The organism is Stygiolobus sp. CP859M (genome assembly GCF_037389975.1).
GTDB lineage: Archaea > Thermoproteota > Thermoprotei_A > Sulfolobales > Sulfolobaceae > Stygiolobus.
The window spans coordinates 1-57,671 of sequence record NZ_JBBHKS010000020.1 but is presented as its reverse complement, the minus strand read 5'-3'; the positions used below and the strand labels follow the sequence as shown (position 1 = coordinate 57,671).

Genomic DNA, 57,671 nt, shown 5'->3' with positions numbered 1-57,671 from the left:
CGATAACTGGTATTTAGGTGGTTTTGTAATTTTGCTTATATTGTTTGTACTAATGGATATAGCATTATTCACGCCGCATTCTTAATAAAATTATATAAAGATAAGCTATTTAACACACTTTTTAAAATTAAATTATTGTGATAATTAGTTGCCAAGGGCGAACCTAGCTGCAGATGCTGAGTTAATAGAGGAGTTAGAACAAGAGGTTAAAAAGAAAGGCTATACAATGTATGCTATCACTAACTTGGCTCTGAGAGCGATCCTAGAGATCTTAAAAGAGGGAGGAGATTCTGAGACTTTAAACTCTTTAGTCGAGTACTACAAGACCGTAAAAGACTTAGAAATAGTCCCAGTTACGGTATGGTACTTGGAAAATATAGTTAAGCTAGCCTACGAATATGATAAAAATAAGGCATCAGAGGTATGTGAGATAACTGGAATCCAGTTAGCATCCTACCTAAAGACTAAAGCTAGCAACCTATCCGATCTAGTTGAGCTTTATGAAAAAATTAAAGAACTTATTCCCGTAAAGGACATTGCAATAAAACAAAATGGTGAAACAATTGATATTAGAATAACGGGCACAGGTTTCGGGCTGGAATCTACTACTTGTGCCTCAATAATCCTTAAGAAGATTCTTGAAGAGTATGGATTTGAGGTAATATCCTTGAACCCTACACCAGGCGGAATAATCTTAGTTAAAGCTAAAATACTCGATGCTTCAAATTCTAAGGAATCCAAGAAATAAGAGACAAGCAGATGATAGTCTACATATTACCTGATGCGCTTCTAAAACTCTATCACTAATTGAGTAAAAAACATCTGCATTTACCTTTACTTCTTCGGAGAAGTCTCCATGAGGAAACGCTCCAACACCTATCAACCAATTTTCACCTAGCTCGCAAATCTTCTTTAAAGATACTTTTTCTCCGTTTTCAGAGAGGACTGCTAGCTTATACTTCTTTTTTAGAGAACCTAAACTCTCACTTGTAATCTCCATAAAAGGCTTATCCGAATCTACCGGAACTTTACCATATCTTAGCAACTGTTCCACTAAGCTCACGAACCTTTCGTAGTTCTTAGGTATTCTAGTATCATTTCTCACACTGATTATTTTCCCGTCTATTGTGTGTACGAAGACTTCACCTTTTATCTCGTCCTCTAAATACAAGAAATTCAGCAGCGATAAGTGAACAATGTCCGGTCTACCCCTTTTCTCTTTGTCCTTAAGCTTAGCCATTGCACTGTAATGAAGTGATTTGTCTAAGATCATGTAACGCGGATCCTTTCCTCTTTTCTTAGCGTTTACTATGACTGCTGGATGAGATAAGATGTCTCTTGGTATCAGTTCAAGGGAAGAGTCCAATAAGATGAGATTAATTTTACTCACAAATGAAGATCAATGTTGATGAAAATAAAAGTAGTAAAAGAACATAGGAAGAGAGCTTTAGAACTTATTGACATGGCTGAGCAAATTGTAAAAGAAGGAGATATAGAACTAGCGAGAAGATATGTACGATTGGCATTAACATATTCAAGTAAATTCAGATTTAAGCTTCCATTAATCTACAAGAGAAAAATTTGTAGAAAGTGTTTCGTGCCTTTAATTCCGGGACTAACAGAGCGTAGGAGGATAAAAAATAAAGTTATAGTTAGAACATGTATATACTGTGGTTGGGTCAGAAGATACCCCATTAAAAAGACTGATAAAGGAAGCTAAAGCTAGCCACGCCGATGTTAGAATAGGAAAGAAAGGAGTTACTGAAGAAGTGGTTAAAGAAATAAAACGAAGGCTAGATGAACACAAAGTAGTAAAAGTGAAAATAGGAATAGAAGTAGAAGACAGAAGAGAATTTGCTAGATTAATAGCTGAGAAGGCTAACGCAAAGCTGATAGAAATAAGAGGTTATACATTTATACTAGCTAAGAAAAATGATTGACGCAATTAAGGCTAAAGGACATTATAACGTTAAAGCTACCCACAAAACTACTTTAGAAGTTACTAAAGATAGCTTTCTAACCCCTAGGGGAGATTGCATAATAGGAATAAACGCAGACAAGGGAGCTTCTCAACTCGACGAAAGGGTCAAGGACGAGATTAGGAGGGATACTAGTTATATATATGCCGTTATTGTCGTAAATGGAATATACGACATTGTTTCGGGTAGAGGGTCAAGTCAGTTGCAACTAACCAATCCTAATAAAATAATAATCAGGAAATCTACCTTCATCTCAGACAGTACAATTATGTTAAACGCTGACAAATCTGCGAAAGACATAGACAGAAGAATAATTAAGAAATTACAACAGGGTTCAGACCTAACTCTTTTCATTATCACATCTAACTCTCCCCTTAAAAATGAAGAGATCCTTAGAATAATCGTTAACTCTTACCCAATCAGCTTCACCTAGTTTTTGAGTAGCTTCGTCCTTAGACTTACATAAAATGTAAAAAATTGCCTCCTTACATACTCTACACACTTCGCTCTTAAAGGATTCAATCATAGTAGGATTATCAGCAACTCCTATATCTACGCTCTTATCCCTAAAGGGTAAGTAATGAGCGTCGTATTGCACTATATCTATGTTCCCCTTTAATTTGTTGAGGTTTAAAGACTCCTTCAAAAGATACAGACCATCGATATTTAAGTCTCCAGCAATTACGTAGTTGCATTTCCTAGCTAAATGTATAGCTATTGCACCATAACTTGTAAACAGATCCGCTAATACCTTTTTACACTCTACTTCTTTTTCGAGTTTGTCTCTTTCGGAAGATAAAGACACGTTAACATAAACTTTTGAAATATCAACTATGAATCTAAGACCACTCTCCTTGTAAACAGTAGTAGTCTTGTACTCACCACCAGCGAATACTAGTTCATTAACTCTCAATTCTCCCGTGACTTTCTTACGAATAAAAACTGATTTTATACGAGGGTTTATCTTCATCAACGCTTTGGCTAATTCCTCTTTGTTAACTTCTTCTTTTGGAGAGACTAGTGCGATGTCTCCGATTATGTAGTAACTTCTGACTCCTTTTATAATCTCGTTCAGTTTAGGGGTAGTCCTTTTGCTTGTCAAGACTAAAATTGATTAAAGAAGAAGAAAGCTAAAAAAGTAGAGTTACAAACAAAGGGAGAAATAGGAAATTACTTCTTAAACTTATCCATCTCAGAGCTATGTCCCGCAAATAATGACGCATTTGGATCCACGTACTTTTTAGCTACGCTTACAGCTATAGCAGCTTGTCCGAAACCAACTGCAATTAGAGCCAGCTTTGGTGCACCTTCTTGGCTCGCGATATCACCCGCAGCATATACTCCAGGCAAATTGGTTTCCATCTTTGCGTTAGTTATTATATCCCTTCCTTTCATATTAAGTCCCCACTTTAGCATGTTACCTAAGTCTCCTTTGTGTCCTATGCTAATAATGACAGCGTCTACATCTAACACTTTCTCCTCCTTTGTTCTGTTGTCAAAAATTACAGCGTGAGTAACCTTATTACCGTCGCCTTGAACTTCCTTTAACTCGTGCCAAGTATAGACTGTGGCGACTTGATATAGCTGCTTTACGCTCCTTTCGTGAGCCCTAAACTGATCTCTCCTGTGAATTAACGTCACGGACTTAGCCATAGGTGCTAGGGTTAAGGCCCAATCAACCGCCGAGTCTCCACCTCCTACAATCAGTACTCTCTTACCCTCAAAGTCCTTCTTCCTCCTAACAGTGTAATAAACTCCTTTATTCTCGTATTCTACCTCACCCTTAGCACCTAGCCTAGTGGGGGTTATTTTTCCAATTCCAGCTGCAATTAACACTGTTTTTGTCTTAAATTCCGTCCCTTTGTCAGTCTTTACTATCCACATATTATCGTTAGCCCTCTGAAGAGTGTCAGCCCACTCTTTTACTCTTACTTCTGGAGAGAACATCTTAGCTTGTTCGATTAGATTTTGAGCTAAATCGTATGCTAATATACCAGGAAAACCTCCAACATCATAAACCATCTTTTCAGGATATAGAGTGACAAGCTGTCCCCCTAACTCATCTTGTGCATCTATAAGAGCAACCTTCATATCCCTTAATCCTGCATAAAAAGTAGCATATAGACCTACTGGGCCTCCGCCAATAACTACCATGTCAAATTCTGCCAAAATTAAATCCCCGTTTTTTCATTTTGTTTATACTATTTAAACCTTTACACAGATTTATAATGAGAGATTAATATGTATCTGTTACTGGGACTTCTCTTATTAGCTTTATCTTTAGGATTTATCCTATTAATGCGCGGATGGTTCTACTATTATAGAAAAATTATGATAGCGGCAATTGAATATGTAGGCGAGAATCATGAGAAGACAACCATCACACTCAAGCCTGGAGAACGTGTAACAATAAGACTTCATGGTAAGACCACAATAATGACGACCGGAGTAAACAGCTGGATAAGTGTAAAATATAAGGGAATAAAACAAAAGATTTACAAGGTTAGGTTAATAAATTACGATGGTGAAGTCGAGCTAATTAACGAAAGTAAAGTCTTCACGGTAAATGTTATTATCTTAAAGGAGTATCATAACTAACGTTGATGTTACTCAAAATACTTACAAAAAACTCGCCAGATGCTATTGAATTTAGTGAAAAAGTTAAGAAATTAGCAGAAGAAATGGGATTTAAAATAACCGAAGGTAATAACCACGATCTTGTGGTTGTAATAGGCGGTGATGGTACACTACTTAAAGCTGTCAAATTAAACTCCCCAGTTATAGGAATCAAGTTCGGTAGAAGATCAGCCTTATTAGATATAAATCCAGAAAACGTAAAAGATGTTTTGACTAGGCTAAAAAACGGTGATTATATAGTAGATGAGTATGAGATGTTAAACTTGAGGACCAAACAGACTAGAGCCGTGGCATTCAACGAAGTAGCTATATTATTTGATAACCCTGAGACTATTCTAGGCAGTGTCAGTGTGGGAGAAAAGAAAATCATATTTGAAGGAGACGGTGTATTGGTTTCTACTCCTCAAGGAAGCTGGGCTTGGAGTTATTCAGCTACAAGAACTCTACTTCATAAAGGTGTGAACGGTATTGAAATTACTTTTATGAACTGTATAGTTCCAGATATGCATAATATCATTATCCCTATGAAGGAGAAAGTCACTATTAAGTTAGAAGATAAAGGACGCCCTCAAATAGCTAAAATAATAGTAGATGGTGAAGTAGTAGGGTATTTAAGGAGTGGGGAAGATGAGGAGGCTATAATTACCGAACATGAAAGAAAAGCTAAAATTCTACGTTTCTATAAAAGAATTGACTTAGGTTACTTGTAATGAAAAGGATAATATTCGATACAGCGGGTTTTCTGGCTGGACTTGAGAACTTATTTCCCTTAGTTTATACAACACCTGACGTAATAGAAGAAGTAAGAGATTCAAATTCAGTAAATTTATTGAATTTATCTATTAATTCAGGAAAAATAATTATACAATCTCCTTCTAAAGAATCAGTGGATTACGTCATCAAGACTTTACATCAAATAAAGGAAAGTGAATTATCACAAACGGATATCAGCGTGATTGCGCTAGCACACGAATTAAGACCCTCAGTAGTATTTACCGACGATCTAAGCGTACAAAACGTACTATTGTATCTCAATATAGAATTTAACTCCGTAAAGTTAGGATTTAAGATGAAGAACAAGAAAAAAGTAGTATATAAGTGTGAGGCTTGTGGCAGAATTTTTAAGAAAAAATATACAGAATGTCCCTATTGCGGGTATAAAATAGTTAAGATTAGAGAAAAATAAAACAAACAAATTTCTTCTAATCTTTTAATACATTTTGAAGAAAATTTTATATATTTATCAAACAAACAATACTAAGAGTTGAAGCTAAGTGACCTTATAAAATACATAAGACTCGTGGGATTAAATCCCCATATAATTTCATCTCTTTCCAGGATACCTGTAAATGATGTTTACTATTCGATTCTTAGCTTATTTTACGAACATCAGATGACTGTATTTCCCATTATAAACTCTGAAAAGTTGGGCTTATGGAAAGCTGTCATATGGTGTGAGAAATCGACTATACCTTACGAAAAGGCAAAACAGATAACTGGACCTTTAGCAAACCTTTTCAGAGGAGATATTGAAGATGATTCATTTATGCTTGTTTTTTATACAAGTTATGAAGTATTTGACGAAATGAAACAAACCTATGAAAAAGTTTTTGATAAACTTAACATGAAATGTTCTATAAGTCTTTCTGTTCAAAGCTTTAGATTTATCAATGATGAAAACTGTTACGATTTTGAAAATAAGGAATGGGTATGTAATAGAAAACAAGTATATATATCAATCCCGTCAAAAGAACTTCTAAAATTAGATAAATATGACGTAAACTTATTGACAGATATCCAAGTGAATCCCGCAATACCTTACTGGAGAAATTACCACTACAAACACATAAAAGAAGTTTTACACGGCTTCATGTATACTTTAGGCAATACAAATTATATACTCGACGTAAAGTCTAAAAGAATTGTAAACGATCCTAGCTTACTGACAATTGCGCAGCTCGATAACGGTTATTATATAGCAGAATACCATGCAGATAAGAAAAGTCTAGAAAGAGTAATCTCTAGCGTGAACAAAATTAAAGACGTGGAAGTAATCATTTCAATAAAAGATCTAGCATTTGCTCATGGTTTCAGTATACCTTATGAAGTGTTCAAAGATAATAAATGGAAAATACCTAAAATTAAGATCGAGTAAAAGTTGGACTACTTTACCCTTTATCAAAAATCTCTCGAAAAGCCAGATTGGTATTGGCAAGAATACGCTGAAAAGTTAAAATGGTTTGACAAGTGGAGTACAGTAGTATCTAAGGAGAAATACGTAGCTAGGTGGTTTGTGGGAGGTAAAACCAATATCGCGTTAAATGCGATTTCACATGCTGGGACTGCGTTAGTTTGGTACGGCGAAAACGGAGAAAAAATAGAGCTTACATATAACGAACTGGAAAGAGCTGTTAAGGGGCTCTCCAGTGAATTTAGAGCTAAAGGAATTAAAAAAGGCTCTAGGATAGCTATATATACACCTAACACTCCTCAAGGAATAATATCCGTTTTATCTTCGGCGTGGGTAGGAGGAATTTACACGATAATTTTCGCGGGATTAGGAGAAGAGGCTATTAAGAAAAGATTTGATGATTTTCAGCCTGATTATATAATAACAGCGAACTACACAGTCCGCAGAGGAAACAAAATCCCCTTATTTATTAAGGGAGATTTGATCTTCAGAGAGAAGAATGAAGTTCAAGAGATAAAAGAACTTGTTGAAAAAGGCGATAAAGACAACGAAGCTGAGAAAATCGAAAGTAATGAACCGTTAAAAGTAATGTATACTTCAGGGACTACTGGTAGGCCCAAAGGCATTATATTACCCCATGGAGCCTGGATGGTAGGCGATTATACTGTATTTAACCTAATGTTCGACCTAAAGCAGGGCGATATAGTATTAACTACTTCCGATATGGGGTGGATCACTTTTTCAAGAATTATGTACGGAACTCTGCTCCACGGTTCTACATTCGTGTTTATGGAGGGAGCCCCAGATTATCCGAAAAATAGGCTAGTAAAAATCATCGATGAATTGAGACCTAAAGTCCTATTTACATCACCTACACTTCTAAGAACGTTGAGAAAATACGACTTAAAATTGCCAAGAGTTGAATTCTTAGCTACTGCAGGGGAAATCTTTGACGATCAAACATGGGAGTATGCTAAAACTTTTGCTGAGAGGATCACTGATGTTTATGGACAGACCGAACTTGGTTATGTAGTAGGAATTCCGTACTCCCTAGAAAATGTAGAACCTAAACCCGGTTATGCAGGAGTACCATTCCCTGGGGCACTGCTAGAGACTGTTGATGACGAAGGAAAACCGGTTTATGATAAACCTGGTTACTTAATCTGTAAAACACCTTTCCCCACTCAGTTCATAGGTGTACTAAACAACTCCGAGAAATTTGCTTCTTATTTCTCGAGATTCGGGTACCATGATACTGGAGATATTGCAATAATCAATAATCCGTACGTGAAGATCGTCGGTAGAAGCGATGATATGATAAAAATTGCTGGGCATAGAATCACAACTGGAGAAGTAGAAAATGTTCTAATGGAGGTAAACGGGGTTAAAGAGGTTGCTGTCGTCGGGGTACCCGATGAAGTGAAAGGAGAGAAAATGATCGTATTTGTGGTGGGAAATAATATAGACCCAGAAAAAATAAGGGAGAAAACAAGAAAGTCTCTAGGTCCTATTTACGTAATAGATAAGGTTATAGAGGTAAACAGGCTACCTAAATCTAAAAGCGGTAAAGTAGTAAGAAGAATATTGAGAGATCTCGTACTCGGAAAGGAGGTAGATCCTACCATACTCGAAGATCCTGACGTAGTGAACGAGATCAAGGAGGTAGTGAAGAGTGGGCTTTATTGAAGACTTTAGAAATGAAGTTCCTTTAACTCAACATTACATATATCTTAATCACGCTGCCATATCTCCTACCCCTCTTTCTGTCTACCTCGAAGTTAACAAATATCTGATAAGTGTTATGACTAAGGGGACGATAGCAGTTAACGAACAGGAAGCCGACGACTTTTATCACATAAGAGAGAAAATAGGTAAACTAGTAAATGCAAAAAGTGAGGAAATCTCTTTAATACCTAACACTTCCTATGGGATTAATGTAATAGCTCACGGTTTAGCCTTTAAGCAAGGTGAAAACGTAGTTACAGATAATGTTGAATTTCCAGCAACAGTTTATCCTTTTCTTAAGTTAGTTAAGAATAAGAAAATCGAGCTAAGAATAGCTAAAGTATCCCTGGAAAAAATAGAGGATGATATACTCTCAAGAGTAGATAAAAATACCAAACTAATTAGCTTAAGTCACGTTAGTTTTAGCACGGGTGTAAAAGTCGATGTAAGTAGAATAGTTAAAGAGGCTAAACAAGTAGGAGCATATGTATTATTGGATATAATTCAAAGTGCTGGAGCTACTGAAGTAGATTTAAAAAAGTTCGATGTAGACTTCGCCGTTGCTGGTGGGTATAAATGGCTAATGAGTCCCCAAGGTTCAGGCTTCATGTATGTTAAAGAAGGACTATTAGAAGATCCACCGTTTTATGGCTGGAAAAGTGCATCTAATTTCTTAGAGTTTAACCCAGAAAAGTTTGAGCTAGAAAAAGGTCCTAGACGATTCGAGATAGGAACTATAGATGTTGCGTCAAATTTAGGTCTTGCCAAATCATGTGAGATTATTTACCAACACAGAGATGAAATATTTGGAAGAATACAGTACCTATCTAGCTACGTAATAAAGATAGCTAATGAAAGAGGTCTGGAGGTTATAACTCCAGAAAATAAAAAAGCAGGAATAGTAGTAATCAAGATAAAGAATCCTAGGAAAGCTTCAGAATATTTACTCAGAAAAAAAATTATCGTGTCACCTAGAGGGGAAGGGATAAGAATATCTTCTCATTTCTACAATACATTAGAAGAGATAGAATCTGCGATAGAGTATATTATTTATTATCTCCGAGAATCTTAATGGTTCTTTCGAAAGCCTCTTTAGCTTTCTCAGCAACATCCTTAGGTACCTTTACCTCATAAACTTCTTCTTCTAGGGATCTCTTAATCTTTTCCAAAGTTATCATTGCCATGTAAGGGCATCTTGCGCATCCGCAAGCTTCAGTGGTTACTAAAGGATAAAATACCTTATCTGGAACTTGAATTTTTAATGCATTTATCATTCCCAGTTCCGTAGCTACAATGAATTCTTTGTTAGGGCTTTCCTTAGCGAATTTTACCATTTGATTAGTAGATCCAACAAAGTCAGCTGCTTCAAGAATCTCTAACGGGCTTTCTGGGTGAGCCATAAGAAGTGCATTAGGATATTTCTTCCTTGCTATCGATACTAACTGCTTGGTATAATTTGCATGAACTATACATCTTCCGTTAGGAGGGACTTTAATTAATTTCTTACCGGTTTTGTGCTCTACATAGTTAGCTAGATTTGCATCTGGACCGAAAATTATGTTCTTAGCGTCGAGTTTACTTACGACTTTAACTGCGGTAGAGGAAGTTACTATATAGTCAGCGAATGCTTTAGTGTATATACTCGTGTTTATATACAACACTACCGGAGCGTCTGGATATATTTCTTTATATTTCTTTAATGTATCTACATCTAGAGAATCTGACAACGAACAACCAGCATTCGGATCGGGCGATAGTACTTTTTTATCCGGATTCAATGCAGCAGCTTGTTCAGCCATAAAATAAACTCCAGCAAATACTATCATTCTTGCATTAGCTTTCATAGCCTTCACTGCTAAGTCGTAAGAGTCACCCGTAAAATCCGAGACTAACTGAACACCATAATCCATGTAATTATGTCCGAGTATGATAGCGTTCTTTTCCCTTTTTAGTTTCTTTATTTCGATCATGATGTTGGACTGAGCAGACATTCTCCCTCGAACATGTGTTCTGTGAATTAGTCAGTTTTAAACTTTATTACTGAAAAATATAATTCTTCTAAATCTTCCAAAATTCTAACAAGCATAGTGTATATAGTAAAATCATCTATCATGTCTATTTTTTCAATAGCTTCTAAGACATCCGAATATTCTTGAATTAATTCAGATTTTATAATCTTCCTCTTTGCCAATTCCCAGATAACCTCACTTAATCTGTTTTCCCCTATTCCAAACCTTTTATTAACTTCTTGTCTAATTAGGTTATACATATTCTTTATAGAATTTAGTACCTCCGATTTTAGTGAGTGATCTAAAATAAACTCATCGTAAGTAACTTTAGTGCCCTTCTCAATACCTCTGTAGTACATCCAAAAATTCTCCATCAAATTAAAATTCGGAAAAGTCACCAAAAAATCAATTATGCAATACATAAAGGAAATAGTGGGAAAGTTAAAAGACATTAAGAAGAAAAAAACGCTATTTGTCCTAGTAATTGCCACAACAGACATGAGCTTAATACCGGGGATAACAGTAGCTGGGGCGACACCCGAACTCACCCACTTTACTCCAGCAGCTGATGCAGAGTTTTTAATTTTGGGTAAGTGTAAATCCATAAATACTATACCAGTCACTCCAGACGGTATTCCAACACCAGCAATTATAACGAGAGCAGCACTTGAATTATTGAAAATACCTAAATTAGTTGTGAATGCTGGAAGTAGAGTGATACCAAAACTCCCAGTGATTGATTTAGGGGGAGAGCCAGGCGGGGACATAAGAAAAGGATCTTTAAGGACAGAGGTTGCTCAGAGAATACTTGAAAACAGTATGATCATAAGTGAAGAGTTATCAAAGTCTTATGACCTTCTTGTTATCGGGGAGTCAATCCCTGCAGGAACAACCACGGCTATGGCAGTGTTAGCGGGACTAGGATACGACGCATTAGATAAGGTAAGTTCCGCATCTCCCCAAAATCCTAAAGAATTAAAAAGGAAAATAGTTATGGAGGCACTAAGAGACTTGCCTACGGATACTCTAGGAAAGATTAGTAAATTGTCTGACCCTATGTTGATAGCTGTAGCCGGTTTGAGTATAGGATTTAAGAAGGAAGTTATACTCGCTGGTGGTACGCAAATGACTGCAGCCTCAGCAATAATCAAAGAATTAAGTAAAGAGACGTTAAGTAATGTAACAATTGCCACAACAAGATGGATCGTAGAGGATCCTTCTTCAGACATTAAATACCTGGCTGAACAAGTGGGAGTATCGGTTGTAGCGTCTATGCTGGACTTTTCCTCCTCAAAGTATGAAGGACTAAAGGTCTACGAACGCGGTTACGTTAAAGAAGGGGTGGGAGCTGGAGGTGCGTCAACCTTAGCACTTGCAAACGATTATACACCTAATGACATATTAAAGAAAGTAGAAGAAATATATTCACAGTTAGTCAATATTAGTTAAGTAATGTTTACCGATTTCGACTTTTTAACAACAAGGGAGAAGATAGTAATACTTCTTAAATACACAGATTCACCGTTAACGGCAAAAGAGATTAAAGAGAGATTAGGAATAGAAAGCGAAAAGTTAGTATACGAACACTTATTACATATAGCTAAATCCCTTAAGAGAAAGGATATGAAGTTAATAGTGTACTTACCAAAGTGTAGGAGGTGCGGGTATACGTTCAACTTGGAAAAGCCAAAGAAACCAAGTAAATGCCCGAGATGTAAAAGTGAAGACATTGAACCTCCCAAATTCCTAGTTAGAGGACGGGATAGAAAATGAGCAAGGTCGTTTTCGTAGACATGGGAGAAACGTTAGTAAGTTTTATTCCAAAATTTCATCAACCGCTCTATGAATTTCTAGTTAAGAAAGGATATAAAGTGACGGAGAAACAAGTTTTTCGTGCAGTATCTAAGCAATTAGGCAGAGAACATTTTCCAGATCCAGTACTTGGCGGTTTAAGTGAACTTAATTTTAGAGAAGTATTATACGAGCTGAAAATCTCACCTAAAAAATGCTTGTTGGAGCAACTAAAAAACCTCACCTTGCTCTCGGGACACTGGGAACTATTTGATGACGTGAAACCGTTTCTTAATGAGCTAAAAAAGGACGGATATAAAATAATAATGATTACAAATGCTACTCGTAGCGTATATAGGATAGTGGATGATTTAGGACTAATAAATTATCTTGACGACATAATCGCATCATGTGATCTAGGAATTATGAAGCCCCACCCGAGAATTTTCAGAATAGCTAAAGAGAAATACGGAACCCCCATCTTCCATATAGGAGACATATACGAAATAGACTACGTAGGAGCTTTGAGGGCTGGAATTAACCCATTACTCTTAGATAGATACAACTTTTATGATGATATAAAGGCTAACAAGGTGAAAAACCTATTACAAGCACTAAAATTAATAAAAAACAACTAGAAATTTTTCTAGAACGAGTTCCTCCACATCCTAATCCTAATTATGAGTTAGAACAATATCTTACACCATCTAACCTCGCATCTACATTACTCTGGACTGCATATTTAAGGGGTGATATAAAAAAGAACAAGCTCGTAGCCGATTTAGGTTGTGGTACCGGTAGACTTTGTGCTGGAGCATCTATCCTTGGTGCCTACTGCTTGTGCATCGAAATTGACGACAACTCAATTTACGTAGCGAAAGAATTTTTCCGAGAAAACATGTTGGACTTTGAACCGATAATAGCTGATGTGGCGCATCTAAAATTGTCTCGCAAGATAGATACCGTAATTCAGAACCCGCCATTCGGAGTAGTTAACAAAGGTGCAGATATCTTATTCTTGAAAAAAGCACTAGAAATAGGTAAAGTAGTATACACCATTCATAAGTCTAACCCTAAAAGTAGTCAGATAATTAGAAAAATAGCTGAGACTGAGAACTATACTGTAGAAGTTATCACCTCAAGATATGATCTAAAGCCTTATTATCCGTGGCACAAAGAAAGATCTCACAAATTTTCTGTCGATCTCTATCTTTTAAAGGAAAATCTCACCGGATAAAATTTTGCTCAGAAAATCAATTATCCCCTGCCCGTTTGGTTTATCAAGAACTACATCCGCTATCTCCTTAATTTCTGGTAACGCATTACTTACGGCGACTTTTACATCGGCAACTCTAAACAACGGGATATCATTTTGACTATCTCCTAAAGCTATGACCTTGCCTTTAAAGTTGAGGAGGTTTTTAATAAATAAAACTCCTCTACCCTTGTCGACATCCTTAGGTAGTATCATTGCATCGTTTCTATTCCATTCTACTTTTACGCCCTCCAGATGTAAGTCAAGAGAGGAACTATCAATATTATTAACATATACAATTACCTCTCCTACACTATACTTAATCTCCTTCTCTTCTAATCTTTTAATTATTTCTTTTCTGATTTCAGCCCAATTTTTTGGTGCATTAATATAAGTTTTTCCACCATAAAGTATTATTGCACCGTTCTCCAGAACCCAACCCGTGGGCTTTAGAGTAGGAGCGAGCTTGCTTATGAACCTTCTTTCTCTTCCGGTAACTACAAAAAAGGGATACTTAGATGAGAAATGGTTTATGAACTCCGCTAGATTCTCCCTTATCACAAAACCGTCTTTTTCATCTGCTAACGTCCTATCGTAATCCGATACGAAAAGATATGCCATCACGAAAATTTGTAACCTAACTCTTCTAATACTTTTTTCATTTTCAAGGCATCTCTCTCTAGTTCTGGGCTTTCACAAATTAACGTAATGGATAAATTCTCCCTCTTAAGAAGTTCCTCAGCTAAGGGCCTGAATGGCGGAGCTTCAGTATCAATAGGTAAATGCTCATCTACGTACTTACCGTTCCTAAATACGAGAGACTCAAAATGCGAATTTATATGAGTTAGATTAAGTTCTTTTTGAAGTCTGTCTATAATTTCACTATAATCTATCTTCCCACCTTGTCTGGCAAAAGTGTGAGCCCAATCTATATAAGGTATAACTCCCTTAACTTCCTTGGATATAGATATTACCTCGTCGATTGTTCCGAAGGCGGACTCTTTTGCCATAGTTTCTACCCCGAACTTTACGTTCTTGATGCCTTGAGACCTTGCTGTATCTACTACTTCTCCCAATTCGGATTTGACTTGCTGATAGCATTCTTCTGGACTCATCTTACCGTAGAACGCTATATGAATAGCAATTGCATCCGCTTTCATCCTCTCAGCTCTATCAGCGGTATCTAGTATTCTTGCCTTAGAAGCTTTCACTTTCTCCTTATCATCAGAACACAAATTTATAAAGTAAGGTGCATGAACTGACAGCCTCACTCCTAACTCCTCCGCTACTTTTCCTGCTTCCTCCGCTGCCTCTGGTTTCATTTTAACTCCTTGGACGAACTCCACTTCCATAGCATTAAGTCCTAACTCCTTTACGGTTCTTATTCCATCTATGGTACTCCTCTTCTTAGAAGATAATGGAACTCCAGCCGGTCCTAAATAAATTTTGACCATAATTTGCTATTTGTTCGAAATAACTTAAAAGAATGAGAATACCTTAACTGGCCGCATCTGCAGTAAGTGCTGTTGCCCTTTCTTTGATAACTTTTTCGTTCTCTCTCACTAATAATATCAGAGTTTGCCTCAATACTCCTTCGTCGAACTGCTCTGATGTAAGTCCCTTGACCTGATTTATTACTACGCCTATGATTGGATCTAATTGCATTGTGGAAATTATATTACTAAGCTCTCTAATAAGTGCTGATAAATAGTTCACTATATCATCATATGTAGCACCTTGAGCTCTTTTATTTTCTAATAACTTCTTAATATGAACTTTTATTCCGTCTCCAGCATCACTTAATGCTTCAACTATCACATTCTCTATAATCTTCTTATATTCGTCTATGCCACTACTGGTAAAAGTGACTGTGTCTGCAATAATACTAGATTTACTGGAGAGACTCTTTAATAACGATGTAATGATAGCGTTTCTTAATTCCTGTTTTTCTGAGTAGGATAATTCTAACTTAGCTTTTGTACCTGATGTTACTACTGTAGTTAGCCCTACTTTTTCGGCTATAAATTCAACTAAAGTTTTTGCTGGTATTCCGTTTTCTTTGAATTTAAGTGAAGCTAGCGGACATAACGTTACTAACATAGGATACTTTGCACCTAAAGCCCTAGCCATTTTGTCAGCTCTTTTACCTAAGTTTTTCTCCAGTATTGCACCTGAGCACCCTTCTACTTTCCTAACTCTAAACCCTAGATCTGTCAATCTCTTAATTACTTCTCCCACATACGGGGTCGCGAAACAAGCAGCGTGAAGATAAATTTCTTTTCCGTTCCCATCTATCTGAAGAGACTTTAGTAGCCTTAACTCAATGGGAGATACCTCAAATCCCATTCTCATATTGTTCATGTTAGAATAATCCTTGTAAGCTTCAGAGAATACTCTATAATCCTCTGGTGCTATAGTTATAACCTCTAAAGCAGATGCTAACACTGACTTGTTCTTTTCCATTTTCTCGTTTAGCTTTTCACCACCGCTTATGTAATCCATAAATCCGCTGTCGTAAGTAGTCCCTATTACCTTAGCTTTAGCTCCTACTAACTTTAGAAGCCTCAACACAGTTATTGCAACGTTTGGATTATCCACTAAATTCTTTCCAACCCAAAGTATTATATCACTTGAGTTATCGTTTACGGATCTTAATTCGGGGTCTTGAAGTAACGGAACGTCTACTGGTGGCTCTTCTGGCATCTTCTTAGCAACTATACCGTTAAGCCTCACCAAGAGCGAAGATATGGGTATTTTAGCAGGACAAACACCATCACATAAACCACATTTATGGCATCCTGAAAGCTCGATTATAGCATCATCTGGTATGTCAACTCCTCCTTTAAGGTAATAGTACGTTACTGCGCCTTTTACGAAGTCAAACATACCCTTGGGTGCATAAGGCGTTTGTGGAATAAGTTTGAACTGCGGGCATACTGTTACACACATTGCACAGTCTATACATTGCATAGCATAATCAGCAAATATGTCCAAATACCTCTTGACAACTTTAAATCCTTGTACCTCTCCTCCAGGTACTATTGCTTTGGCTAATCCTATTCCAAACCTGAACCTCAACGCTTCTTGTTGTTTTCCTACAATTTCAAGAACTACTTTACCTCTCTTTTTAGGATCTAATACTTTGCCTGGATTAAACAGTTCTTCAGGATCCATTTCCTCCTTATACTTCTTTATAACTTCGTATCTATCAACACCGAGTTGCTGGAAAGTCTTGCCCATAGCACTTAGCCTATTCTTAGCATACTTATGAGCGAAAATTCCTATAGATAGCAATGAACCGCCAACCTTTATGATTGAATCCATCATTAGAGTGTTCTTAGCTAAATCGTAAATGATCTTTTTGTCCTCGTTCTTCAAGGATACTTCAGTGAAAGCATTTACTAACAAAACTTCTCTTTTTTCTAAGTCTATATCTAAATCAAACCCAGAATTTGGTTCTAACTTTCCTAACTCCCCCAAAAATCCTTTTAATTCATTAACTAATTCCACTAACTTAGTGTAATGTATAAGACCATGTTGGTGAATTAGTAGACCTTTTGACCTTAAAGCGGCAACAACACCGTGATTAAATGACCACCAACCAGTCCACTCACCTTCATAAATTTCAGCGTTAAATGTCTGCGCTATTCTGTAAATTTTTGGCTCAACTAGAGTAGATCTTGTAGACGGGTACATTATGATCATATTCCATTTTCCTCTACTGAGCTTAGCGTTAAACCTGTCAGCCATATTGGTAGATATAGAGGGACCTCTAACTTGAACGTGCCATGCCGGTATTACCTCTCTGTAGAATTCTCCTATCGCTTTTACAGTGTCGTCAAAGGAATTAAAGGCTAATACTATAGCTTCAGTAGGTGCATACTTCCTAAGCTTGACACCTGCTCTTACTATGATACCAGTAATGCCTTCAGCACCGGACGCTAAGGCTAAATTTGGGCCTTCAAGCCTGACTACTTCTCCTCTAGGGTTTACCATATCAACAAAGGAGACGTTATCTGAAATGAATCCGTATTCATAAGATCCTATTCCTAAGGCATCTCCAGCTATTCCTCCTCCAACAGTGGAATCATAAGATGAAGGGAAAGTCCTTAACTGCAAACCCTTAGATTGGGCTGCTAAATCGATTAACTTCCAAGTAGCACCAGGTTCGCTTATTGCCTGCGAATTAACTTCATCTACATCTACTTTATCCATTTTAGCAAAGTCTACTACAATACCTCCATCTACAGGTAAAGCATTACCGTATCTATTTGTAGCCCTACCGTAAGGAATGATGGGGACTTTATACTTTAATGCAATTTTCACTAGGTCTACAACGTCCTCTACTGAAGTTGGGTATATAACGTAATCTGGAATTAAGTTAAGTTTTATATTCCCTGACCACACTAGCTGAGGAACAAAACCCATATCAGCCGAGTGTGAGAATCTCTCTGTAATGCTATCAGAAAAGTTGCTTCCAAACCGGGACTCTAATTCCTCTCTTAATCCCACTACTGCCACCTCGATTATTATAAATAACCTTTATTTATACCTATTTATAATCTTTTGTAACAATAAATAATATTTTTTATCATTGCAAAACTCTTGTTCATAATAAATTCTATTAAATTCAATGAATAGTAGCGTAAAAAATTTTGGGAAAAATTAAAAACTAAATGTTCATTATTTGTGCTTAATGAATGACATTGTAGTGAGTTTAGTTATAGTTTTTGGAATAAGTTTTGTGTCAAATATCTTGCCCTTTGCTGGTGCACCTTATACAGTTATAACTTCATATTTCATAATACATTATCACACCTCACTTTTAATAATAATACTGTATATTATTGTGTCGGGATTGGGAGCGGGTTTAGCCAAAGTATTAACCTACATACTAGGAATAGGTCTAGAAAAACCTTTAAATAAAAATAAGAACTTACCTCTGCTTAAGCGATTTATAAGTTCTAAATACTTTATCCTTTCCCTTTTTATCATGGCCATGCTACCAGGGCTTCCTCTAGACGATTATCTATATATCGGCGGAGGAGTAGTGAGAACTTCATTAGTTAGAATGTTAAAAGTAACAATACCAGCTAAAATCCTGAAAAGTGGGGTAGAAATACCTCTTGAAATACTAGGGATAATCCAAGTAAGTGCAATAAGTGGACTGAGCCCATTAGAGCTTACTGTAATTTCATCCATAACTTTTATCGTACTAGGAGTAATCTTAGCTAAAATAGATTGGGAAAAAATGTACTCGACGATTAAACAAAAATACCCTAAATTCAGCTTATAAACTCAAAATGAGAATTTACTCTTCAAAAAAATTTGATGTAGAGATAGATAATTTTAATTTACCAAACGGTAAGTCAGTTGAGAAGGCTTACGTTAAGCATAGAGGTTCAGTAGTTATAGCCCCATTTCTGGACAGTGAGACGATAATACTTATCAAGCAATTCAGACCTATTATTGGAAAGTGGCTAATCGAACTCCCAGCAGGAACGATTGAAAGGGGGGAAGACATTGAAACGACAGCTAAAAGAGAAATAGAGGAAGAGATAGGTTACAAAGCTGGGAAACTCCATAAGTTGATCTCGTTTTACGTATCACCCGGAGTTATGACAGAAATAATGCATCTTTTCATTGCTACAAAATTAGAAAAAACCCAACAAAAACTTGAGGATTATGAAGTGATCGTACCCTTCGAAGTTAAACTGTCCGAAGCCGTAAAAATGGTTGAAGAAGGAAAAATTGAAGACGGTAAAACTATGTTATCTCTCCTCTTCATTTCGAGAAAATATCAGGAGATCCTAACTCTCCTACAATAATGGGCTCCTCAAAAGCAACCCACTTCCTAGCTTTGACTTCTCTCAGCTTTTCAACTATGTTAATCCATTTATCTAACTCAGGGATCTCATATATTACTACGAATTCATAATCGCCTATGCCGAAAGAATACGTAGTATATGACCTTATCCCTTTATTATCAGGATGAGTTCTTGCAACCCTTATATGTTCATCCATGACCTCCTTCCTTTCCTCGAAAGGAAGCAGGTACCAGTCTACCGTCTTCTTCATAGGATAGGCTACGAAATACCTTAAAGGTTCCTGCCTCAAATACTTTAAGATTTCGACTGATGTATTACCCGTATACGGAGAAGGCTTGAAATACGAAAAGAAAGTTAACGTGGGGATTAAAAGACCTGAGGAGGAAGAAGCAAGAGAATACCTGAACTCGTTTAGGAGAGAAGTTTCGACATCAGCAACCCAGTATATCAAGTCTCCATTATCTCTCAGAGAGTTATACCTCTTTAAGGAGCCCAACTTATCGCGGTAAGATTTCTCTGTTTCTTCTATTGTCGAAAGTATCTGCAACTTCTGAGATTTACTTAACTCCCACCATTTGCTAGAAAACTTAAGTGAAATAACATACATATATACTCCTTGCTGACTATTTGGTGACATAATACTACGTTCACTTCCTCATATTAACACTTTTCGTCTTTTTAGTAAATCTCATACTCTATTCATCTTTAACCAATACACTTTTCAATCCTTTTTTAACCTCGAATAAAACGATAATTAGCATGAAAAACAAGATATTCATTACTGGAAGACCTGGAGTAGGTAAAACTACTATTTTAATGAAAATCGTGAAAGAACTCCGCTCTAAAAACATTAACGTTACCGGTTTCTATTGTCCTGAAATTAGGAAAGGGACTAATAGAGTAGGGTTTAAAATAGTAAGCGTATCTTCAGGAAAAGAAGCTATGCTTGCATCTACAGAACAGAACGGAAGTGTGAAAATAGGTAAATACAGCGTTGTTCTAAATGAAGAATTCGTAAAATCACTAGAGCTAGAGATATTTAATAACCCGCAATTAATAGCGATTGATGAAATAGGACCTATGGAGCTCTCTGTGCCTAGCTTAAAGGCTCTTATAACGAGAATACTCGACTCTGAAATCCCTCTCTTTGCTGTGGTTCACAGATCGATAAGGCTAGGAGAGGAAATATATGAGATAACGGAGAAAAACAGAGAAAATCTTTTCCACTATTTAAGTAAGAAAGTATTAGAACTGATAAATCATTGATTAATTGAACATAATGAAAAACGATTAAAGCCTTAAGGTTATTGAATTGATGTGGATAATACTCTCCGTCATAGAATAACATACTTAATACTGACCTCCGTGGTCTTATACGTACTCATAGTGATAAATTTCAGAGCTAGCGTACTCTCTGACCCTATTTCAGCCTCAATAATTTCTCTCTCCTTCTTCTTCTTAATAGCTATACTAATTCTAGTAATGAATCCACAACTACTTAATCCTAACAGAAAGATAACGAGTGTAGACGATTACGTAGCATTTATATCTAGTATTACCTTTCTACTGATAAGTATAACCTTAGTTAACTCGTTTGGAACAGACGATATGGAGTATATATATGAAGCATTAAACTCACTATTTCAAGGTAAAGATCCTTACGCAGTAACTTACTACCCTCAAGGGGTGTGTCCTACTTATACCTTAGCGGGGGGTATAGCTAACACTTACATTTATCCGCCTCTCTCTTTTATAATCTACATACCCCTTTATGTATTCCTAAAAGTCTTTGATCTGCCTCCATACTTCCTTAACCTAGAAAACATAGTTTTTGATGTAATATTGGCAATCTTAATTTATATTGAAGGAAGAAAAAAAGAGGATCCTTTCGCTCTATTACCTATAATATTCATCTATATTATGACGGCAGTATCCATACCTCCATTTTACGGTGTTTTTGTCGTAATTCCAACTACCTTTCTAGCCATAGCCTACGTAAGAAAAGATAAACTAGGAGGTACGTCTTTAGGTCTCGCAACTATGCTCACGCAACTTTCATGGCTTGCTCTACCTTTTCTCCTAATATATAAGCTGAAGACTTATGAGAGTAAAAAGAGATTCTTAAGGGAATATCTGTTACCTTTCTCTCTCTCGGTCTCCATACTAACTATACCATTCCTCATTTGGAATTCCACATCATTTATTACGAACGTTATTACCACAGATTCTGCTACAATTCCGGTGGGGCAAATAGGCCTTAGCGTAATATCTTATTCAGGATTCTATCCCTTAGAACCTTGGTTCTTCACCATAAGCCTCGGGACTGTAAGCCTATTTCTCATTTACCTTTACAGCAGGTACTTTGAAGTAATAAGAGAAAGCATATGGGTCTTTCCGATAATAATAAGCTGGTTCTTATGGAGAACATTAACAGAATACTTCATTATGTGGATCCCCTTACTTTTTCTATCCTTGTACAATATCGACTATAATAAGATTCCCACAGTAAAAGTCAATTTCAAGAGACAAATCCTAGTTCCTTTATTCTTACTCGTAACCTTACTAAGTTCTCTAGCTGTTTATGCTCACATAAATTACGTACAATCAAACCCATTAACAATAGAAAGCGTTTATCCTTTAGGAAAACTTCCTTATGACGCATTACTAATTAAAGTATACAATGATAAACCTTATCCCGTGAATATAACTTTAGTTAGAGTCTCAATACCTAATAACTTAAATATGGTCTGGGATTTCTCATCGGGAATAATACCACCCAACTCGACGGGTTTAGTTTTCGCATACGCACCGCAATTTAACGAGAGTATAAACAGTACTGTTTTTACGGTTCAAGTTTACTACAATTATTATTTTGCAACGTATACTCTAAATACTTCAGCTTCTAATATATTTTAAATGATGCCAGATTACGTAAGGAAAAAGTTACTTTTAATTGATTTTGACAAGATAACCGAGTACCTAGTTGAACGAATGAGAGAATATATTAAGGAAAGCGGAAAAGAAGGAGGAATAGTAGGATTAAGCGGAGGGATAGACTCTTCAGTAACGGCTGTACTTCTTTCTAAAGCTACTAAAAACGCTTACTTCTTACTTATGCCTTCTAGCTCTACCCCACATCAAGACTTACAACACGCTTACTCTATCTTAAAACTTGTAAACGCTACTGAGAAAAACTATTCTGTAATTAATATTGACGAAATAACTTCATTATTCAGTAAAGCTGTTGGGACTGATGATAAGCTAGTAGTGGGAAATATAAAGGCTAGAGTTAGAATGATTCTTCTATACGCTTTTGCTCAAAAACACAATTACCTAGTCGTTGGCACCGGAGATAAAAGTGAACTTATGTTAGGATACTTTACTAAATACGGTGACGGAGGAGTTGATATATTGCCAATAGGTGATTTGTATAAAACCCAAGTAAGGGCTCTAGGACTACACTTAGGAATTCCTGAAGAAATAGTAAAGAAACCTCCGTCTCCTGCTCTCTGGGAAGGACAAACTGCAGAAGGAGAAATAGGATTAGATTACGAAACGATAGACTCGATCCTATATCTTAAATTTGAGGAAATGCTTGATGAAGAAACTATAAGTAAGATTACTAATACCAACATCTCAGCGATTAATAAAATAATCAAAATGGTTAAGATTTCTCAACACAAAAGACTTCCTCCTGAGATATTCAGATTGAGCGGAAGGGCTATAAATTCAGATTGGAGATATCCTAGACAATGGGGTTAAGAGTAGAGTTAGCACAAATCAGACCTAAATTGGGCGACGTTACACATAACTTTCAAAAACACATAGAAATAATTAAAACCTCGTCAGCAGACTGTGTAGTATTTCCAGAACTATCGCTTACGGGTTACGTGCTTAGAGACCTTGTATTTGAGGTATATAAGGAAAGCGAAAAAGCAGTAAATAAGCTCTCAGAACATTCTAAATGTGTAATCGCAGGGTTGGTTAAAGAGGTAAGACCTGGTATTTTGAGAAATAGTGCTGCCGTAATAATCGAGGGAAAAATAGATTATATTTACAAGTTCTATTTACCCACCTACGGGCTTTTTGAAGAAAGAAGGTATTTTCAACCAGGCGATCCTAGGACTGATTTAAGGATATATGAATACAAAGGATATAAGTTCGGTGTCACAATATGTGAAGATGCGTGGCACTACGAACCAATAGAGGCACTAGCGCTAATGGGAGCAGACGTAATTATGATTCCAGCTGCCTCACCTATGAGAAGGCTTTCTTCTGCCATAGCAATCAGGGAGCAATGGGAGGCCTTGCTTAAAGCCCATTCTATCATAAATGGTGTATGGAGCGTCTTTGTAAATACTGTCGGTAGCCAAGAAGAAGAGTTCTTCTGGGGAGGTTCAATGGTAGTATCGCCTTTAGGAGAAATTATTAGTACAGCAAAATTATTTGAAGAGGATAGAATAATCACAGAGATTAATTTAAATGAAGTTAGGAAAAATAGATTTTTCAGCAGTTTCAGAGATCATTTACAAGGTTTCCACGAAATTTTACATAAGCTATAAATTTATACTCAACCGATAATTATCAAATAATTATGTTGACACAGAGAATTAACATATTGAGAATCCTGCTTTTAATGATATTACTCATCCTACTTGTACTATCGATCTACAATCCTCTATTCTTAGTACCTGCTATTGGTTTTTCGCTGTTCCACGGTCTAAATAATAAGACTTTTCTTCCTATACCTTTTTCAATATTTCTTCTACTCTTATTAGGACTTAGAGAACCGTACTACTCATTTGCTGTCTTTGCACTCGTATTGTTTCTTCTAGTTGTAATGTTCATGAGTAGAGACAGGTATTTTCCCATTAGATAATGAATTTATTCACTGAAAATGAAATTATTCCTATAAAAAACTGCTTAGATTTAAGCATAATGGAAAGCTAGAATAGTCCTATGAGCATAACAAAAGTAGATGAGCTATTAGCCCTACCAGGTTGGGAGACTAGAAAGAGGATCATAGAAGCATTGAGAGATGGGCCTAAAACCGCGTACGAAATATCTAAAGAGCTTAAAATAAATTATTCAACTGCTAGATATCATTTAGAATTATTGCAGAAATTCGGACTTGTAAATATCAGAAAAGGAAGAAAATACTACTATGAATTAACTAAAAACGCTAATCTACTCTTAGCAGGCGTATGAACTAAAAGTGTTTTAGTCTAAAGCCTCAAATATTTTTATATTCTACAAATCGAGATTTAGTATATATGTTGTGTTCAACGGAGTGTGTGAAAGATATCAGAGGTTTTAATTTTCTCGTTTCTACTTGTGATAAAACATTTTTGACTTCAAAATTAGAAGAATTTAGAAAACTATCAAATGAAGGGAATAAGACCTACATTATCAGACTAGCTGAAAGTAACTACTTCCGATTTGAAGTACTTATGATACCAAATGGCCCTACTCTTTTGTCTATCTCAACTAGTCGGGGAACAAATAACATTACCTTGAGAGATTTTTCTATGCTAGAAGAACTAGGAAAATTAAGCTGTTGTGCTTACAATAATCAAGAACTTAAAAGGCTTTTTGAAAAATTTTTAGGAACTCAAACTACTAACGAATCAGAAGTTGTAGACCTTATGGACAAAAAAGAAGAAGTAGAATTTAATGAAGATTGTCAAGGTATTCAGCAAAACGAACTTAAATTGCCAGAACCAAGTGAGGGGAGATGGACATCAACCGAGCTACTGACCAGTGAAAGGTTAGTACTTAAGGCATTAGCTGGTCAAGCTAAGTTCTTGGCAATCTCTACAGAGAGACCACAGAACTCAATAAAGTTTACCTCATTTGAGAGACTGAGAAGCTTGTGTTGTTTCATAAACTTAGTTTTTGCTAAAGTTAATAACTGTCAAGAATTGAAAGAAGCTATAGAGTCATTATTACAGCATGAAAGTGGCAGAAAAAGAAGATCGGCTAAAAAGTAAAATATGAGCTCCGATAATGTAATTCCTATATATGCATCAGGTTTTTTCAACTTTAGCAGAGACGGTAAAGTAACTCAGTTTACGACTTTTTATTATATAGATAAGTTTGGTTATTACGTCTCCCTAAACAAAAATGAGGTTAAGAGAGAAATTATCACCATAAAGAGAAATCTACAACAACTAATTGATGAAGAGAAAATAATAATAAATGGGGAAAGAGTTAAAGCTTACGTGAAATGGGTGAAAATTAAGTTATTAGATAAACACCACCCTATCATTGAGTTCCTACTATATTTCTCGGGCACGTTAAGAAAAGGTTTAAATGAGTATTATAACATTTATAGTGAAGAAATAGCTGAATACCCTTACGAAGCTGTCTGGCACCTACCTGGCAAAATAATAAAGATTTATATGGCTGGGGATATACGAATTGAAGAAAATATCTTAAGGGTAAGGGTAAAAAAAGGTACTAGAGTTGGTGGAAAAGAAGGAATAATCTTCAAACTTATTTGATTTCATCTATCTTTTTCGCTAACTCCACATCAAGATCCGTTATACCATCTACGTCATGGGTAGTAAGTTGGATAATAACTTTGTTATAGTATATGCATATATCTGGATGATGATTCATAGCATCAGCTACGAGTTGGATCTTATTTACAAATTGGACTGATTCTCTAAAATCCTTAAACAAGAAGACTTTTTCTAGCTTATTATCCTTTAATTTCCAACCTTTAGAATTATCTAAAAAAATCCTTATTTCATCTTGAGTAAGTTTTTTCATGAGATATATTGTTCCAAGGAAGTATAAAAATCAGCACTTAAAGGAGTCTTCACTTATCCGTCTGGGGAGTTCTCATCATTTTATCTCTGCTACCATCTTTTTGACGAACATGTATATTAACGGCACTAATAATATTCCAAACGCTATTGCTAATCCCCAAGATAAAGTCTGTAAAATCGACGTTACATTACCGAATGGCTGAACAATTATTGCTACTGCTATCAATATGAAAATTGTGTAAAGTAGGAATCTTCCGTAAGTAGCTATATAATTTGCATTAGGATCAGTCTTAACAATAGTATCTAAGGCCTTGTCGGTAATGGCAAAGCTAAAGAGTAATACGATAGAACCGATCAAGATGTCATAGAACAGGTATGAACTCACTAACGGTACCCATTCAAAAATTGCTAACTCAGCAGCTATAGTAATTATTACTGCGTACAGACCGAATCTTAACACACTTAAAATAACGGCTATAAACTGGTCTTGTACGGGCATTTGTCTCGCCATGTAATCTAATAGTACATTTACTAAACTCATTCCAAGTGTTAGTAATAGTATTGCTCCAGCCAAGTAAGGTAAGTATCTAGCTATTAGTGCAATATAGACCGTAGCTGCTCCGAGATTAAGTATAGATAAGGCAATAGCCAAGCTAAGTAATATAATTAATGCCTTTACTGTTCCTGCAACTAATGAAGCACTTAAGTTCACGGAAGAGTGAGCGAATACAGCCCTTAGCACCCTACCTACTATGTCGCTGACTATCACAGCAACCATATACCCAATTAAAACTATGATTACGAAGAGTATTATTGATGGTATTGCATCTATTATTTCTGTTGCTAAATTAGTTAATGCTTGAGATATACTACTTACTTGATATAGGAATAACATCAGGTAAACTATAACTTTATATTTAGTATAAAAGACTTGCTGATATAACCATATTTAATTCATCTTTTCTTCTTCAATTATCTTCACTATTTTTTCAAGGACTCTTCCTAACTTTTCATTTTCTCTTTTCAATTTATCTAGCTTTATTTTAATTTCACTAGCTATCTTAAATTTCTCTAGTAAGTCATCTACCTCTTTTCCCACATACTTACTTTTCAGCTTACCGTCTTCCCAATACCGTAAATAATAATACTTCTTGCCTTTAATCACCTTTCCCTCAAGATGTCCAGTAGGCAAGGACTTGAGTTGCTCGGTAAGTGCCATTATCTCGTTTTCTAGTTCGTTCTTTCTCTCTTCAATTCGTTTTACTTTCTCCCAGATCATCTTTTTCTCCCTCAAGCTAAGAAATTTTACAAACCGTCATCTAATTCCATTTGCATAGTCTCTTCAAGTGCTTTCATAATCTTCTCTTTATCTGCCACCTCTATAATCTTCCTAATTCCACCGGCTCTTCCTCTATTAACTATCTTAACTTTTATAATACCAAACATATCCAGCTCGGAGATTATATCTGAAAATCTCCTATACGAAAGAGGTTTCTGCTTGTATTCTAAAGCTAGGTCGGAATACACTTTGTGGGCAGTAACCACATCTTCAGCCCTTATTGAAGCCATCAATGCCAACTTGTAGTGAAAAGGAAGAGCCTTAATAGCTTCGATGAGTCTCTCCTGCTCGTACTCGGTTATCGCTCTATCTACGTGGTCTTTCCTAATAATTCCCTCGCCAGAGGCTAATTGAGCAGCTCTAAATAACAAGTTAACAGCTTTTCTCGCATCACCGTGTTCCCTTGCTGATATTGCTGCTATATATGACAATATTTCGTCGTTATAAGAACCTTTGAATAGGCCGTATTCAGCATATATTGAAAGTATGTGTTTTAACTGCTCGGCGTCGTAAGGCTTAAAGAAAACAGTCGGTCCCAGGGAAGATAAAACTCTGGGTTCCATGTAATCTCTGATGTTAATGTCGTTACTGATCATTATAACGGAAATATTACTTTCAACGCGTAATAATTGATAGAGGACTATGTCACCTCCTCTTCTTTTCACCAAAGTATCGACCTCGTCTAAATAGACTAACGCCTTACGGTTCAGCAGTTCTTCTTTAATCCTCTCAATATATTCGCCCAGATTAATCCCGTGCTTAGGAACATCTATACCAGTTAGTTTTTCAGTAAGCGCTGAGAGAACGGCTTGAGGAGTACCACCTACTTCTCTGCAGTTAACATAAGCCTGAATTACTCCCTCATAATCACTATCTTCCTTTTTAACCTCTTCAATTTCGTTGAACATATACATTGCGACAAATGTTTTACCTGTACCAGTGAGACCTAGAAATAATGTTGAAAATTTCACCGAATTCTTTACAAAATATCGTACCGCGATCGCCAATTCTTTCAGTATGTCCTCCCTAAAGGGGATGTCCTTAAATACTGACAGTGGGTCAATAAAGACTTTAGGGTTCTTTATCACCTCGCCTTTACCGCCTTTTAATGTCTCTCTAATCGCCACGTATTATTTCAAATGTTTCATTTGTTATTTTGGTTATCAGATATTTCAATTGGTGTTACCTAATCATAATGAATGGGAAAAATACCATCTGTTTTACCCCCCAGTTTTACAGTAAATTTCAGTCGTTTCCAGGTATTACGCTTTCCCTAATTATCAAATTTCATAATTTTTTACAATTCAAAAAAGATCTTTTTTAACCGTAATACAAGTAAGTACGGTATTTCAAAACCGAAAAAGAGAGAGAGCGAATTTCCTACGTTTCATGCTAAGATTAGTTTAAGTTATGAATAAACTTGTTTGTATAATAAAGGTGACGAGTAAATTATCCTAATGTGTAACTAAAAGAGGTGTTACAATTTTTTACAAAAGAAAACCTGGCAGTGTCTCTTTAGGTTAGGGTATACAAGGAGAAGAAACAAAGGAAAAATACTGTAACTTATTACAATTGATTTATAATCTCGGTTAGAGCATTTGCAAATTCTTTAGTACCTAGCGGTTTTACATCCATAAACCTTGCTAAATCTTGAGTCACTTGTTTCCTCTTTATTGCCTCATTTATGCTTATCTCGATCAAATCAGCAGCTTTATCCCAACCCATAAACCTCAACATTAGCTCTCCTCCCTTAATTATTCCGGTAGGGTTAGCTACGTTTTTACCTGCATATTTCGGTGCGGTGCCATGTATTGCCTCGAACATTCCTCCGTCATCGCCGATATTAGCTCCTCCCAACATTCCAATGTTACCTATCAAAGCTCCAGCAGCGTCTGAAATATAATCTCCATTCACGTTAGGAGCTAGGATTATGTCGTATTCATCTGGCCTTGTTATAATCTGTTGGAACATGTTGTCTGCAATTCTATCATTTATCACAACTTTTCCATCGGATTTTACTCCCCGGTTAATTTCCTCTTCAGTGACAATATAGTCTCTGTACTCCTTTAGTGCAACTTCATATGCCCATTCTCTAAAGGCTCCTTCTGTATATTTCATTACATTCCCCTTATGCATTATCGTGATCTTTTTCCTCCCGTTGGTTATTGCATAGTTAATGGCAAGCCTGGTTATCCTCTGTGTCTTGAACTTACTTATTACCTTAACACCGATACCTGTGTCATCTTCAATCTCGACCTTAAACTGCTCTTTCAGGAAGTTTCTTATTTTCTTTGCCTCCTCACTGTTGTATGGGTATTCGATACCTCTGTATAAGTCGTCGGTATTTTCTCTGAATATTATCATATCTACTTTCTCAGGGTTTTTCAAAGGGCTTTCTAACCCCGGTATGTACTTAACTGGGCGTATATTTGCATACAGATCTAGCATTAAACGAATTGCAACGTTTACAGATTTCCAACCTTTACCTATTGGAGTCTCCAAGGGTCCTTTTAACACTACTCTATATTTTAGTAACATATCTTGGGTTTCTTGAGGAAATCTATTACCAGTTAATTTCTCTGCTTTTTCACCAGCGTACACTTCCATCCATTTTATCTCCTTTTTGCTTCCGTAGGCTTTTTCAACAGCAGCGTTAATTACCTTAATAGCGGCTTGCGTTATTTCTGGTCCTATTCCATCTCCTTCTATGTATAGTATAATAGGTTTATCAGGCACTATCCATTTACCTTTATTAAATGTGATCTTTTCTCCGTCTTCAGGCTCTTTATACAACATTTCATTCAGTAGATTTACAGCGAAGTTATTAGGCTTTACGAAAAAAGTTTTAAGGATTTAGTAAAATTGCATAATACCATGTGGTCGTCATTAGCAATCCTCTTACTTGTATTAAGTGGTATTAGTATCATTACCCTTCCTTTCTTTACCCCCTCCGTTAACTCTACATTACCTCAAGGAAATGTTTACGTCAGTATAGTTATTCCGCCTAAAAACCTTGAGATGTTACAACTCTATATTCAACAGCATATGATTTTAAACAAGAGCCAAGTAAAGAAATTGTTTATCCCTTCTCAGCAGATCAATCAACTAGTCCAAGAACTTGAATCTAAGGGCATTAAACCTACTGTGAATTGGAACGTTATCTCTTTCTCAGCTCCTGCTAAAGAGGTTGAAGAGATGTTTAAAGGTCAATTCATTACCTACACTTTCGAAGGTAAGAAAGTGTATACTTTTATCTCCGCGGATAAGTCGATACCAGGTATCATTATTGCTACTAACTTAACTGAGGCTCTTTTCAGTAAGCCTAATACCTTGTATAATATAACTCAAGCTGTAGCATATTCTACGGTAACTCCTCAGCAGATACAGCAAGCTTACAATATTACTTATTTGTTAAAACATGGTATCAACGGTAGTGGGACTAATATTGGTATCTTAGACTTTGAAGGGGATCCTTATATTTATCAACAATTAACAGCGTTTGATCAAGAGTATAATATATCACCTCCTCCCTTATTCAAAGTAGTTCCCATAGGTCCTTACAATCCAAATGATGGTATACAAAGCGGTTGGGCGCTAGAGATCTCTCTAGACGTAGAGTATGCACATGTGGCGGCACCGGGTGCAGGTATAATCCTTTATGTAGCAAACCCGTCTATATCCTTACCTCAGGCAATAGCTTTTATAGACCAACAAGACGAAGTAAATGTAGTCTCACAGAGCTTCGGTATTCCAGAAATTTACTTCCTATTGGGTCTTCTTCCTTTATCGTATTTGCAATCGATGGTATATGAATATTGGCTGGGAGAAGTCGAAGGTATAACTTTTCTAGGCGCTAGTGGTGATGCAGGTGGAAACGGTTACAATTTTTACTTAAGTCCATTAGGATCCCAAATAGTTCCGGCTGCAATTCCTTACGTTTTAGCTGTAGGAGGTAGTAGTCTTTATGTATCTGGTAACGAAAGTATGCAAACTGCGTGGAGCGGAGAAAGTGTTCTCGGAAGTACAACTGGAGGATTTAGCAATATATTCCCTGCTCCTCCCTACCAAATGTTAAAGGGTTTCAGAGAGGTACCAGATGTAGTGGCTCTAGCTAATCCTTATACTGGAGTAAACGTGACTTATTATCACGGAGAAAGTATATTAGTAGGAGGTACTTCATTAGCTACACCTACAGTTGCAGGAATAATAGCTCTTGCTTCAGAAGTTCACGGTAAACTCGGTTTTATAAATCCATTGATATATGCACTAAACGAAACCCCGGCTCTTCATCATGTGACTTTTGGGTATAACTCTCCTTACGTGGCAAATTCATCTTATAACCCGGTCACTGGGTTAGGATATATTAACGCGGGATATTTTGTAAAGCTATTAAAAGTACCAAACTCATCACTTTCTCTGGCAGTTCAGAACACCACATATTTACCTGGACAAACAGTGAAAGTGATAGGAAAATTAAGCGGAGTTTCTCCACTACCTTCTACTCTTACGGCTGAGATTTTTAACGGAACTACTGTAATAGATACTGTTCATTTAGTATATAATGGAACTTATTACGTAGGTTCGTTCTCAGCTCCTCAGTCTGGAGTTTACGAAGTAATAGCGAGTTATAAGGATTTAACCGGATTTACATACTTCATTGACGGATATCAAGCAGTTTTCATATTCCCACCGTTGGCAGTGTATCCTATACCTATGGCAATACCCGTGTTGGTCATGATCGATTATCCTAACGGTACGTTAGTTTCTGGTTTTAATAATACCCAATTGAATGTATATTCTGAGAATCAGATTAACGGTAAGTTAACGATGATAGGTTCAACGTCTCTGACAAATGTTCCTATTATAAACATCTCAGCTCTTGGTATAACTATCAAATACAAAACTGGAATACTAGAGGGTTATATAAATTATACTAACGTCAGTAAGTTGGGAGGAGTTCTCGTATTAAAGGTTGTAAACACTATTGGATTGGATGAAATAGTCCTAGGCTCTTATGTAGTCCCTATCATAATACCCAATTCCTTCGAAGAACCGACAGCGATTTACCCTGGGGAGAATATAACTGTAGAAGTTGCAGTGGAGAGCTTAGGAATGCCAAACGTTACTGTATCTTTCATCAAGGACGGAAAAGTGTATTGGAATTTCACCGTGAACTCAATAACCTTCGGAAATAACGCATTTTATATAAATCAAGTTACAGTACCTATGAACCTTTCCCCAGGTTATTATGAAGTTAAGGCATATGCTGTTTATAGTAACGATACTTACACTACTTTCGGTGAAGGATATACACAAGTTTACGTGTCTCCAAGTTACTTAGAGTACAAAGCATCAGTTAATTCAGTAGCCTTCGAAAACCAAACAGTTACAATTAAAGCTACTATCTTATATCCCAACGGGACACCGGTGAAGTTCGGAACGTTTACTGCAATCTTTATTCCTAGATATTTAGTCTCCCAATTCAACAATTTGGAGATATCCAATGCTGTCCAGTTAACTTATACCGACGGAAAATGGATAGGTAATTTCACAATTCCATCTGGAAATAATCCTAATAGTGGAATGTCTACAGATAGTGTCGCAGGTGAGTGGGATGTATATGTTGTTGGCTCTTCTTTTAACGGGTATTCTATACCTTTCAACTCAACGTTAAGCTATCAGAGTCTTACTATAAGTCCCCTTTATGAAGGACTAACGTTTGTAGTTTTCCCTTATACTTTTGTAAAGAACTTTAGTGGAAATATAGGCTACGGTCTGTATATACAAAATGCAGTATTTAAGGACGAAAATGTAACGTTAATAGATTCTATAGTAGAAAACCTCACCGCAATTAACTCTACAATTATACTCATAAACACTCATGTTTACAGCGCTAAGTTGATAAACTCTAAAATAGTAGGCAATCTAACAGCTCTAAATATTAGTAATACTATACCTTCAAATAAAGTATCTAGTATTAATAATGTTAATAGTATTAATAGTTCCTCTTCTACAGCTAATCACTCTGAGTTCTTCACTGTTGAAGAGGTTTTGGCAATTCTTGTATCTTTCATTCCTCTCATATATTTCAGCCTAAGGAAAAATAAGTAATCTTTTTTACTATTCCCCTTTTCTTCTGTCTTCTAAAGCCCTCTTAATTTGGCTGGTTAGACGTTATTAAACGAATAGGGAAACTGTTTTTAACCCTAATCTAATGATAACATTATTGTGGAGAATAACAGAAGTAAACAACAAAAGAAGAGAAAAAAGAGCAAAGAAAGCATATTAGCTTTTAAAAAAGAGCTTCGAGCTATGATGCTTGAACCTATCTACGGGGAGAATATAAAAGATATTATTACCAGATTGACGTCTAAGTTAGAGGAGATCGCAGAGTCTTACGGTTATGAAATAGAGTTCCCGGAGAGAGCGAAAAAAGACATTGAAGGGGATATCTATTATTTCGTTTATTCAATAAAGGTTAAGACTAAACATGGCTCTAAGAAAATAAACTTAGAAGTTCAGTACATGATTTACGATGAAGGAAAGTGGATGGGAGTAATAACTGAAGTGAAATGAATAATTTCTTTATAGAAACACATAATATTCTTCTATTCTCTTTCTTACGTTCCAACCTTCATCATAAAGCTCTTCAAATCCTTTGTCTACTTGTGCTTTCAACTGCCTTAAGTTATCGGAAACGTTGTGTCCGTATTTAGAAATCAGAACGGATATAAAATCATTGAAGTTAAGGAGGTCTTCAGATATCTCATTCGGCTCTTTTTTAAAGAATCCGAAGAAGCTCTTCCTATATTTATACATTTGAATACCTATTGCTAAAACCCTATCTGCGTAGTCTTTCACCAGAAGGAAGGGCACTATAACATCTACTTTTTCGTCCATATATGGTGCTCTCTTATATGCAAGTTTAAGTTTGTTTAATTCCTCCTCACACGTCCTCTTTATAGTATTCAATTGATTAACAACACTTTGAAGTAGTTCATCTAGTTCCTTTATCTTAATATTAATTCCTTCTAATTCTTTCTGTTTTTGCTGATTAAGTAGACGTATTTCGTTTACCAATGTTCTTATCTCATTTTTATACTTATTTTTTATAGAAGTTAAAGTTGAATTTACTTCACTTATGTATTTTGATTTCATAGTATTTAACGCGTCTATATCTTTTTCTGTGACTAAGCCGGCTTCCTTATCTATCTCTCCCTTACCTATCAAGACTTCTATGTTTGCAAGTTTTTCATATAGTTTTTTAGCCTCTGATGAAAGCTCATTTTCTAAGTTTTTCTTAGTTTCGTTTACTTTTTGTTTTAACTCTTCATTTTTAGCGGAAAGTAACTGGTCATACTTATCCTCAATCTGTTTTCTTTCTTCAGCTCTCTTGCCTTTTAATATAGTTACTATTGTAGTCACTTTGCTGACAACACTTTCAATTGTTGTAATATTATCTGTAATTATCTTCTCTCTAACGTTTAAGTCTTGAATTAACGTATCTAAGTCGAACTGAGAAGCCTCTTTGGGAATAACTGTTAAAGGTAACTGGGGGCTACCGGTGGAGAGAATTGGTGTTAAATCTGAATATACTAGTCCTCTAAAGGTTACCTCTTCATAACCTTTAGTTGCATGCCATTTAAATGATTTAAGCAAAGCAAGTAATTCTGATTCGTTCTTGTTTCCTTGAATAGTATTTAGTATTCTGTCATAATTTTGAAGAATAGTAAATTGTAACTTTGTCATTAAGCTCATAGTCTGGTCGAAAATTAGATATCCTCCGCTTTTTTCATTCTTAACAAGAGTTAAGGGCCATCCTATAAGTTCTCCCGCTTTTATCTTGATCTCTCTTCCGGTTAACCTAACTAGTGCTACAGCTATTTGCTTTTCAACACTTAATGGCTGTTTATTTGAATCGACAACAAGCGGTAGGTGTATTGAATCCACATGAATACTTAATCAATTAGTATTATATTAAGTTGTTTAGACTTTAAGATAGAGATAGAATGAAAGTCCTAATCACATTCCGGTTCTTCGACGAATGGGTAAAAAAGATAGTTGAGAGCGGGATCGAGGTTATTCAGTGGAAAGAGGAAAAGGCACCTCCTAAAAAGTGGATCTTAGATAACGTAAGTAATGTAGACGGAATTCTTTGCACTCTCAATACTAAGATTGATAAGGAAGTAATTTCAGCTGCTAAAAATTTGAAAGTTATCAGCACTTACAGTGTTGGTTTTGATCACATAGATGTTAAAGAGGCAAAAAGTAGAGGTATAAGACTAGGATATACACCAGAAGTATTGACGGAGACTACAGCAGATCTGATTTTTGGGCTCATCTTGGCCGTCGCCAGAAGGATTGTTGAAGGGGATAAGCTGATAAGAGAGGGAAAATGGATGATCCCTTGGCAACCCGACTTTTTACTGGGATATGACGTATACGGTAAAACCTTAGGGATAATAGGGATGGGCAGAATAGGTAAAGCCGTTTATAGAAGGGCTAAGGGATTTAATATGAGAGTCATATACACATCTAGGACTAAAAAGGATGATATAGATGCCGAGTTTGTGAGCTTTGAGGAGTTACTTAAACAATCAGACTTCGTAGTAATAACTGTTGATCTGAACGAGTCTACATATCACATGATAAATGAGAGTACATTAAGGCTGATGAAAAAGACAGCATTTTTGATTAACGCCTCTCGTGGAAAAGTAATAGATGAGAAAGCACTTGTTAAAGCTCTAGAGGAAAAATGGATTGCTGGAGCTGCGTTGGACGTGTTTGAAGAGGAACCTATTAACAAGGATCACCCTCTCCTGAAGTTCAGTAATGTTGTATTAACTCCTCATATTGGAAGTGCTACATTTGAGACCAGGCACAAAATGGCTGAAATTGCTGTTGAGAATTTATTGAGAGGTCTCAGGGAAGAAAAGTTAATATATGAACTATAGCCGGACTAAAAGTATTGAGCTCTTTGTTTTATTTCTTCTTTCACTTTGTTGAATTCGTCATTTAATATAGGGTCTCCGTTCTTTATTGCATTTACAGTTTCCGTTATTCCAACCTCCGTGACTTTATTATCAAAGTAAAGCGTTATAGACGCTATAAGATATGTCAATTTAACTTTCTCGAAGTCAAAGAACTCATCAAGTTTACCTTGTAGTCCTATTGCCTTTAACATATCTCCTCTCTTTATCGATTTAAACCAACTCTTCTTTTCTCGTAGCTGGTTAGAAAACTCACTTTGATAAGCTATCTCGTTTATAACAGAATATATATCAGCATTGATTTCCTCACTATTCCTTCTGTCTGCTATCTCCTTAGCTAGGATCTGAATATCTTTAGGGTCAATTACCACATCCTCTCTAGTCGGGTATGATGTAAATCCCTGAGAAATTGCTTCCTCTTCTATCCTCCTGAAAACTTCTTGTATATCTTTTTCAGCTAAAGCTAAACTGAAGCTCTTTCCTGAGATTAAGGAAGCCATAGAGTGAAGTAAGTAAACATCTAACGTAATGAATAAAGAAATTATTTTATCTACGTTTTCGTAGTTCTTAGTTACTGTCCAAATAATGAAATTCTTCCTTAAATATTTCTTAGGCCAATTATCTAGTACGTATAAGATAGGCGGTTTAGCATAACTTAATGAGACGAAATAACCCCCATTAATTTTCTTATAAACTGAAACAGTAAGATCCTTATCTAAACCTGATTTATGTGCTAATGCAATATAATTCATTTGAAATCATCCTCTTCAGCCCTGGCCACTCTCCTCATTGAATCAGCAAAGAGTGTACTCATCAAGTATTATAAAAGAAGGAAAGCGTATAATAAAAAATTATTACTTCTCAATATATCCCTTCTCTATTAAGAGTTCCGCAGCTAATATTCCGCCTCCAGCAGCTCCCCTTACGGTGTTGTGTACTAAAGAGGCTAACCTTACTGTCTTCTTGTTAACTTGTGCAATCCTACCTACTACTACACTCATTCCGGGTACATCACCAGCCCATCTGTCAAAGTATACGGTAGGCCTATTGTCTTTATCCGCCACTATTATCGGTTTAGAAGGAGCTGTCGGTAGCTTCAGCTCTTGCGGTAACCCTCTGAAGTTTTCTAGTGTTTCTTTAACTTTTTCTGCAGGTGTATCTTCCTTAAATGTAACATATAATACTTCGTAATGGCCTACAATTGTTGCAATCCTATGAGTAGTTGCTGAGAGGGTTACTTCTTCTAGCTTGGGCTCATTAACGTTCCTCTTTACCTCGCTCAAGACTCTGAAGATCTCCTTTACGGTTTTAGCGTCGTAAGCATCACCAAGTACTTTTATGTTATCGATTACGTCGAGTGAGGCAACTCCAGGGTAACCTTCACCAGAGACGGACTGCATTGTAGTTATGAACGCCCCGTCCATCTTGAAATTCATGAATATTGGAGCTAACGGAAACAGCGCACCTTGTGCAGTACATAAAGGCGTCGTTACTATAAAACCCTTCCAATCTCTTCTCTTCCTTTGCTCATCTATTAATGAAATAGTGTGCGGGTTTAATTCAGGTACTAATAGCGGTACGTCAGGATCAAATCTGTGATCTGGAGAGTTACTTATAACGGGGTAACCCAACTTTGCGAACTGCTCTTCAACCGGACCCGCAGCACCTGCAGGTAAGGGCGAAAATATAATATCTACTCCTTCTTGTTCCATTAACTTAGGATCCGTCGGTTTTACTTCAATATCTGCTACTTCTTTAGGCACTTGACCTACTGTTTGCCACCTTGTAACTTCTTCATATGGTTTTCCTACAGATCCTTTACCGGCTAAGTAAGTTGGTTTTATGTAAGGGTGATTCGCTAGCATTCTTACGTACTCAATACCTACTAAACCCGTTGCCCCGAGAATTGCGGCTTTAAGAGTTCTCCTCATGAGTATCACCTATTATACTCATTTGGGAAATATAAATTTGCTTTAAAAATATAAGCTTTACAATTTGATAAAAAACAGTTTATGTTAAAAGTACGGCTCCTTTTGAAGAAGACGAAACTAATTTCGCATATTGTGCTAATAGCCCACTTTTGTATCTAGGTGGTGGAGGTGTCCACTCGTCTCTTCTTTTCTTTATTTCTTCAGGAGATAATTCTACTTCTAGTTTTCCTCTATCAGCATCTATAACTATTATGTCTCCATCTCTAAGTAATGCAATAGTCCCACCGACTGCTGCCTCTGGAGCTACGTGACCAACCATAATGCCCCTAGTCGCTCCTGAGAACCTTCCATCAGTTATTAACGCAACTTTTTCACCTAAACCTTGTCCCACAATAGCACTCGTAACTGCTAACATTTCTCTCATTCCGGGGCCTCCTTTAGGTCCTTCGTACCTAATAACTACCACATCGTTCTCAACGATCTTTCCTTCCAAAACTGCCTTAAATGTCTCTTCCTCTGAATTGAATACCTTTGCAGGCCCTCTATGGTATTTTACTTTACTGGCAGACACTTTCATAACTGCTCCCTCTTCTGCTAGATTCCCCTTTAGTATCCTTATTCCACCTACTGTAGAGAACGGGTTCTTAATGTCTCTCACTATGTGATCATGAGGGACGTCAGGGAACTTATACTCCTCTAAATTCTGTTTTAAGGTCTTTCCGGTAACAGTGTTCACGTCTCCATGTAATAGCCCTGCTTCAAGAAGTTTCTTCATTAACAGCGGAGCTCCGCCAACTCTGTGCAAATCAGCCATCACATACTCTCCTCCAGGTTTCATGTTGACTATTTCCGGTGTCCTTAAACTAATTCTGTCGAAGTCATCCAGAGTGAGTTTTATACCAGCCTCATGAGCTATTGCCAGTAAATGAAGTACGGCATTTGTAGACCCCCCTGAAGCCATAAGCACGGTTATAGCGTTTTCAAATGCTTCAAAAGTCAGTATGTCTCTGGGTTTAAGTCCTATTTCGACTAAATGCATTAAGGCTTTTCCAGTCTCATATGCATACTTAGTTCTCATAGCATCCACGGCTGGAGGCGAAGCACTACCTGGTAAAGCTAACCCCAAAGCCTCTGTAATTAAACCCATAGTATTAGCTGTGTATAAACCTCCACAAGTACCCGGTCCTGGTATTGCGTTATCTTCCATGAGTCTTAAGTCTTCAGCTGTGATCTTACCCTTAGAGTACGCACCTACAGCCTCGTATACATCTTGGATAGTTACCGGTTTACCCTTAAAGTTTCCGGGCAGAGTTGAACCTCCATACATAATTATCGAAGGTATGTTAAGCCTTGCCATTGCCATCATCATACCCGGCGGGGTCTTATCGCAACCTGATAAGGCTACAAATGCGTCGTAACCGTGAGCGTTAACTACAAGCTCTACCGTGTTGGCAACTATTTCCCTACTTACTAATGAATATTTCATTCCTTCACTACCCATCGCTATCCCGTCTATAACTACTGGAGCAGTAAATACTCTAGGAGTACCTCCAGCACTTCTAACTCCTTCCTTGACTACGTTAGAAAGTCCCAGTAGATGTATATTACAAGGCCCTGCTTCGTTCCACGCTACCGCTACTCCCACTATAGGTTTGGAAATATCGTTATCCGTAAGTCCCATAGCTTTTAGGAATGCCCTATTAGGTGCTTTTTCGTAACCCCCATAGACTATATTTGACCTCTTTTTAGGAGAATATTCAGACATCAAATGATATAAACAAGTTCAAAATTTTTAAATTATTATGGGTAATTACATAGGTTTAGCTATTATGGTCATTTGTGGATCGCTAATCTCAAACTTCTTCCATGAATAACCGCTATAAACATCTATGATTTCAAACCCCGCTTTTCTCATCAAGTCTACTATCTCATGTAAGCTATAATATCTTTGAGAGAATGTAACTTTCTCGACTTCTTTGCCGTCCTTTATATAAGATCTTGTTACTTGTAATCTAGATGTAAACGGGTCAAAGTTGTTATTATCTATAACCAAGTACGGTGGAATGTAGGAGTGTATTATCTCGGGCTTGTTGTAAATGAGGAAGTCCCTATTATCGAGGTTTACAATTAATAATCCGGTATCTTTTATTACTCCCCTGAACTCTCTGAGGATCTTTAAGTCATCTTCCTCTTCGTAATATCCTAAGCTGTTGAAAATATTAATAATGATATCATAGGACTCGCCACTTAATACTTGAGTTAATTTCCTCATATCTCCTTTAAGGAAGGTACCTGTAGGTACGTTCTCTTTTGATTTTTTCACCATTTTTTCGGAGATATCGACGCCAGTTATCTCATAACCTAGTTTTGATAGAAAATAACTAACTCTACCAATTCCGCAAGGTACATCAAGAATTTTCTTTCCTTTAACGTTATATTTTCTTGATACTTCGTCTATCCATTTAGCCCACTTATTCCCCTCCTCCCAAAGCTTAAGCATTTCGTTTATGTAAAGGTCGGATTCGAAGATCTTTAACCAGTATTCATCCATTAACTTAATTTACGATGGCTTAGTAATAAAACTGATGAAATCCGTCATTATTTTACTCTTAATATTGGGAATCGGGGTTATCATTGCTAACGGAGTTACCAACCCCTTAAATAGTGGAGACGTCTTGGTTTATGAAGTTACTATTACTCACGGCAACCAAATTTATACTTACAATTATACCTTCATCATAAATTCGATAGAGAAAGGTATAGTTAACTTTACAGTAATAATTACAAGTTTTAATAACGGGACAAGCATTATACAGAATTACCTATTCCCTTTGTCTAAGTTAGAGTGCCTTCCATATAACGGTTCGATGTTTAATACGATGAATTTAACGTTAGTCGGATACGAGGAGTTTAAAGGGGAAAACGCATCCGTATATTCGGGCTATTACCAATTTTCTAATTTAGAAATACCAATAAAAGCTTATTATGTAAATGGAATTCTAAATTACGCTAACGGTAATTACGATAATTATTCCTTACAAATCTCACTAATTAACGAATATAACCATCTGCAAGAAACCTTTATTCAAGGGTCTTTAACGGAGAGTAATTATATAATCTTAGCAATCGTTATAGTTTTCATAGTAATCGGTGTACTTTTACTAATAAAAATAGGAAAAATCTAAGTTAGGAGGAAATAAAATCAACACCTACCTTGTCGAGGTTTTTCAACCAGTTTAAGAATTTCTTAGCATTTTCTCCCATAAATATTGAGCCATGTTGAGGTGCTACTATATCAATATCTAAACCCTCAATTCTCTTAGCCCATAGCTCTATTGCCCTTCTAGACGCTATATATCTTCTGTGGAACCATTCCATAAGCTTAACGTGTTCCTCAAAATTATCCACTATTAAGTACCACTTATCTTTAAATACTGCTGCACCCATGTCGCCCGAGAAGTAAATCTTTGCTATTGGATCATAATAGTGAAAATTACCTGGTGAATGCATAAAGTGAGCTGGAATTGCTTTAATTTTGAAAGAACTGAAATCAATATCCATGCCCTCGTCAGGAAGGTCTATAATTTTATCTCTAAGGTCTACCCCTAAATGCGGAATGAATCTCTCCCACAGATGGGACACATATATCTTGGCATTAGGGGCAGTATCCAACCACAAAGTTAAGCCCCCTATGACGTCTGGATCTTGATGGCTGTAAAGAATGGCCTTAATATTCTCAGGTTTTACAAATCTAGATGCATTTTCAAAAACCCTTTCAAATACGAAGTATCCCCCTGGGTCTAGTAGTATACCCTGATTTCCGTGGACAATAAGATATTGATTTGTTAGAATCCCTTTTTCTGTCTCACTCTCGTCTAAACCTAACCAAATGAACTTGTGATTATTTGATTCGTATAAAATATATGGTTCATGAATTTTTATCTTCAACAACACGTGGAATTTCAGGTAATAGAAGTACATACACGTTTACCTTAAACTCGCCAGATAGGGAACTCAGTACATTTTCGTCGCTATAATATTCTTTACCGTTTTCATTAACATAAATACCCTTTAAGTCTCCGTTAATGAATAACAATCTGAACGACGAGGAAGTTGATGTGGCAGATACATAAATTGTCTTGTACTTCGATAGAATATCCGCTATAGAACTTAGGATCGTATCTAACATTTGTCCTTTAGGTATTGAAATCCCTTCAGACTTTATCAGACGTGACTTCAATAAGAGCTTCGAGACAAAGCTCAGCTTGTTTAATTGCCTTGAGTAATCAAACTCTTTCTCTTTTTCCTGAGCTTCGACCTCATAAGCCCTCTTAGCTTCCCTACTTATCCCCTCTAGCAAGCTGTATGCTATATCTGGTAAATATCTCTTGACTATCCACTCTTTTTCTCCACTATATTCAATTGCTAAGTGAACTAGACTAGTGGAGTTTTTGCTATCTCTTACATTAATAAATATTTGGAACTTGTTATTTTTCCCAGTAAGAGACTTAAGAGTATATACAAACATTAACGATGACTGCTGAGAAAAAGACACCTCAAAAGTATCTCTTAAGCTTAAAATGAAAAATCTCGAAAACTGTAAAGTGATTGTGTTCCTTCCTCTTTCTACTTGATATGGAAAGTATGAGAGCAAAGTATCGGCGTCTTTTACTACTGAAATAACGTTATTTGAATTAGTATTAACCGTCTCCTCAGCTAGATGAGTGATCACGAATAAATAATTGTATTTAGCTGATTAAAAATATATTCTTACCATAAAGTGAGATTTAAAACCTTAAACAGTGTTAATTAAATTACTGTTCGAAATGATTATCTTAACGTCGAACAATCTAGAAGAATTGTTGACCCCTGAAATAGCAGTAAGTGCAGTCAGACAAGCTTTCTCATTATTTTCCTCCTCAAGGATAATACAACCTCAACGGCAAGTACTTACTATAAAAGGTAACTGGTGGGGGATAATGCCTTCTTACTGGGATAAGTCCGTTACAGTTAAGATAGTTAATGTTATACCAGAGAATAAGAAGAAGGGACTGCCATCAGTTCAAGGCTCCGTCTTACTGTTTTCGCCCGATACTGGAGAGCCTTTAGCTCTTCTAGATGGTACTACATTAACTGCAATACGAACTTCAGCTGCAAGTGTTCTCTCAACAGAATTAGCGTTTGGGGGAAGGAATATCGGCACTTTAGGAGTCATAGGTGCTGGTATGGAGGCAAGATATCATATAAAGATTGCAAGTTGCTATCTAAAGTTCTCAAAGATAATGGTAACGGCTAGGAGTTCTCATGTTCAGTTAGCTAAAGAATTCGGAGCTGAAGCTGTAGATCTAGAAACACTGTTGAGGAAATCGGACGTCATATTTGCAACAACCTCCTCTTCTACACCAGTAGTGTTGGGGAAATTCTTGAAAGATGATTTTCATATTTCTAGCATAGGAGCCCATACCCCTGAAGCTAGAGAAATAGATGATGAAACTGTGAAAAGAGCTAGGACATACTTAGTAGATTCCGTAGAGGCTGTATCTAAAGAGACAGGAGATTATATACAACCCGTAAGGAGCGGGATACTTAAACAAGTCATCGAGATTGGTGAGATCATAAACAAAGGTATCAAAATTGAGAGACCTTCTATATTTAAAACCGTAGGAATTGCGGCTCAAGATAACATTACAGCACTAACCGCTTATGAAGAAGCTGTAAAAAGAGGAATAGGTATAAAGGTCACTTAGGCTTCCAAATTACGTTGGGATTAAAAGTCTTCTCGTTAACGTAAAGTGCCATGACGAATAACAAAGATGAAAGTCTATTAAGGTAAACCACATGCTCATGCTTTACATTTTTATGGTTTCGAGAGAGTCGGACTATACTCCTTTCAGCTCTTCTACATACCGCCCTTGCAAGATGAAGAAATGAGGAAGCCAGGTGGCCACCGGGTAATACAAAATTCTTCAATGGTTTGAGTGGTTCCGAATATTTCTTTATCATTTCCTCTAGCTCTTTGATCTTTTCAGTGTTAAAGTTTAACTCGAACCCTGCAATTTCAGATGAAATAGTGAATATGTCGTTCTGAATTTTCTCAACGTCTTGCCTTATTTCTGGAAAAAGTGATGATACAATACCAAGCGAGGAATTTAACTCGTCTAAATCCCCTAAGGCGTTAACAATATCCTCGTCCTTCCACACCTCTCCTACGGAAGGTACTTTAGTCTTTCCGCTGTCCCCAGTCCCAGTATACCACATTTCACTTAACATCGTTATTTAGCTTTAATTAGCTTTACTTAGAGTTATACCAAGTGAGAAAGCTTTTACCGATAATTACGGTAATTTTGGTCTGGAGTTCCGCATATCCCCTAATAAAGATAGCACTCGATTACGTTTCCCCGATAGTACTAGCGGTCATTAGGCTAGTTACCGGGGGAATTATCCTTACAGTCTATGGTAGAGGTCTCTCTTATGGTAAAAAGGAAATGATAGGTGGACTGATTAATGTAGCACTCTTCATGCTTTTTCTTAACTTTGGCGTAATGCTTTCAGTAAATCCAGCTCTGTCTGCAACCCTTATATATACTCAACCGATTTTCTTAGTCATATTAAGCGCCATCTTTCTGAGTAAGAAACCTTCAGTACTTCAACTTCTCGGGGTAATTATTGCAATTTCAGGGGCAATTTACTCAGCTGGGATAACTGGGTTTAACCTGGGAAGTATAATATCACTCATAGGCGGTCTTATGTGGGCAATAGGAACGTTATATTACCAAGTGTTTCTAATAGAGAAGGACGTTATTAAACTAAACTCTTTTATGGCGTTGTTTTCAGCCTTATTCTTGCTACCCTTTACTCCGATTAACTTTTACTTTAAGTTCACTATATCCGGAATTTTAGTCGCGGTAATAATCGGCATTACAGCCCAAGCAATAGGCTTCATAGCGTGGTTTAACTCTATAAAACAATTGGGCTCTTTTTTATCAAGTTCGCTCTCCTTACTTGTGCCGGCTATGTCCTATCTATTTTCGTTTATAATGTTAGACGAAGTCCCGACATTTCAGCAACTATTAGGCTCTGCAATAGTACTGTTGGGAGTATTTCTGACTATAATCTCGCAGAAAATCAGTAGAGCACTTCCACGGTAATTAGACTTTACTCCCCGGTTTTAGGATTTCGCCGTGAGGTATCTGGGTCTCTGGGGAGATCAACGCTCCAAATTTACTAATCCTTCCTCTTATCACGGTTGCAGGGTAGCTAGAAGTAATTACATTTGCTCCGACTTTAGCTTTCCTACCTACTATAGTAGATGACAAATAACTCTTGGATCCTACTTCAGCATAAGGTTGGATTGAGCTCCTCGCTATTTCACAGTAAGCCCCTATTATGGCGTTATTCTCTACGGAAGAATAGTCCCTAATTAATGAATAAGTCCCTATGTATGCGTTTCTTCCGATATATGCCGGTCCCTTGATGACAGCATAATCGTCTATGACAGCATAATCGTCTATGATTACTTTCTTACCAATTATTGCTGTCTTAGAGATTTCGCTGTTATCGGAAATCCTAGTTTTCTCCCTCCTTAACATCATCTCGATTCCGTTAATAATATCTTCAGGATAGCCAACGTCCAACCACTCCTCACTCCATATAAAGTACTTCAGTTTGTTCCCTTTGGACTGTAAATACGTCAAAAAGTCCGCTATTTCTTCATTTTTCACTACGTAAACTCCGCCAAGAGCTAAAGTAGAACCCTCCTTAGTTATCTCGATTCCTTTACCTGTCAACCTCACTAAACCATATGTCTGTAACCCCTCACTTATAGGAATTAACGGTACTACTACTTCGGCACCAGAAGTCAGATAAGCGTTAATTAAGCTAACGTAAAACTCCTCAGGGGCTACGATATCTCCGAAAGCTATAATGACATTATCACTACTGACTTTCTCCATTCCGTCCTTTATAGCCCCGTTAATTCCCTCTCTTTTTTGGATAACGATGTCGATGCTGATCTCCTTCTCGTTCTGTAATTCCTCCTCAAGTCTCTTTCCCCCCTTCTGCGACGTAACAATTATGAAGTCTTTTACACCTGCTTTTTTTAAACCTTGAATAGAATAAGAGATTAGCATTCTACCGAGTAAGCTTATTGTCTCCTTCTGTTCTTTGTCTGAATAGGGGCTTAAACCCTCTCCTTTGCCCCCCGCAAGGATAATAGCTTCCATACTGTGATATCTAATTGGGGAATTAATAATAATGATTGTAGAAGCGGAGGTACCCCTCAAGCTAACACTGTTTGGAGAACACGCTGTAGTATACGGAAAGCCGGCGATAGCATATACGGTGTCTGAAAGCATTAAAGTCAGAGTGAGGGAAAGCGAGAAATTTTACGTCTCGTCTCAGAACTTACAGATAAAAGGTGTCAGGGTAGACCTACATGAGTTTAAAATAGAGAATGACAATGTGAGAAAACTTATCGCTTATGTCACAGAAGTTATTAACTATTTCAATGAGCATTACGGTTATAAGGACGGGAAAAAAGCCGCGATCGAAATAGAATCAAATGTAGAACCTTCGATAGGACTAGGCACTAGTGCAGCAGTGGTAGTAGGCACTGTTGCAGCCTACTCCAGGTTTTTAGGATTAGAGTTACAAAAACAAGAAATAGCCAAAATCTCTCATGAAGTAGAGTTAAGGGTTCAAGGAATCGCCAGTATTATGGACACCCATACAGAAACGTACGGAGGGTTCGTTTTCATTAAGGAGGGAAAAGTAGAGAAATTGGAAGTTCCTCCTTCGATCTCCTTCTCTGCGGGTTATTTTAGGCGCATTATGACCACAGCCGAGATGCTTCGTAAGGTGAGGAGTTTGAAAGAAAAAAATCCTTCCTTGTTTACGACTTTGCTGGACAGTATTGAAAAGGTCACTGTAGAAGCTAGAACTGCTCTTACCTCAGGAGATGCGGACAAAGTAGGGGAATTAATGTACGTAAATCACGGTTTCCTATTTTCTTTGGGGATCACAGTTCCGGTGTTGGATCAGTTTGTCTCGATGGCTAGGGCTTCAGGAGTTAAAGGGTGTAAAGTCAGCGGCGGTGGAGGAGGTGGTGCAGTCATCTGTACAAAAGATCAAAGGGCAGAATTGCTACTTAACGCGTTGGGAGGTAAAACCATAAACGCTAACCCTACGTTCCAAGGTGTTACGGTAAAGTTAATTTAGTGAGACCGACTCAAAAATAAATTATGTGTGGCATAATAGGTATTATTTCATCAAAGGAGAGCAAAAAACTCTCCGAGATCACAATTTCGGCACTTAAGAGGCTCGAATACAGAGGGTATGATAGCGTAGGAGTCGCTTCATTGGGCAGTAAAGGAATTGAAGTGAGGAAAGCTAAAGGTACTGTGGAGCAGGTCACTTTAAAGAAAAAAATACCTGAAATGTCTGGCTATATATTTCTGGGTCATACAAGGTGGGCTACACACGGGGCTCCGACCGACTATAACGCTCACCCTCATACAGATTGTTCCGGAAGGATAGCGGTAATACATAATGGGACAATAAAGAACTTTAAAGAGCTAAGGGCAGAGCTAGAGTCTTTAGGGCATAAGTTCAGCAGCGAGACGGACACTGAAGTTATACCTCATTTGATAGAGGAGTTTATAAAGAGGGGTATGGACTCTTTTACGGCATTTAAGTCTGCAATAAAATCGTTAGATGGTAGTTACGCTGTTTTAGCGATAATTGACGGTGAAAAAAGGATCTTCTTTGCTAAGAGGGATAACCCCTTAGTTATAGGACTGGGAGAAGGGGAGAACTATATTGCGAGTGATATACCGGCATTTCTCCCTTACACAAAAAGGATTCTAGTAATATCTGACGGTGAGATCGGGTTCCTGACGAACACAAACGTTTACATTGAAGAACTGAACGGTAACGTAGTAGACGTGCATAAGAGGATAAGGATAGTAGATTGGGACGTCGAGACGGCATCAAAAGAAGGCTATGCCCACTTCATGATAAAGGAGATACACGAGTCACCTAAAGCGGTTAGGGACACGATCTCCAGTCTTATGTCTGACTTGGACGTAGTAGAAAAGATAAGTGAAGAAATAAGGCAAGCAGAAAGGGTGATTATAACGGGAGCTGGGACCAGTTATCATGCAAGTTTATATTTTTCCTTACTCTTGACCAGAGAAGGGATAACTTCTATTCCGCTTATTGCCTCAGAATACTATAACGTAAAGGGAAAGAGAGGAGACCTAATTATCGCAATAAGTCAGAGCGGAGAGACGATAGACGTATTACAGGCTATACGTAAATTGAAGAGTGAAGGGGCTAAAGTAGTCTCCATAACAAATGTCATTGAGAGTGCTATAGCTAGAGAGAGTGATTACAAGATCTACATGAGGGCTGGACCGGAAATAGGTGTAGCTGCTACCAAGACTTTTACTACTCAAGTTGCATCCCTCCTTTTCCTTTACTCTTACACTTTTGGAAAGGATTGGAAAGCATTAAAGGACGCAGATAAGGAAGTAGAACAAGCTATTAATGCGACAGAAGGTTTTGCCAAAAGGGTTGGTGAAGAACTGGCAAAGAAACAGAACATATACTATTTGGGGAGGGGTCTTTCACTACCGCTAGCTATGGAAGGAGCATTAAAAATTAAAGAGGTATCTTACGTCCACGCTGAATCGTACCCAGCTGGGGAGAGTAAACATGGACCTATTTCCCTGGTAGAGAACGGGTTCCCAGTAGTGTTTATAAACGACGGCGAAATGCCTGAATTACTGAAAAACAACGTTATGGAGATGAAGGCTAGAGGAGGGAAAATTTACGTGATCAGTGCCAATAGAAAAGTAGGGGAGGCAGACCTTGAAATATTCCTTAACTCTAAGTTCCCCGCGTTATCCATATCCCCCGTAATTCAGTTGATAGCCTATTATGCAGCTGTTAGCAAAGGTCTGGATCCCGATAAGCCCAGGAATTTGGCTAAAACAGTTACTGTAGAGTAATGTATCTTTTGTTCCTTTTACTTAAAGTAAGGGGTAGGAAAGAGGGTAGAAGTAGTTGGTCTTGTGCTATAATCTCCTTTTGTAGTTCCTCCAAGGAGTAGCTTCTCTGTTCATTCCCCTTTCTCACTTTAACCGTTAGGGAACCGGTCTTGACTTCTCTTTCTCCGAGAAGGACTAGGTAGGGGATCCACTCCTTACCTGCTCTCGCTATTTTAGTACCGAGACCTTCATCTAAGTCATCTACATCCACTCTTATCTTCATCTGCGTAGCTATTTTTATTGCATCTTCTATGAAATCTTTCCTTACGGGGATTATCCTAACCTGAATGGGGGAAAGCCAAAGAGGTAGAGTAGGAGGATTATCTCTGGAGGCAGTTAATAGATAATAGTAAGTGAGAATGTTCACGTTTATTACGTGACTCTTGTCCGTCTTAGTCTTTATAACGTAGGTGTTTTTAGAATCGGAGAAGGACTCAGGAATACCGTCTAAATCCCCTTTCGCTTTCACTCTAATTAAGGGTTCTTCATTTACACAAGGCAACCTTCTCCCCGAGGGAATGCTATAAGATATAACCACTTCTCTATTTTCCGGTTCTCCCTCACCTTCTATTATGGAATCAGGTTTAACTTGTTGTTTTATATATTCTACCACAGCCCTTCTTATGAAAGATGCATGAGGAGAATTAGGGAAGCCGAACTTCTCGCAAATCTTAAGCTCCTCACTCTTCTGATAATTGGTCTCATCAGCCCTTATCCTCTTCGAAAGTTCGCTTAAGGGGTGACCGTAACAGTCTATCATAAATTGCTTATACCAGCCGAAAGGAGTTCTATAGATTTCAACGCTAACTGCTTTCGACAATTTCTCTTCAAAGTCCTTCAGGACTTGGACGGCTAATGTGGGTTTCTCCAGGTTATCGGAAAGGTGAGCATAAGGATATATGACTACAGAGCTAGCCTTAACGTCATTCAATACTCTAACTACTTCGTTAACAGCCTTTTCTACGGTCTTATCGTCATCCCCTTTTTCTACTGTTGTAAAGACCACTAAAGTGTTGTCCTTTTGTAAAGATGTTAAGTTAGGTTCTTCAGGTTCCTTTACGGCTTTTTCTTTAACGGAAAACGAGAACTTAGACGCGTGGATTAACAAAAGGATCATAGCTTAACCTCCTTACCGTTATCAGCAATTTCCACATATATTCCTAACTCTCTCTTAACCTCTTCTGCTAACCTAGAGGAGCTCGAAGGATCGCCATGGACTAAAACGACTTTTTCCAAACTACTTGCTGCCTTAATTATTTGCTTTAACTGATCCTTCCCGGCGTGGCTTGAAAAGTCAAATAGTTGAAACCTCGCCTTTAACATGGGTGAGTACTCATCGAACTTGCCCGTCTCCAGAAGTCTTCTACCTGGAGTATTTTCCGCCTGGTAGCTAATTAGAAACACCCCGTTCTTAGGGTTATCTGCGACCTTCTTAAAGTAGTATACTGCAGGGCCTCCTTTCAGCATCCCCGCGCTGCTAACTATTACGCCTTCTCCTCTTGATGCTTTGTTCCTGCTCCCCCAACCTTCGACGTATTTGAAATTGTCATAAGCCCTCTTCAACGCCGGGTAGTTGTTTATGAATTCGGGGTTCTGGATCATTAACTCGGTTATCTCTTTTACCATGCCGTCGTAGAACACGGGATATTCGATCTTTCTGTCAGCCAAAACCGATAGAATCTCTTGACTTCTCGATAGGCTGAAAGCAGGAACTAAGACAGTCCCACCTTCCTCTAGGACTTCCTTAGTAGCTTCGTAGAATTCCTCCTCAACGACTTTTCTATCGGGGTGATTGAACCTACCGTAAGTACTCTCCATCACCAATACGTTAACGTCTTTGAGAAACTCCAGATCAGCCGGGCTTACTAAATGGGTGTTAGTCAAGTTAATGTCTCCCGTGTAGGCTATGGTCTGTTTTTCTGTCTTAACCTTAATTATAGCACTGCCCGGAATGTGCCCCGCATTTCCGAGTTCTACTTTAAAAGAATCGACTTCGAACTCCTTATAGTAGTCTACGCTCCTGAAGTTATCCATAGTCCTCTTTACTTCTACCCATTCAAAGGGAAGTTTAGCCCCTGAAAGCTTCAGAAAGTCCTTCAACATAATTTCTGTTATCAACCTGGTTATCCTAGTGCCATAAACGGGATAATTTCCAGAAATCTGATACAAAGGCAAAGCTCCTACGTGGTCTAAATGGGAGTGAGAGACTATGAAACCCTTTATCTTACTTGGAGTGTCTTGTAAAGGTAGGTTAGGATTGTCGTTGGGGTCAAAGTTAACGCCGTAGTCTAAAACAATTGCAGAATCTCCTCTATCGATTTCAATAGCAGCCCTTCCTACTTCTTTTCCTCCGCCAAGTATTTTTATCGTATAGTTACTCATTATGCATTAATCTTTAACCGCCAAGCTATTAAGTTTGTTTTACTGAAGTTTATATGTGAAAGTAAAACCTAATCAATTCAAAAACTTAGAGAGAATGTTAGGGATAAAGACAGAACAAATAGACGCCGTGAGAGTAATCATTGAGCTACAAGATAAAACGTTGGTAATTGAAAACCCGTCAGTTCTTAAAATGACACAACAAGGACAGGAGATATATACAGTCATAGGAAGTGCTAAGGAACAAGTTAAGGAACAGAAAATAGAAATCAGGGACGAGGACGTGAAATTTGTGATGGAACAGACGGGTAAGAGTGAAGCTGAAGTTAGACAAGCGTTACAAAAGACTAACGGTGATATAGCGCAGGCTATATTACTTTTAACCAGCGGAGAGGGAAAAGGTGGTACGTGATCGATTACTTTTCATAATCTACGGTTTTGTGACATAATTAAACGGATTTTATACCTCTTTTCTGCTTAAATGTGATGTGAAAAACCATAAAGTGAAATAATCACAGCATGAGCAATCTATACAAGGGTGTTTTAACTTATTTTTATGTCAATTTATTCACGAGGTCTAAAGTAATGATTGCATACTGAGATGATAATTTTCAGGCAAACGGATTTTGATAGCTAGTTTAATTCGTGGAGGTCAAGGGACCTACGGAGTGGACCGGCCGGGATTTGAACCCGGGACCTCTCGGTTGCAAGCCGAGCACTCTTCCAGGCTGAGCTACCGGCCCACTTTAACTTGTAACATTTAGTTAGTGGATTTAAGTTTTTCCTCAGGAAATTGTGATAAAGGTAAAACGTAAAGGCGTCTGGCATACCATGTTTATTTAATACTTATTTTACCCTAATTTGTTCACAGTGATTGTGAAATGGGTTCCTTGAGATATCAGTATGATGTGGACCGGCCGGGATTTGAACCCGGGACCTCTCGGTTGCGAGCCGAGCACTCTTCCAGGCTGAGCTACCGGCCCACTTCTACTATAAAATTACGCTTTAAGTAATTAAAAAGTCAGCACCCCTAAAATCACAATATATAAGGTTCTGGGCCCGCCGGGACTTGAACCCGGGACCACGGCGACCCGAACGCCGCATCCTAGTCCAAGCTAGACCACGGGCCCAATAAGAATATTTCCTCTTCACTTATAGCTTTTACTATGGATTATCTAATTGAAACACTTGCAAAAAGGATCGCCGGGGATATAAGCTGGAGTGAATCCCCTGGCGCGTCCATGAGAAAGTGGAGGGAGGCTTTTAACATCTCTCAAGGGGAACTAGCAAGGTATATGGGGATATCCCAATCAGTTATAGCCGATTATGAAAGAGGAAGAAGGAAGCCTGGTATAGACTTTTTAAGGAAATTTGTTAAGGGACTCATAGATATAGATGCCGAAAGGGGGTACAGAGTAATTAACGAATTGATCAAAGGTTACGCACTTATGTTACCCTTTATAGACGACATGGGCGATTTCCAATCACCGGTTGGTGTAGATGATATAGCCACAGCCTTAGATGGTATAATACCAAATTCATTTATTCCGGAAACAAAGGTTTACGGCTGGGTTATTACGGACAGTATAAGGGCTATAACGAGCCTTAAAGGTCTCGAGTTTTATCAACTCCTTAATTTCATGCTGGGTAGAGTGGTAGTGTTCACCAACGTGAGTTCAGGGAGGTCCCCCCTTATAGCCTTAAAGATCGCCCCTATAAAACCCTCAATTATTGTATTACATAGACCGGTGAAATTAGATCCCTTAGCTCTTCTCTTAGCTGAGAAAGATGGTATAACTCTAATAATATCTATATTAAAAGATCCTAAAGAAATAAGAGAGAGGTTAAGAAGTATATAACTACTACCACATATACTAAACTAAAATAGTAACTTTTTGTTGTTGTCGTTATTGTCTTTAATTAAAATGAATAAAAGAAAAAGAAAGAAGGAAGGAAAAATAGTTATATAATAATAGTTTTATAATATTTAATTTAAGGAAAAAATCTTTTTATTTTCTTAGAATTACTATTGCAACTACTGCTGCTATCACTATTATTGCCACGATTATTAAGATAGGTACAAAGTTGGGCGAGGACGATGTAGCTGAAGTAGGTGGGACTGAAACAGATGGGCTCGTTGATGTCGAAGTCGAGTTGGTATTAGATTGTGTAGTAGTGCTAGTAGTCGAGGTGGTTGTTGTAGTAGAATGTGAGGTGGTTGTTGTAGTTGAAGACGTAGCAGTCGATGGAGTAGGTGAAGACGTAACAATAGGTATAACCTTAATCTCTATTTCCGTAGTGTTTGATGCCCCGTTGCTGCTAGCCTCTAACTCTAAGGTATAGGTATTGGTATTTGTGAAGTTGTAAGTTATTGTATACAAACCGTTTTTCATAATAACCGGGATCTTAACATTGTTTAGGGTCGCATTTACAGAAACGTTATACGGACTGTTGGTCGTAATTTTAAAACTTAAGTTTAAAGTAGCTCCCTGGTAGATACTTAGTATAGATGAAGGAGTTATAGGTACGGTAGTTCCGTTATTGAGTTTCTCAGAGAGTTGAGTTATGCTAAAGCTCAAATATATCGGAGTTAGGTATATCTTTACAGTCTCGTTTTGGCTAAAGGCTATTACGGTAGAATTACTGATATAGCCGGGAGCACTTACTGTTGCGTTAATTTTAGTCCCTAGCGGTAAAGTAATAGACACTAAACCTTGCGGACTAGTAGTGTAACTACTAATAGGCTGTTTATTACTAATGTTATACAAGGTCACTTTTGCACCAGGTATAGGAACACCACTTGTCGATAGGACTTCAAGGTTCACGGTAGCTACAGATATAGGAGTGGGTGGATATGTTATTGTCACCGTACCTTGAGGGGACTTTATCTGAATAATTGCTTTATAGAATTGCGGTAACTTCAGAGTTATCGATCCGTTAGAGAAAGCCCAAGGAACGCTGACACCATAGACCTCAGCACTATAACTACCAGAGGGTGCACCAGGTAAGGAATAACTTCCACCGCTGGTGTTAGTTATTGTATAAGTTTGAGTACCACTCGTAGTATATACAGTGATCGTATACATATTCTCTTCGTCGAACGGATAGTTGATTTGTAAATAAGTATATCCGCTGACATTCTGAACCTCTAATGTTACTCCGTTCTCTGAAATCAATGAAGGTGTAGATAATGTTGTGGGAATCCCGTAAGATACGTTGACTATGATGAGCCCGTACACATACGCAGCAGGATAAGAAACGTTATTGGAAAAACCCTCATAACCGCGGTACAAATAGATGTAGTAAAGACCTTGGGCTATATCCTGCGGTACTGCGAAGATAACACTACCTGTAGTTCCAGATGGAGAAGCCTGGCAGACAACGTCACCGTACCAGTTATTAGCTAGGTTTGACACAAAGGAGGCATATACTTGAGATAAGGAAGACAAGGAGGAAGTGACATTATAGTATACTTTATAAATATGTCCCGGTTGAGCGTTGAACACATAAACGTTGGCACTTCCGTTTAATGTCATATCTCCATTAATAGCACTATTTACTTGAGTGACATTTACATAGAAAGTTTCGCCGTTAGCTTGAATTTCATGAAGGCCAGTATTCAAGTTCAGATTGAGCACCTTGTACGAATAAGGTTGTAATGTTACAGTGGTATATAGTGAGGAATCTAAGTATACCGGAACTTGTGCTGAGGAGTCCCTACTGTTTATTAGTATTAGTGAGTAAGTCGCACTTCCGGTCGAAGTAGGCAAAACTATTTGCGGTGGGTTCATCCCTTGTGGGTTAACCTGAGTTCCTGGTAATACAGTTATACCGGCAGTTGAATAGCTAGACGTCGTCTGTGCAAATGAGAGTGGTATCTGTGAAAAAAGCATTAAAAGTGTTGGTATTAGTAGTATGACACTCAATAATAATCTTCTATTCATGTCAAATTAGGTTAGACTAAAAAAGTAAATAAGTTCTTTGGCAAAAGGTATTATCATTGATTTATTGTAACAAGGTAATATTATTTAAGTACTTAAGTTAAAAAGTCACAGCACTATATTTAGTCTAAATTTATATCTAATTTGGGATTATACCTCATAGTACTAGATTAATGATTTAGGAATCAAGATATATCTAAGTGTATGTGGTGTTTTCCTACGTATTATAACTATCGTATTATAACTATTTTAAACTGTAACATTTTTACGTAACTACTCGTTATTTTTAATTACTTCTTAAATATCGTTTTGACAAGTTACGTTTATTACGTTTATATAGTGTTACAAATAATGTTACTGATGATCTCCCAACTGATGACGGTCACTGCTCACGACGATGGGAGTGAGAAAAGTGGATGGGAGGGTAGTGGCGTTCAGTAATAAATCTTTCGCTCAAACTTCAAGCATAGTATTAGCTAACGTTGCCACGTGGGTTGAAAGGACCCACGTGACGATTCGGGAGAGGGCTTACCTATTTAGGCTCATAAGGCTTATTATTATACCAAACACTCCAAACAACCCTTGCCAACTTCCTAGCCAAAGCAACATACAACTTCCTACCTTTCAACTTATCCTTGTGTGTCTCATAAAACTTCAGTAAGGTTGGATTCCTAGAATAACTCCTCATTGCTAAAAAGTAGAACAAGCTACGCAAGTACTTATTACCACTCTTCGAAATCCCCCTACTTACCACAGCCCTCCCACTCCTCTCCGCTACCGGGTCTAAACCACAATAAGCAACAAAGGACTCAGGCTTAGGAAAACGCCTAATATCACCAACAATACCAATAATAATACCAGCTGCAAGCATTCCAACACCCGGTATCGTCAATAGGACGTGGTATTGAGGGACTTGCCCCTCAATCATCCTCCTCACCTCCTTCAACCTCTCTTGCGTTTCTAGGAGGTTTTTAGACAAGATTTTGATTTCCTCAAGTACTAAGGGGGTGTATTCAAGTTGGTATAGTTCTTCTTGTGTGAAATCTCCTTTCGCAAGTTTTTCCAACCTGTCCTTGCTTACCTTATCGTTATCACTTACTAAGAATAATGTCCTCTTTAACCTATTCTTGTACTTCACCTCTATGTCCTTTAGGAATAGGTAGAGTGTTACCAATTCCCTCAAGGGGTTATAATCGTACTCCTTAGCCTTGTCAACCATGTTTTCTAATTTTTCAGCGTCATAAAAATCTGTTTTCTTCCCCCTAAACTCCCTTGATAACACGTTTGGACCGACTTGCAGTACTCTTACCCCCCTCTCCTTGAAGTATTGTGAAGGTCTTATTGCATATACTCCGGTAGGCTCTAGGACTATCGCGCAAGGTTTCATCCTGAGGATTTCTTCATAACCCTTCAAGTTGTTCTCGTATTTTCTCACCCTCCCCCTGCTTGTAATTAAATGTTCTTTTGATACGTCTACCCCTATTACCCCTACCTCTTTATCACACCTATATGCGTGAATTTTATCACAATGTTCAGTCCGATGGTAGGGGTTTGTCACGCCTCTTGCCGAAGATTTCGCTTCAATTTCCCGCTCGACCATGTTTCCCCAGCCGAGGAGAGTATTACTCTCCTCGACTAATAAACCTATATAGGTGTTTCCCTTGACTAGCCCCAATGAGCTAAGGGTGACTGTGTATGATCCCTTAAGAGGGGTGCCCGTGGCGGAATTAAAAGTACAGCAGTTATGGGACTTTAACGTAACTTAAAGATTTTCATCAGCCCCGGCGGTCCACCTAAATAACGTTCAACAAACCTGAGGAACGCCTCCACGCTCCTCAGGTTAAGAGCCCCCACC

62 protein-coding genes, 3 tRNA genes and 1 pseudogene (1 of these 66 running past the window's edge) are annotated in these 57,671 nt (G+C 37.5%); 35 read left to right on the top strand and 31 right to left on the bottom strand.

Translation table 11 applies throughout. The features are described 5' to 3' along the window. Window positions 1-85, top strand: the 3' portion of a protein-coding gene (locus WIW72_RS09690) for a hypothetical protein (protein WP_196770238.1). It extends 71 nt beyond the left edge of the window; 85 of the gene's 156 nt are visible here — the last part of the coding sequence; its start codon lies beyond the left edge, outside the window; its stop codon occupies window positions 83-85. 63 nt (window positions 86-148) lie between these two features. Further along, window positions 149-748: a hypothetical protein gene (locus tag WIW72_RS09685; RefSeq protein ID WP_337700847.1), complete on the top strand. Its 600-nt coding sequence runs from the start codon at window positions 149-151 to the stop codon at window positions 746-748. Here WIW72_RS09685 and WIW72_RS09680 read toward each other — a convergent pair. Next, on the bottom strand, window positions 722-1,381 hold the full coding sequence (locus WIW72_RS09680; protein WP_337700956.1) for a 16S rRNA methyltransferase: 660 nt from the start codon (window positions 1,379-1,381) through the stop codon (window positions 722-724). The genes WIW72_RS09685 and WIW72_RS09680 overlap by 27 nt on opposite strands. 27 nt (window positions 1,382-1,408) lie before the next feature. Here WIW72_RS09680 and WIW72_RS09675 point away from each other — a divergent pair, with 27 nt between their 5' ends. The 3 genes from WIW72_RS09675 to WIW72_RS09665 are packed head-to-tail and all read left to right on the top strand — an operon-like array spanning window position 1,409 to window position 2,412. Next, on the top strand, window positions 1,409-1,720 hold the full coding sequence (locus tag WIW72_RS09675; RefSeq protein ID WP_337700849.1) for a ribonuclease P protein component 4: 312 nt from the start codon (window positions 1,409-1,411) through the stop codon (window positions 1,718-1,720). Continuing rightward, complete coding sequence (locus tag WIW72_RS09670) at window positions 1,671-1,940, top strand: YhbY family RNA-binding protein (protein ID WP_337700851.1); 270 nt, start codon at window positions 1,671-1,673, stop codon at window positions 1,938-1,940. Before WIW72_RS09675 ends, WIW72_RS09670 begins: the two co-directional genes overlap by 50 nt. Then, window positions 1,933-2,412 (top strand): DUF371 domain-containing protein, encoded by a 480-nt coding sequence (locus WIW72_RS09665; RefSeq protein ID WP_337700854.1) that lies wholly within the window; start codon window positions 1,933-1,935, stop codon window positions 2,410-2,412. The genes WIW72_RS09670 and WIW72_RS09665 overlap by 8 nt, the downstream gene beginning before the upstream one ends. On the opposite strand, the gene WIW72_RS09660 is transcribed toward WIW72_RS09665, so the two are convergent. Continuing rightward, window positions 2,320-3,081, bottom strand: coding sequence for a methyltransferase domain-containing protein (locus tag WIW72_RS09660; protein WP_337700856.1), 762 nt, complete (start codon window positions 3,079-3,081; stop codon window positions 2,320-2,322). The genes WIW72_RS09665 and WIW72_RS09660 overlap by 93 nt on opposite strands. Window positions 3,082-3,149: 68 nt before the next feature. After that, entirely contained in the window at window positions 3,150-4,133 is a 984-nt protein-coding gene (locus WIW72_RS09655; protein ID WP_443294976.1) for an NAD(P)/FAD-dependent oxidoreductase, read from the bottom strand. 87 nt (window positions 4,134-4,220) lie between these two features. Here WIW72_RS09655 and WIW72_RS09650 point away from each other — a divergent pair, with 87 nt between their 5' ends. The 6 genes from WIW72_RS09650 (at window position 4,221) to WIW72_RS09625 (ending at window position 9,604) form a co-directional block, all read left to right on the top strand. Then, a complete protein-coding gene (locus WIW72_RS09650) occupies window positions 4,221-4,577 on the top strand; it encodes a hypothetical protein (protein ID WP_337700861.1) in 357 nt (118 codons plus the stop codon). Between the two features lie 5 nt (window positions 4,578-4,582). Continuing rightward, the gene (locus tag WIW72_RS09645) at window positions 4,583-5,326 is read left to right on the top strand and encodes an NAD(+)/NADH kinase (RefSeq protein ID WP_337700863.1); all 744 of its coding nucleotides are present in this window, start codon (window positions 4,583-4,585) and stop codon (window positions 5,324-5,326) included. Beyond that, window positions 5,326-5,802, top strand: coding sequence for an NOB1 family endonuclease (locus WIW72_RS09640; protein ID WP_337700865.1), 477 nt, complete (start codon window positions 5,326-5,328; stop codon window positions 5,800-5,802). The genes WIW72_RS09645 and WIW72_RS09640 overlap by 1 nt, the downstream gene beginning before the upstream one ends. Window positions 5,803-5,880: 78 nt before the next feature. Continuing rightward, a complete protein-coding gene (locus WIW72_RS09635; RefSeq protein WP_337700867.1) occupies window positions 5,881-6,771 on the top strand; it encodes a hypothetical protein in 891 nt (296 codons plus the stop codon). A gap of 3 nt (window positions 6,772-6,774) precedes the next feature. Further along, the gene (locus WIW72_RS09630; protein ID WP_337700869.1) at window positions 6,775-8,493 is read left to right on the top strand and encodes an AMP-binding protein; all 1,719 of its coding nucleotides are present in this window, start codon (window positions 6,775-6,777) and stop codon (window positions 8,491-8,493) included. After that, window positions 8,480-9,604 (top strand): aminotransferase class V-fold PLP-dependent enzyme, encoded by a 1,125-nt coding sequence (locus WIW72_RS09625; RefSeq protein WP_337721423.1) that lies wholly within the window; start codon window positions 8,480-8,482, stop codon window positions 9,602-9,604. The genes WIW72_RS09630 and WIW72_RS09625 overlap by 14 nt, the downstream gene beginning before the upstream one ends. Here the strand turns inward: WIW72_RS09625 and nadA are convergent. Together nadA and WIW72_RS09615 are read right to left on the bottom strand one after the other, a co-directional pair. Then, on the bottom strand, window positions 9,579-10,523 hold the full coding sequence (gene nadA, locus WIW72_RS09620) for a quinolinate synthase NadA (protein WP_337700873.1): 945 nt from the start codon (window positions 10,521-10,523) through the stop codon (window positions 9,579-9,581). The genes WIW72_RS09625 and nadA overlap by 26 nt on opposite strands. Window positions 10,524-10,549: 26 nt before the next feature. Then, the gene (locus tag WIW72_RS09615) at window positions 10,550-10,900 is read right to left on the bottom strand and encodes a hypothetical protein (RefSeq protein ID WP_337700876.1); all 351 of its coding nucleotides are present in this window, start codon (window positions 10,898-10,900) and stop codon (window positions 10,550-10,552) included. 52 nt (window positions 10,901-10,952) lie between these two features. Between WIW72_RS09615 and cobT the strand changes: the two genes are divergently transcribed. Genes cobT through WIW72_RS09595 form a run of 4 tightly spaced genes read left to right on the top strand, consistent with a single transcriptional unit; the run spans window position 10,953 to window position 13,569 of the window. Next, entirely contained in the window at window positions 10,953-11,990 is a 1,038-nt protein-coding gene (cobT, locus tag WIW72_RS09610) for a nicotinate mononucleotide-dependent phosphoribosyltransferase CobT (RefSeq protein ID WP_337700878.1), read from the top strand. A 3-nt stretch (window positions 11,991-11,993) separates the two neighbouring features. Then, window positions 11,994-12,314 (top strand): transcriptional regulator, encoded by a 321-nt coding sequence (locus WIW72_RS09605; protein ID WP_337700880.1) that lies wholly within the window; start codon window positions 11,994-11,996, stop codon window positions 12,312-12,314. Beyond that, window positions 12,311-12,970 (top strand): HAD family hydrolase, encoded by a 660-nt coding sequence (locus WIW72_RS09600; RefSeq protein ID WP_337700882.1) that lies wholly within the window; start codon window positions 12,311-12,313, stop codon window positions 12,968-12,970. The genes WIW72_RS09605 and WIW72_RS09600 overlap by 4 nt, the downstream gene beginning before the upstream one ends. After that, a complete protein-coding gene (locus tag WIW72_RS09595) occupies window positions 12,937-13,569 on the top strand; it encodes an METTL5 family protein (protein ID WP_337709401.1) in 633 nt (210 codons plus the stop codon). Before WIW72_RS09600 ends, WIW72_RS09595 begins: the two co-directional genes overlap by 34 nt. Here the strand turns inward: WIW72_RS09595 and WIW72_RS09590 are convergent. From WIW72_RS09590 to WIW72_RS09580, 3 genes are read right to left on the bottom strand one after another with little or no spacing between them, the layout of a single operon-like run. Further along, window positions 13,546-14,208, bottom strand: coding sequence for a phosphoglycolate phosphatase (locus WIW72_RS09590; protein ID WP_337700884.1), 663 nt, complete (start codon window positions 14,206-14,208; stop codon window positions 13,546-13,548). The genes WIW72_RS09595 and WIW72_RS09590 overlap by 24 nt on opposite strands. After that, window positions 14,208-15,041, bottom strand: coding sequence for a deoxyribonuclease IV (locus WIW72_RS09585; protein WP_337700885.1), 834 nt, complete (start codon window positions 15,039-15,041; stop codon window positions 14,208-14,210). Before WIW72_RS09585 ends, WIW72_RS09590 begins: the two co-directional genes overlap by 1 nt. 43 nt (window positions 15,042-15,084) lie before the next feature. Continuing rightward, window positions 15,085-18,099 carry an FAD-binding and (Fe-S)-binding domain-containing protein gene (locus tag WIW72_RS09580; RefSeq protein WP_337700887.1) on the bottom strand — a complete coding sequence of 1,005 codons (3,015 nt, stop codon included), beginning with the start codon at window positions 18,097-18,099 and terminating at the stop codon, window positions 15,085-15,087. A gap of 184 nt (window positions 18,100-18,283) precedes the next feature. Between WIW72_RS09580 and WIW72_RS09575 the strand changes: the two genes are divergently transcribed. After that, entirely contained in the window at window positions 18,284-18,883 is a 600-nt protein-coding gene (locus WIW72_RS09575) for a hypothetical protein (protein WP_337700889.1), read from the top strand. Between the two features lie 7 nt (window positions 18,884-18,890). Then, window positions 18,891-19,415: an NUDIX hydrolase gene (locus WIW72_RS09570; protein WP_337700890.1), complete on the top strand. Its 525-nt coding sequence runs from the start codon at window positions 18,891-18,893 to the stop codon at window positions 19,413-19,415. Here the strand turns inward: WIW72_RS09570 and WIW72_RS09565 are convergent. Then, window positions 19,372-20,052 (bottom strand): chlorite dismutase family protein, encoded by a 681-nt coding sequence (locus WIW72_RS09565; protein ID WP_337700892.1) that lies wholly within the window; start codon window positions 20,050-20,052, stop codon window positions 19,372-19,374. The genes WIW72_RS09570 and WIW72_RS09565 overlap by 44 nt on opposite strands. Before the next feature lie 122 nt (window positions 20,053-20,174). Between WIW72_RS09565 and WIW72_RS09560 the strand changes: the two genes are divergently transcribed. From WIW72_RS09560 to WIW72_RS09525, 8 genes are all read left to right on the top strand, one after another. Then, on the top strand, window positions 20,175-20,681 hold the full coding sequence (locus WIW72_RS09560; RefSeq protein ID WP_337700894.1) for an NTPase: 507 nt from the start codon (window positions 20,175-20,177) through the stop codon (window positions 20,679-20,681). A 51-nt stretch (window positions 20,682-20,732) separates the two neighbouring features. Then, the gene (locus WIW72_RS09555; RefSeq protein WP_337700896.1) at window positions 20,733-22,331 is read left to right on the top strand and encodes a hypothetical protein; all 1,599 of its coding nucleotides are present in this window, start codon (window positions 20,733-20,735) and stop codon (window positions 22,329-22,331) included. A 3-nt stretch (window positions 22,332-22,334) separates the two neighbouring features. After that, a complete protein-coding gene (locus WIW72_RS09550) occupies window positions 22,335-23,177 on the top strand; it encodes an NAD+ synthase (RefSeq protein ID WP_337700960.1) in 843 nt (280 codons plus the stop codon). After that, a complete protein-coding gene (locus WIW72_RS09545) occupies window positions 23,168-23,977 on the top strand; it encodes a nitrilase-related carbon-nitrogen hydrolase (protein WP_337700898.1) in 810 nt (269 codons plus the stop codon). Before WIW72_RS09550 ends, WIW72_RS09545 begins: the two co-directional genes overlap by 10 nt. Window positions 23,978-24,009: 32 nt before the next feature. Further along, complete coding sequence (locus WIW72_RS09540; protein ID WP_337700899.1) at window positions 24,010-24,294, top strand: hypothetical protein; 285 nt, start codon at window positions 24,010-24,012, stop codon at window positions 24,292-24,294. An 80-nt stretch (window positions 24,295-24,374) separates the two neighbouring features. Then, window positions 24,375-24,623 (top strand): ArsR/SmtB family transcription factor, encoded by a 249-nt coding sequence (locus tag WIW72_RS09535; RefSeq protein ID WP_337700901.1) that lies wholly within the window; start codon window positions 24,375-24,377, stop codon window positions 24,621-24,623. Window positions 24,624-24,943: 320 nt separating this feature from the next. Next, entirely contained in the window at window positions 24,944-25,405 is a 462-nt protein-coding gene (locus WIW72_RS09530; RefSeq protein WP_337700903.1) for a hypothetical protein, read from the top strand. 3 nt (window positions 25,406-25,408) lie between these two features. After that, entirely contained in the window at window positions 25,409-25,918 is a 510-nt protein-coding gene (locus WIW72_RS09525) for a hypothetical protein (RefSeq protein ID WP_337700905.1), read from the top strand. On the opposite strand, the gene WIW72_RS09520 is transcribed toward WIW72_RS09525, so the two are convergent. The 5 genes from WIW72_RS09520 to WIW72_RS09500 form a co-directional block, all read right to left on the bottom strand. Next, window positions 25,911-26,189 carry a 4a-hydroxytetrahydrobiopterin dehydratase gene (locus WIW72_RS09520; protein ID WP_337700907.1) on the bottom strand — a complete coding sequence of 93 codons (279 nt, stop codon included), beginning with the start codon at window positions 26,187-26,189 and terminating at the stop codon, window positions 25,911-25,913. The two genes, WIW72_RS09525 and WIW72_RS09520, sit on opposite strands and share 8 nt — an antisense overlap. Window positions 26,190-26,264: 75 nt before the next feature. Beyond that, on the bottom strand, window positions 26,265-27,083 hold the full coding sequence (locus tag WIW72_RS09515) for a mechanosensitive ion channel family protein (RefSeq protein WP_337700909.1): 819 nt from the start codon (window positions 27,081-27,083) through the stop codon (window positions 26,265-26,267). Between the two features lie 54 nt (window positions 27,084-27,137). Next, on the bottom strand, window positions 27,138-27,467 hold the full coding sequence (locus tag WIW72_RS09510; RefSeq protein ID WP_337700911.1) for a hypothetical protein: 330 nt from the start codon (window positions 27,465-27,467) through the stop codon (window positions 27,138-27,140). Between the two features lie 26 nt (window positions 27,468-27,493). Next, window positions 27,494-28,654 carry a Cdc6/Cdc18 family protein gene (locus tag WIW72_RS09505; RefSeq protein WP_337700913.1) on the bottom strand — a complete coding sequence of 387 codons (1,161 nt, stop codon included), beginning with the start codon at window positions 28,652-28,654 and terminating at the stop codon, window positions 27,494-27,496. A 439-nt stretch (window positions 28,655-29,093) separates the two neighbouring features. Continuing rightward, window positions 29,094-30,320, bottom strand: a complete 1,227-nt coding sequence (locus WIW72_RS09500; RefSeq protein WP_337700962.1) for an NADP-dependent isocitrate dehydrogenase — start codon at window positions 30,318-30,320, stop codon at window positions 29,094-29,096. Window positions 30,321-30,401: 81 nt separating this feature from the next. Between WIW72_RS09500 and WIW72_RS09495 the strand changes: the two genes are divergently transcribed. After that, window positions 30,402-33,638 carry a protease pro-enzyme activation domain-containing protein gene (locus WIW72_RS09495; RefSeq protein WP_337700915.1) on the top strand — a complete coding sequence of 1,079 codons (3,237 nt, stop codon included), beginning with the start codon at window positions 30,402-30,404 and terminating at the stop codon, window positions 33,636-33,638. Between the two features lie 117 nt (window positions 33,639-33,755). Then, a complete protein-coding gene (locus WIW72_RS09490; RefSeq protein ID WP_337700917.1) occupies window positions 33,756-34,103 on the top strand; it encodes a hypothetical protein in 348 nt (115 codons plus the stop codon). Between the two features lie 9 nt (window positions 34,104-34,112). On the opposite strand, the gene WIW72_RS09485 is transcribed toward WIW72_RS09490, so the two are convergent. Then, window positions 34,113-35,477, bottom strand: coding sequence for a hypothetical protein (locus WIW72_RS09485; RefSeq protein WP_337700919.1), 1,365 nt, complete (start codon window positions 35,475-35,477; stop codon window positions 34,113-34,115). Window positions 35,478-35,536: 59 nt separating this feature from the next. On the opposite strand from WIW72_RS09485, the gene WIW72_RS09480 reads away from it, so the two are divergent. Further along, complete coding sequence (locus tag WIW72_RS09480; RefSeq protein WP_337700921.1) at window positions 35,537-36,481, top strand: 2-hydroxyacid dehydrogenase; 945 nt, start codon at window positions 35,537-35,539, stop codon at window positions 36,479-36,481. Window positions 36,482-36,486: 5 nt separating this feature from the next. On the opposite strand, the gene WIW72_RS09475 is transcribed toward WIW72_RS09480, so the two are convergent. The 4 genes from WIW72_RS09475 to WIW72_RS09460 form a co-directional block, all read right to left on the bottom strand. Further along, on the bottom strand, window positions 36,487-37,269 hold the full coding sequence (locus tag WIW72_RS09475) for a hypothetical protein (protein WP_337700923.1): 783 nt from the start codon (window positions 37,267-37,269) through the stop codon (window positions 36,487-36,489). 102 nt (window positions 37,270-37,371) lie between these two features. Further along, window positions 37,372-38,448 (bottom strand): aspartate-semialdehyde dehydrogenase, encoded by a 1,077-nt coding sequence (gene asd / locus WIW72_RS09470; protein WP_337700925.1) that lies wholly within the window; start codon window positions 38,446-38,448, stop codon window positions 37,372-37,374. A 79-nt stretch (window positions 38,449-38,527) separates the two neighbouring features. Beyond that, window positions 38,528-40,213 (bottom strand): dihydroxy-acid dehydratase, encoded by a 1,686-nt coding sequence (ilvD, locus tag WIW72_RS09465; protein WP_337700927.1) that lies wholly within the window; start codon window positions 40,211-40,213, stop codon window positions 38,528-38,530. A gap of 45 nt (window positions 40,214-40,258) precedes the next feature. After that, on the bottom strand, window positions 40,259-40,999 hold the full coding sequence (locus tag WIW72_RS09460) for a class I SAM-dependent methyltransferase (RefSeq protein ID WP_337700929.1): 741 nt from the start codon (window positions 40,997-40,999) through the stop codon (window positions 40,259-40,261). A 34-nt stretch (window positions 41,000-41,033) separates the two neighbouring features. Here WIW72_RS09460 and WIW72_RS09455 point away from each other — a divergent pair, with 34 nt between their 5' ends. Then, window positions 41,034-41,633 carry a hypothetical protein gene (locus tag WIW72_RS09455; protein WP_337700930.1) on the top strand — a complete coding sequence of 200 codons (600 nt, stop codon included), beginning with the start codon at window positions 41,034-41,036 and terminating at the stop codon, window positions 41,631-41,633. Window position 41,634: 1 nt separating this feature from the next. On the opposite strand, the gene WIW72_RS09450 is transcribed toward WIW72_RS09455, so the two are convergent. Together WIW72_RS09450 and WIW72_RS09445 are read right to left on the bottom strand one after the other, a co-directional pair. Continuing rightward, window positions 41,635-42,429 (bottom strand): MBL fold metallo-hydrolase, encoded by a 795-nt coding sequence (locus WIW72_RS09450; RefSeq protein ID WP_337700932.1) that lies wholly within the window; start codon window positions 42,427-42,429, stop codon window positions 41,635-41,637. Beyond that, window positions 42,377-43,180 (bottom strand): hypothetical protein, encoded by an 804-nt coding sequence (locus WIW72_RS09445; protein WP_337700934.1) that lies wholly within the window; start codon window positions 43,178-43,180, stop codon window positions 42,377-42,379. Before WIW72_RS09445 ends, WIW72_RS09450 begins: the two co-directional genes overlap by 53 nt. Before the next feature lie 94 nt (window positions 43,181-43,274). Here WIW72_RS09445 and WIW72_RS09440 point away from each other — a divergent pair, with 94 nt between their 5' ends. Continuing rightward, entirely contained in the window at window positions 43,275-44,195 is a 921-nt protein-coding gene (locus WIW72_RS09440; protein ID WP_337700936.1) for an ornithine cyclodeaminase family protein, read from the top strand. Here the strand turns inward: WIW72_RS09440 and WIW72_RS09435 are convergent. Next, entirely contained in the window at window positions 44,188-44,718 is a 531-nt protein-coding gene (locus WIW72_RS09435; protein WP_337700937.1) for a cob(I)yrinic acid a,c-diamide adenosyltransferase, read from the bottom strand. The genes WIW72_RS09440 and WIW72_RS09435 overlap by 8 nt on opposite strands. A 41-nt stretch (window positions 44,719-44,759) precedes the next feature. On the opposite strand from WIW72_RS09435, the gene WIW72_RS09430 reads away from it, so the two are divergent. Next, complete coding sequence (locus WIW72_RS09430) at window positions 44,760-45,596, top strand: DMT family transporter (protein ID WP_337700938.1); 837 nt, start codon at window positions 44,760-44,762, stop codon at window positions 45,594-45,596. On the opposite strand, the gene WIW72_RS09425 is transcribed toward WIW72_RS09430, so the two are convergent. Beyond that, a complete protein-coding gene (locus WIW72_RS09425; protein ID WP_337700939.1) occupies window positions 45,597-46,670 on the bottom strand; it encodes an NDP-sugar synthase in 1,074 nt (357 codons plus the stop codon). Window positions 46,671-46,701: 31 nt separating this feature from the next. Here WIW72_RS09425 and mvk point away from each other — a divergent pair, with 31 nt between their 5' ends. After that, window positions 46,702-47,664: a mevalonate kinase gene (gene mvk / locus WIW72_RS09420; protein ID WP_337700940.1), complete on the top strand. Its 963-nt coding sequence runs from the start codon at window positions 46,702-46,704 to the stop codon at window positions 47,662-47,664. Window positions 47,665-47,687: 23 nt separating this feature from the next. Then, window positions 47,688-49,457, top strand: a complete 1,770-nt coding sequence (gene glmS, locus WIW72_RS09415; protein WP_337700942.1) for a glutamine--fructose-6-phosphate transaminase (isomerizing) — start codon at window positions 47,688-47,690, stop codon at window positions 49,455-49,457. Here glmS and WIW72_RS09410 read toward each other — a convergent pair. Beyond that, on the bottom strand, window positions 49,444-50,613 hold the full coding sequence (locus WIW72_RS09410) for a threonyl-tRNA synthetase editing domain-containing protein (RefSeq protein ID WP_337700944.1): 1,170 nt from the start codon (window positions 50,611-50,613) through the stop codon (window positions 49,444-49,446). The genes glmS and WIW72_RS09410 overlap by 14 nt on opposite strands. Further along, the gene (locus WIW72_RS09405; RefSeq protein WP_337700946.1) at window positions 50,610-51,878 is read right to left on the bottom strand and encodes an MBL fold metallo-hydrolase; all 1,269 of its coding nucleotides are present in this window, start codon (window positions 51,876-51,878) and stop codon (window positions 50,610-50,612) included. Before WIW72_RS09405 ends, WIW72_RS09410 begins: the two co-directional genes overlap by 4 nt. Before the next feature lie 94 nt (window positions 51,879-51,972). Between WIW72_RS09405 and WIW72_RS09400 the strand changes: the two genes are divergently transcribed. Beyond that, window positions 51,973-52,287 carry a nascent polypeptide-associated complex protein gene (locus WIW72_RS09400; RefSeq protein ID WP_337700964.1) on the top strand — a complete coding sequence of 105 codons (315 nt, stop codon included), beginning with the start codon at window positions 51,973-51,975 and terminating at the stop codon, window positions 52,285-52,287. A gap of 257 nt (window positions 52,288-52,544) precedes the next feature. Here WIW72_RS09400 and WIW72_RS09395 read toward each other — a convergent pair. The 3 genes from WIW72_RS09395 to WIW72_RS09385 all read right to left on the bottom strand — a co-directional run bounded on the left by WIW72_RS09395 (window position 52,545) and on the right by WIW72_RS09385 (window position 53,005). Beyond that, window positions 52,545-52,618 (bottom strand) — tRNA-Ala (locus WIW72_RS09395). A gap of 166 nt (window positions 52,619-52,784) precedes the next feature. Beyond that, window positions 52,785-52,858, bottom strand: a tRNA-Ala gene (locus WIW72_RS09390). A gap of 71 nt (window positions 52,859-52,929) precedes the next feature. Then, window positions 52,930-53,005 (bottom strand) — tRNA-Pro (locus WIW72_RS09385). 36 nt (window positions 53,006-53,041) lie between these two features. On the opposite strand from WIW72_RS09385, the gene WIW72_RS09380 reads away from it, so the two are divergent. Beyond that, on the top strand, window positions 53,042-53,734 hold the full coding sequence (locus WIW72_RS09380; RefSeq protein ID WP_337700948.1) for a helix-turn-helix domain-containing protein: 693 nt from the start codon (window positions 53,042-53,044) through the stop codon (window positions 53,732-53,734). A gap of 150 nt (window positions 53,735-53,884) precedes the next feature. Here the strand turns inward: WIW72_RS09380 and WIW72_RS09375 are convergent, their stop codons facing one another. The 3 genes and pseudogenes from WIW72_RS09375 to WIW72_RS09365 form a co-directional block, all read right to left on the bottom strand. Continuing rightward, window positions 53,885-55,819: a hypothetical protein gene (locus tag WIW72_RS09375; RefSeq protein WP_337700950.1), complete on the bottom strand. Its 1,935-nt coding sequence runs from the start codon at window positions 55,817-55,819 to the stop codon at window positions 53,885-53,887. Between the two features lie 529 nt (window positions 55,820-56,348). Continuing rightward, a complete protein-coding gene (locus WIW72_RS09370) occupies window positions 56,349-57,416 on the bottom strand; it encodes an IS110 family transposase (RefSeq protein WP_337700952.1) in 1,068 nt (355 codons plus the stop codon). Window positions 57,417-57,568: 152 nt separating this feature from the next. Then, window positions 57,569-57,671, bottom strand: a pseudogene (locus WIW72_RS09365) (transposase); the annotation flags it as partial.

Coding starts and splice junctions, on each gene's coding strand:
- ilvD (WP_337700927.1), bottom strand. CDS start 40,213: ATGTCTGAATATTCTCCTAAAAAGAGGTCAAATATAGTCTATGGGGGT.
- WIW72_RS09570 (WP_337700890.1), top strand. CDS start 18,891: ATGAGAATTTACTCTTCAAAAAAATTTGATGTAGAGATAGATAATTTT.
- glmS (WP_337700942.1), top strand. CDS start 47,688: ATGTGTGGCATAATAGGTATTATTTCATCAAAGGAGAGCAAAAAACTC.
- WIW72_RS09550 (WP_337700960.1), top strand. CDS start 22,335: ATGCCAGATTACGTAAGGAAAAAGTTACTTTTAATTGATTTTGACAAG.
- WIW72_RS09585 (WP_337700885.1), bottom strand. CDS start 15,041: ATGGTCAAAATTTATTTAGGACCGGCTGGAGTTCCATTATCTTCTAAG.
- WIW72_RS09590 (WP_337700884.1), bottom strand. CDS start 14,208: ATGGCATATCTTTTCGTATCGGATTACGATAGGACGTTAGCAGATGAA.
- WIW72_RS09370 (WP_337700952.1), bottom strand. CDS start 57,416: ATGGTCGAGCGGGAAATTGAAGCGAAATCTTCGGCAAGAGGCGTGACA.
- WIW72_RS09655 (WP_443294976.1), bottom strand. CDS start 4,133: ATGGTAGTTATTGGCGGAGGCCCAGTAGGTCTATATGCTACTTTTTAT.
- WIW72_RS09575 (WP_337700889.1), top strand. CDS start 18,284: ATGAATGACATTGTAGTGAGTTTAGTTATAGTTTTTGGAATAAGTTTT.
- WIW72_RS09600 (WP_337700882.1), top strand. CDS start 12,311: ATGAGCAAGGTCGTTTTCGTAGACATGGGAGAAACGTTAGTAAGTTTT.
- WIW72_RS09440 (WP_337700936.1), top strand. CDS start 43,275: ATGATTATCTTAACGTCGAACAATCTAGAAGAATTGTTGACCCCTGAA.
- WIW72_RS09435 (WP_337700937.1), bottom strand. CDS start 44,718: ATGTTAAGTGAAATGTGGTATACTGGGACTGGGGACAGCGGAAAGACT.
- WIW72_RS09425 (WP_337700939.1), bottom strand. CDS start 46,670: ATGGAAGCTATTATCCTTGCGGGGGGCAAAGGAGAGGGTTTAAGCCCC.
- WIW72_RS09480 (WP_337700921.1), top strand. CDS start 35,537: ATGAAAGTCCTAATCACATTCCGGTTCTTCGACGAATGGGTAAAAAAG.
- WIW72_RS09545 (WP_337700898.1), top strand. CDS start 23,168: ATGGGGTTAAGAGTAGAGTTAGCACAAATCAGACCTAAATTGGGCGAC.
- WIW72_RS09645 (WP_337700863.1), top strand. CDS start 4,583: ATGTTACTCAAAATACTTACAAAAAACTCGCCAGATGCTATTGAATTT.
- WIW72_RS09495 (WP_337700915.1), top strand. CDS start 30,402: ATGTGGTCGTCATTAGCAATCCTCTTACTTGTATTAAGTGGTATTAGT.
- WIW72_RS09640 (WP_337700865.1), top strand. CDS start 5,326: ATGAAAAGGATAATATTCGATACAGCGGGTTTTCTGGCTGGACTTGAG.
- WIW72_RS09605 (WP_337700880.1), top strand. CDS start 11,994: ATGTTTACCGATTTCGACTTTTTAACAACAAGGGAGAAGATAGTAATA.
- WIW72_RS09540 (WP_337700899.1), top strand. CDS start 24,010: ATGTTGACACAGAGAATTAACATATTGAGAATCCTGCTTTTAATGATA.
- WIW72_RS09650 (WP_337700861.1), top strand. CDS start 4,221: ATGTATCTGTTACTGGGACTTCTCTTATTAGCTTTATCTTTAGGATTT.
- WIW72_RS09455 (WP_337700930.1), top strand. CDS start 41,034: ATGAAATCCGTCATTATTTTACTCTTAATATTGGGAATCGGGGTTATC.
- WIW72_RS09665 (WP_337700854.1), top strand. CDS start 1,933: ATGATTGACGCAATTAAGGCTAAAGGACATTATAACGTTAAAGCTACC.
- WIW72_RS09410 (WP_337700944.1), bottom strand. CDS start 50,613: ATGATCCTTTTGTTAATCCACGCGTCTAAGTTCTCGTTTTCCGTTAAA.
- WIW72_RS09510 (WP_337700911.1), bottom strand. CDS start 27,467: ATGATCTGGGAGAAAGTAAAACGAATTGAAGAGAGAAAGAACGAACTA.
- WIW72_RS09460 (WP_337700929.1), bottom strand. CDS start 40,999: ATGGATGAATACTGGTTAAAGATCTTCGAATCCGACCTTTACATAAAC.
- WIW72_RS09565 (WP_337700892.1), bottom strand. CDS start 20,052: ATGTCACCAAATAGTCAGCAAGGAGTATATATGTATGTTATTTCACTT.
- WIW72_RS09515 (WP_337700909.1), bottom strand. CDS start 27,083: ATGTTATTCCTATATCAAGTAAGTAGTATATCTCAAGCATTAACTAAT.
- WIW72_RS09560 (WP_337700894.1), top strand. CDS start 20,175: ATGAAAAACAAGATATTCATTACTGGAAGACCTGGAGTAGGTAAAACT.
- WIW72_RS09530 (WP_337700903.1), top strand. CDS start 24,944: ATGCTAGAAGAACTAGGAAAATTAAGCTGTTGTGCTTACAATAATCAA.
- WIW72_RS09405 (WP_337700946.1), bottom strand. CDS start 51,878: ATGAGTAACTATACGATAAAAATACTTGGCGGAGGAAAAGAAGTAGGA.
- WIW72_RS09525 (WP_337700905.1), top strand. CDS start 25,409: ATGAGCTCCGATAATGTAATTCCTATATATGCATCAGGTTTTTTCAAC.
- WIW72_RS09380 (WP_337700948.1), top strand. CDS start 53,042: ATGGATTATCTAATTGAAACACTTGCAAAAAGGATCGCCGGGGATATA.
- WIW72_RS09675 (WP_337700849.1), top strand. CDS start 1,409: ATGAAAATAAAAGTAGTAAAAGAACATAGGAAGAGAGCTTTAGAACTT.
- WIW72_RS09375 (WP_337700950.1), bottom strand. CDS start 55,819: ATGAATAGAAGATTATTATTGAGTGTCATACTACTAATACCAACACTT.
- cobT (WP_337700878.1), top strand. CDS start 10,953: ATGCAATACATAAAGGAAATAGTGGGAAAGTTAAAAGACATTAAGAAG.
- WIW72_RS09615 (WP_337700876.1), bottom strand. CDS start 10,900: ATGTACTACAGAGGTATTGAGAAGGGCACTAAAGTTACTTACGATGAG.
- WIW72_RS09475 (WP_337700923.1), bottom strand. CDS start 37,269: ATGAATTATATTGCATTAGCACATAAATCAGGTTTAGATAAGGATCTT.
- asd (WP_337700925.1), bottom strand. CDS start 38,448: ATGAGGAGAACTCTTAAAGCCGCAATTCTCGGGGCAACGGGTTTAGTA.
- mvk (WP_337700940.1), top strand. CDS start 46,702: ATGATTGTAGAAGCGGAGGTACCCCTCAAGCTAACACTGTTTGGAGAA.
- WIW72_RS09535 (WP_337700901.1), top strand. CDS start 24,375: ATGAGCATAACAAAAGTAGATGAGCTATTAGCCCTACCAGGTTGGGAG.
- nadA (WP_337700873.1), bottom strand. CDS start 10,523: ATGTCTGCTCAGTCCAACATCATGATCGAAATAAAGAAACTAAAAAGG.
- WIW72_RS09450 (WP_337700932.1), bottom strand. CDS start 42,429: ATGTACTTCTATTACCTGAAATTCCACGTGTTGTTGAAGATAAAAATT.
- WIW72_RS09400 (WP_337700964.1), top strand. CDS start 51,973: ATGTTAGGGATAAAGACAGAACAAATAGACGCCGTGAGAGTAATCATT.
- WIW72_RS09520 (WP_337700907.1), bottom strand. CDS start 26,189: ATGAAAAAACTTACTCAAGATGAAATAAGGATTTTTTTAGATAATTCT.